The following is a 52,753-nucleotide window of genomic DNA, read 5'->3' as shown; positions in this document are numbered from 1 at the left end:
CGTGCAACTGTTCAGGTTGATCATGCGAAGCGGGACGGGGCCAAATGCCGGTCTACGGTCTCACAACGACCAGGGGTCCAACGGCCTCCGTCCCGCAAGCATCATGACACAACCCGGACATACAGGGACCCAGTAACCACGGGAGCGGGCGGTTCAAGCCGCGGCGCTGCCAAGCCGGAAGCTCCTGCCTTCGCACACCCACCCGCCCCGGCGGATACTGGACGCCTGCCTGCGCAGGCGTGACAGCCGAGGAGGTGGCGGTGCATCCCGCCTCATGCCTGCCGAGGGTGCCAATGGCTCCCGGCTCTCCGGCTTCGCCTGCGGCCGGGAGGACGTCCTGAGAAAGAGGTCCACCCGCTCGCATCCTCTCGGCCGTCACCCCGGGCAAGCGCAGCGCGACCCGGGGCCTATTGGCTGCCAGAGCGGCGGCGACGGCGCGCCCGCGCCATCCGCCGTCGTCGCCCCTCTCCCGCGTCAGCCGGCAACTGACGTCCCGGCCACCTTCGTCGCGGCGGCGCACACGAGATCGCTCGTGCCGGCGGCAAGGAAGCCCGGATTGGCGAAGTCGGCGTCGTGCGGCTGGTTGCGCTTGCCATAGAGGAAGGGCGCGCCGTCGAGGCGGCAGACGCTGCCGCCGGCGGCCAGCAGCACGGCGTGACCCGCCGCCGTATCCCACTCCATCGTCCGGCCGAAGCGCGGGTAAAGATCCGCTTCGCCCCGCGCCACCAGGCAGAACTTCAGCGAGGAGCCGACGCTGACCGTATCGCTCACCCCCATCGCGGTGAGCAGCGCGTCGGTCTCCGCGTCCCGGTGCGAGCGGCTGGCAACCGCCACCGGCGGCACCCTCGGCGCGGCCCGCACGCGCAGCGGCGCCACCTCGCCGCCGCTGCTTCCCACTGCGACCGTCTCCTCCACCGCGCCCTCACCGAGCCGCCCGAGATAGAGCGAACCGCGATGCGGCGCGTAGACGGCGCCCATCACCGGCACGCCCTTTTCCACCAGCGCGATGTTCACGGTGAAATCGCCGCGGCCGGAGATGAACTCGCGGGTGCCGTCGAGCGGATCGACGAGGAAGAAGCGCTCGCCGACCTTCTCGGGCAGCCGGCCGGCGGCGACCTCTTCTTCCGCCACCACCGGCACGCCCGGAAACGCCTTGGCCAGCCCGGCAAGGATGATCGCCTCGGCCCGGCGGTCGGCCTCGGTCACCGGACTGTCGTCGGCCTTGCTCTCCACCGCGACGCCGCCATGGAAATAGTCGAGCAGCACCGCCCCCGCCTCCAGGCAGAGCGCCCTCAGCGCCTGCATGTCGTCCGTCATCCGCATGGTGTCTCTCCAGTGGTGATCCGTTCGTGGCGGCGGCCCCGCCGCTCAGCCGAGAGCGAGCGGCGTCTTGCCGATGCCCCGGTAGTGCAGGCCGGCGGCGGCCACATCCGAGCCCTGCCAGATGTTGCGCATGTCGATCACCGCGCGCCCGCGCATGCGCCGGGCGATCTCGGCGAGATCGAGGCCGCGATAGGTGTTCCACTCGGTGATGACCGCGAGGACATCGACCCCGTCCGCCACCTCGTAAGGATCCGTGCGCCATTCGAGGCCCGGCAGCAGCGGTTCCGCCTGGCTGCGCGCCTCCGGATCGTGGGCGACGACGATGACGCCGGCCGCCTGCAGCGCCGGCACGATCACCAGCGAGGGGGCGTCGCGCACGTCGTCGGTGTTCGGCTTGAAGGCGATGCCGAGGATGCCGACCCGCTTGCCGGCGGCATCGGGCCCGAGCGCCTCCAGCACCCGCTCCGCCATCTGCCGCTTGCGCTCCTCGTTGACGGCGATGGTCGCCTCGACCAGCCGCTGCGGCGCGCCGTGCTTCAGGCCGGTGGCGGCCAGCGCCGTCGTGTCCTTGGGAAAGCACGAGCCGCCGAAGCCGGGGCCGGCATGCAGGAACTTGGAGCCGATGCGGTTGTCGAGGCCGATGCCGCTCGCCACCTTCTGCACGTCGCCGCCGACCTTCTCGCACAGGTTGGCGATCTCGTTGATGAAGGTGATCTTCAGCGCCAGGAAGGCGTTGGCGGCATATTTGGTCAGTTCGGCGTTTTCCAGCGAGGTGACGAGGATCGGCGTCTCGCGCAGGTAGAGCGGCCGGTAGAGGCGGCGCAGCGCGCTTTCCGCGCGCTCGTCCTCGGCGCCCACCACCACCCGGTCGGGCCGCATGAAATCCTCGATCGCCGAGCCTTCGCGCAGGAATTCCGGGTTGGAGGCGATGGAGAAGTCGACGCCGGGCCGCTCCTCGCGGATGATCTCGGCGACCTTGCGGCAGGTGCCGACGACGACGGTGGACTTGATGACGACGACCGTGCCGGGGCGCATCGCCTTGGCGATCTGGCGCGCGGCGGCATAGACATAGGTGAGGTCCGCCTCGCCGTCGCCGCGCCGCGAGGGCGTGCCGACGGCGATGAAGACCACGTCGGCACCGGCCACCGCCGTGTCGAAATCGGTGGTGAAGGACAGCCGGCCGGCCGCCAGATTGCGCTCGATCAGCCCGTCGAGGCCCGGCTCGTAGATCGGCACCTCACCCGCGTTGAGCCGTTCGATCTTGCCCGCGTCGATGTCGACACAGGCGATCTTGAAGCCGAATTCCGAAAAGCAGACGCCAGAGACCAGGCCGACATAGCCGGTGCCAATCATTGCGATGCGCATGCGTGCTCCTGGAGTTTCCTGGAAAAACGGGCCTGCGGGGGCCGGGAGGCGGCGGCGCGGGCCGGACCGGTGCTGTTCACGTCACGATCTTGCAGGCAGGATCCCTTGAGGGTCCCGATGAGGGTCCCGGCGAGGATCCTGGAACCGGGTGCTCGCCGGCCGCGTTGCGGACCGCTTCGGCCAACCGCTCGCGAGCGCGCCTGTCCGGCTGCGTTCCTGTTCGCTTGCCAGCCGTTTGTCAACCCGCTAACACCATCGGGCGACCGGGTGCCGCGGCATCCGAAACGGCGCGTGGCGGACGGCCGCGGGAGGGGAGCATGGCGGTTCTTGTAACCGGCGGAGCAGGTTACATCGGAAGCCAGATGGCATGGCGGCTGCTGGACGCGGGCGAGCGGGTCGTCGTGCTCGACACGCTCGAGGGCGGGCACGCCTGGTCGGTGCCGCCGGCCGCTGCCTTCCTGCAAGGAGATGTCGCCGATCCGCAAGCCCTTGGCCGCGCGCTCGCCCTTGCCGGCGAACCGGTCGACGCGGTGCTGCATTTCGCCGGCTCCGTCTCCGTGCCCGAATCCGTCGAGCGCCCCGAAAAATACTACCGCAACAACACCTGCGCGACGCTGGCGCTTGTCGAGGGCTGCCGCGCGGCGGGCATCGCCAACCTCATCTTCTCCTCCACCGCCGCCGTCTATGGCGAGGTCGGCGGCGATCCGGTCGGCGAGGACGCGCCGACGCTGCCCACCTCCCCCTATGGCATGTCGAAGCTGATGAGCGAGCGGATGCTTGCCGACATCGCCGGCGCCCATGGCCTGCGCTGCGGCGTGCTGCGCTATTTCAACGTCGCCGGCGCCGATCCGCTCGGGCGCACCGGCCATTCGACGCGGGGCGCGGCGCATCTGCTCAAGGTCGCCTGCGAGGCCGCGCTCGGCCTGCGCGACGGGCTGACCATCCACGGCACCGACTATCCGACCCGCGACGGCACCGCCGAGCGCGACTTCATCCATGTCGCCGACCTTGTGGAGGCGCATTACCTCGCCCTGCGCAAGCTGCGCGAGGGCAGTTCCGGCTTCACGCTGAATTGCGGCTACGGCCGGGGCTATACGGTGCTGGAGACGATTTCCGCCGTGAAGCGGCTGGCGGGCTGCGACTTTCCCGTCCACACCGGACCGCGGCGGCCGGGCGATATCGCCAGCGTGGTGGCGGACAACGGCAGGATTGTTGCAAGGCTCGGCTGGCGGCCGGCCTATGACGATATCGAGGTCATCGCCGGGCACGCTCTTGCCTGGGAGAGGAAACTGTTGCAACGCAACGAGGGTTGACTGTCATCATTTTGAAAGACTGACCATTTCTGATGCGGCGCTCAATGATTCCGCTGGGGAACAAATATCTGGAGAAATTTATGCTGCAATGCAATATTGCCATATTATCGACGCTTTGAAGACCGTCTCGTGCTGTTATATTGAGGCCGTTCGAACGGGTCCCGGCTGGTGGCAGGCGGGGACCAAAGCTGATTGAGAGACCTTGTCGGGGACGGTGGCAGGACCCATCCCGGACAAGGATGGGAGCCGGCCTCCGGCAGGGCGGTTGCAGGGGTATGCAACCCGACGACAACATGCGGTGGCGGTCGCAGGACCGCCGTTGCCCGAAAAGCACCGCTACGGAAGAGTTCTGAATGTCCTTGCGCGCGAATAGCACCGTCATTACCGGTTATGCGGCCCGCCTTCCCGGGGCCGGCACAGTGGATGCCTTCTGGACACTGCTAGACGACGGGCTGTGCTCGGTCACCGAGATCGGCGGCGACCGGTTCGACACGCGCGGCTTCCATCATCCCCGGCCGGGCGTGTCCGGGCGCAGCTTCACCTTCGCCGCCGGCCAGATCGACGACGTGTGGGGCTTCGACGCCAGCTTCTTCGGCATCTCGCCGCGCGAGGCGGTACAGATCGACCCGCAGCAGCGGCTGCTGCTGCAGGTGGTGTGGGAGGCGATCGAGAACGCGGGCCTGCGCGCCTGTGACCTTGCCGGCAGCCAGACCGGCGTCTATGTCGGCGCCTCCGGCCTCGACTATCACCAGCGGCTGCTGTTCGACCTGCCCTCCGTCGACGTGCAGACGATGACCGGCAACACGCTGTCGATCATCTCCAACCGCGTCTCCTATGCCTTCGACCTGCGCGGGCCGAGCTTCACGCTCGACACCGCCTGTTCCTCCTCGCTGGTGGCGCTGCACCAGGCGGTCAGCGCCATCGAGAGCGGGCAGATCGACACGGCCATCGTCGCCGGCGTCAACCTGCTGCTCAGCCCCTTCTCCTTCATCGGCTTCGCCCGCGCCTCGATGCTGTCGCCGCAGGGCCTGTGTCGGGCCTTCGACGCCTCCGGCGACGGCTATGTCCGTTCCGAGGGCGCGGTCGCCCTGGTGCTGCAGCGCGACACCACCGCGCGCGAGCCGCGGGCCCGCATCCTCGCCACCGGCATCAATGCGGACGGGCGCACCGCCGGCCTGTCGCTGCCCTCCTCGCCGGCGCAGAAGACGCTGCTGGAGAGCATCTATAGCGAGGAGCTCGGCATCTCGCCGGACGATCTCGCCTTCGTCGAGGCGCATGGCACCGGCACCCAGGTCGGCGACCCGGCCGAGGCCACCGCGCTCGGCACCGCCATCGGCCGCAAGCGCGGCGCGCCGCTGCCGATCGGCTCGGTCAAGACCAATGTCGGCCATCTGGAGCCGGTCTCCGGCCTCGTCGGCATCCTCAAGTCGGTGCTGGCGCTGCATCACGACCGGCTGCCGAAGTCGCTGCATTTCGACGAGCCGAACCCGAATATCGACTTTGCCGGTCTCAACCTTGCTGTCGCCGCCGAGCCGGTCGCGCTGCCGCGCGGTGAGCGCCCGCGCCTTGCCGGCATCAACTCCTTCGGCTTCGGCGGCACCAATGCCCACACCGTCATCGGCGACATGGAGCCGGCGCAGCCCTGCGACAGCCGCGTCGCCGACACCGCGCCGCTGGTGATCTCGGCGCGCTCGCAAGCCGCCCTGCGCGAGCTGGCCGGCCGCTACGCCGCGCTGGTCGCGGACCCCGGCACGCAGACCGGCGCGGTGATCGACGCCGCCGCCCGCCGCCGCGACCTGCACGACCACCGCCTCGTCGTGCTCGGCGACAGCGCCGCCAAGCTCGCCGCGCTCAAGGCCTTTGCCGAGGGCAAGGAGGCGCCCGCCGCCATCGAGGGCAAGACCGCCCCGCGCACCCGCGGCGTCGCCTTCGCCTTTTCCGGCAATGGCTCGCAATGGGCCGGCATGGGCCAGCAGGCCTATTCCGGCGACAAGGCGTTCCGCGAGGCGCTGGAGACGGTCGACCGGCATTTCATGGCGGTGTCCGGCTGGTCGCTGGTCACCATGCTGTTCTCCAAGGACCTGGAGACGGAGATCGAGCGGACGGAGATCGCCCAGCCGCTGCTCTTCGCCGTGCAGGTGGCCCTGGTCAGCGCGCTGAAGGCGCGGGGCCTTGCCCCGTCCGCCGTGCTCGGCCACAGCGTCGGCGAGGTGGCGGCGGCCTGGTGCTCGGGCATGCTGGATCTCGCCACCGCGACGCGGATCATTCATGCCCGCTCGACGCAGCAGGAGGTGGTCCGCCATCTCGGCAGCATGGCGGCCTTGCTGCTTCCGCCCGAGGAGGCTGAGGCGGCGATCACGGAGGCCGGCCTGCCGGGCATCGAGCTCTCGGCCCTCAACTCGCCGCGCAGCGTCACCATCTCCGGCCCGTCCGAGAGCATCGACGCCTTCGCCCGCCTCGCCCGCAAGAAGCGGTGGGCGCTGCGCAAGCTGAACATCGCCTACCCGTTCCACAGCGCGCTGGTCGATCCCATCGAGACGCCGCTGCGCGAGGCGCTCGGCACGCTGAAATGCGGCAAGCCGGCGATCCCCTTTCTCTCCTCGGTCACGCCGGAGGAAGACGAGATCACCCCCGACGCCACCTATTGGTGGGAAAACGTCCGCCGGCCGGTGCGCTTCACCGACGCGGTCGCCCGCCTTGCGGAGCAGCCGGTCGACCTCGTCGTCGAAATCGGCCCCAAGCCGGTGCTCACCACCTATATCCGCGACGTGCTGCGCAGCGTCGGCAACCAGACGCCGGTGCTCGCCAGCCTGGAGGCGCCGCGCAGCGAAGGCGCTGCAATCCCCGATATCGACACGATCGCCGCGCGCATCGTCGCCCATGGCGCGGCAGCCGATCTCGACCGCTATGTCGGGCCGGAAGGGCGCAACCTGCCGGTGCTGCCGAGCTATCCTTGGCAGCTCACGTCCTTCCTGCCGCCGGAGACCGACGAGCGCATCACCGCCCATGGCGAGCGCGGCTGGCCGCTGGCCGGCAAGCGGCTGCGGCCGGAGACGGCGGAGTGGTTCAACGTCGTCGACCTCGACCTGCTGCCCTTCCTCGCCGACCACAAGGTCGAGCAGACCGCCGTCTTCCCGGCGGCCGGCTATATCGAGATGGCCCTGCGCGCCGCACTGCAATGGACCGGCGAGGCGCGCATCGAGGTGCGCGACCTCGAAATCCTGCGCCCGCTGGTGCTCGACGAGGGCAAGACCTTTGAAACCATGGTGCGCCTGTCGCCCGACGACCGGGTGATCGAGATCCATGCCCGCCAGCGCCTTTCCGGCGCCGACTGGTCGCTCTATGCCAAGGCCGGGTTCCGCACGCTGGCGGTGTCCGGCGCCGCGCCGCAGGCGGCGGCCGATGCGGCTGGCACCGAAGTCTCCCATCAGGCGGCGGCCGATGCGGCCGGCACCGAAATCTCCCATGACGAGATCTACCGGCTGACGCTTGCGCATGGCCTCGACTACGGCCCGGCCTTCCGCCTCGCCGACGGCGCCGTGCTGTCCGGCGAGCGCGAGGCGCGGCTCGGCCTGCTGGCCCCCGCCGCCCTGCCCGAGCCGGAGACCTTCGCCCTGCATCCGGCCGTTGCCGATGCCGGCTTCCACGGCCTCTTCGCCCTGCTCGGCCAGCGCACTGAACCCGTCGGCGGCGGCTTCCTGCCGATCCGCTTCGGCGCGGTCGAGCTGCATGCCCCCGCCTCCGTTCCCGTTGCCGTGCGCATCCGGGTGGACAAGGGCAGCGCCCGCTCGCTGGTCGCCAGCTTCGACTATCTCGACGCCGAGGGTGGCTTGGTTGCGCGACTCACGGGCGCCCGCTTCAAGGCGGTGCAGTTCCACATGGCCGATGCCGACCACCGGCTGCACTACCGCGTCGTTCCCCGCCTGCTGACACCGGCCGACGCCGGAGCGTCGGTCGTCCGGCCGCTCGCCGCGCTTGCCGAAGAGCTCGGGCTGGTGGCGAGCGAGGATTACGATCCCTCCGACGCTGCCCTGCTCGCCGACGCGCTGGCCCGCACCGTCGCCCACCGGGCGCTGCATGCGGTGCTTGGCGACGAGCCCTTCCTGCTTGCCGACCGGATCCGCGCGGGCGCCCTGCACGAGAGCGCCGCCGCCTTCGCCGCCCATTTCCTGCATCTGCTGGCGCAGCACGATCTGGCGCATCAGGAGGATGGCGCCTGGCGCATCGCCGATCCCGCCGACGGGCTCGATCCCGCCTCGCTGGTGCAGACGCTGGTGTTCGAGGCCGGCGCCCACGGCTCGCAGGCGACCCTGCTCGCGCGCCTTGCCGACGATCTTCCCGCTCTCCTGCGCGGCGGGCTGCCGGCCAGCGCTGGCGATGTCTTCGCCTCGGCACTTCTCGCCGGCTGGCGCCATGCCGATCCGGCGGCGCAGGCGCTGCGCCGCGCCTGTCTCGACCTTGCCGCGCGCGCCGTCGCCGACTGGCCGCGCGAGGTGCCGCTGTCCGTGCTGGTGCTGGGCGAGCGGTCGATCGCCGCCGCCCGCCATCTCGACACGCTGCTGTCGCCCTACAACGCCACGCTCACCGTCGGCGATCCGTCGCCGGCGACCGTCGAGCGGCTGCGCCGCAACTGGCAGGGCAGCGCCCAGACGCGCTTCCTGTCGCCGGAGGACGGCGAACTGATCGAGGGCGGCCCCTACGATCTCGCCGTGTGCTGCGACACGCTGAGCGATGCGGACGACGCGCTGCTCAAGGATCTCGCCGCGATGCTGTCGCCGGGCGGCCAGCTTCTGGCGCTGGAGCGCGCCCCCGCCACCGATGCCGAGCTGATCCTCGGCACCGGCGCCGACTGGTGGACGGCCGTTCCCGGCGCGCCGCTTCCCGCCGTCCCGCTGCTCGACCGCGCGGCCTGGCAGGCCCGCCTTGCCGCCTTCGGATTCGGCGAGACCCAAGCCCTGCCGCTTGCCGGCGGCGAGGTCGACGCCAGCATTGTCGTCGCGGCCGCCCCGGCCCGCGCCAGCGCCGCCAATGGCAATGGCGCGGCGGAGAGCGAGGCCGAGCCGCGCCGTCTGGCGATCGTCTGCGACGCGGAAGGACCGTCGCGCGCCGTCGCCAGCGCCTTGCGCGAATGCCTGAAGCCGCATGGCATCGAGGCGGTGCTGGTCGCCGCCGGCACGCCCGCCAAGGGCGACGACCTGCTGCGTGCCGATCTCGACGATCCGGCGGCCTGGGGCGAGGGCATGCCGCTTGCCGCTGCCGCGCGCGACGGCATCGTCCATCTCGCCGGCGCTTATGGTGGGGCCGGCTCCGGATCTGGCGAGGATGCCAGCGCCGTGCTCTCGGCCCGCACCTGGCAGCTCACGCAGATGCTCAAGGGGCGCGGCAGCGCGGCCGGCCCGGTGATGCTCGTCGCGCCGGAGGGCGCGCGCGCCCTCGCCCGCGGCACCGCGCCCGACCCGGTGCAGAACGGCGTGTGGACCTTCGGCCGCGTCGCCATGAACGAATTTCCCTCCGCCGGCCTCAGGCTCGTCGACATCCGCCGCGATCTCGACGCCAGCGCCGCCGCCCTGCGCCTTGCCGCCGAGATCGTCGGCGGCGGCCAGTGCGACGAGCGCGAGCTGGTGATCGACGGCGACACCCGCCTCGGCCTGCGGCTCGAGCGCGGCCCGGACCTGCCGCGCCCCGGCGACACGCAGACCGATGCCGGCACCCTGCGCCTCGACATCGCCCAGCAGGGCTCGCTCGACCGCCTCGCCTGGTCGCAGGTTCCCGCCCGCGCCCTTGTCGGCGACGAGGTCGAGATCGCCGTGGAGGCGAGCGGCCTCAATTTCCGCGATGTGATGTGGGCGCTCGGCCTGCTGCCGGAAGAGGCGCTGGAGGACGGTTTCGCCGGCCCGACGCTCGGCATGGAATGCGCCGGCACGATCGTTGCCACCGGACCGCAGGCCCGCCGCCTGCGCCCCGGCGACAAGGTCATCGCCTTCGCCCCGGCCTGTTTCGCCAGCCGCGTCACCGTCTCGGAAAAGGGCTGCGCCCGCACGCCGCAAGGGCTCGATCCGGAAGCGGCGGCGACCATCCCCGTCGCCTTCCTCACCAGCTATTACGCGCTGCACCGCCTCGCCCGGCTGGAGCCGCACGAGACCGTGCTGATCCATGGCGGCGCCGGCGGCGTCGGCCTTGCCGCGATCCAGGTCGCCCGCCATATCGGCGCGACGATCATCGCCACCGCCGGCAGCCCGGAAAAGCGCAGCCTGCTGCGCCGGCTCGGCGTCGATCACGTGCTCGATTCCCGCTCGCTGACCTTCGCCGACGACGTGATGCGGCTGACCGGCGGCAAAGGCATCGAGGTGGTGCTCAACTCGCTGTCCGGCGAGGCGATGGAGCGCAGCATCGAGGTGCTCGCCCCCTTCGGCCGCTTCCTCGAACTCGGCAAGCGCGACTATTACGAGAACACCCATCTCGGCCTGCGGCCATTCCGCCGCAACCTCAGCTATTTCGGCATCGATGCCGACCAGCTCCTGATCCACCAGCCGGCGCTGGCCGAGCGCCTGCTCGACGAGCTGATGCAGCTCTTCGCCGGCGGCGCGCTGTCGCCCCTGCCCTATCGCGCCTTCGAGGCTGACGAGGCTGTCGCCGCCTTCCGGCTGATGCAGAAGGCCGGCCATATCGGCAAGATCGTCATCCGCCCGCCGCAGCAGCCCGCCGCCCGGCCTGCCGCGCCCGCACCCGTCCGCTTCGAGAGCGAAGCCGGCAGCCTGGTCGTCGTCGGCGGCTTCGGCGGGTTCGGCGCGGCCCTGATCTCCCGTCTCGCCGACATGGGCGCGAGGCGCATCGACGTGCTGTCGCGCCGCGGCGCCACCACGCCGGAGGCCGCTTCTCTCATCGAGGAGATGGGCCGCCGCGGCGTCACGGTCGTCGGCCATGCGTGCGACGCCGCCGACGAGAGCGCCGTCGCCGCCGCCCTTGCCGCGATCCGCAAGGACGCCGGTGCGATCCAGGCCGCGTTCCACACAGCGATGGTGCTGCACGACACGCTGCTCGCCAATCTCACCCGCGAGCAGCTTGACGCGGTGCTGGCGCCGAAGGTGCGCGGCGCGCAGCTTCTCGACGCGCTGACGCGCGGCGATGCCTTGCGCCAGTTCGTGATGTTCTCCTCGGCGACGACCCTGGTCGGCAATCCGGGACAGGCCAATTATGTCGCCGCCAACGGCTATCTGGAGGGCCTTGCCGCCCGCCGCCGGGCGGACGGCCTGCCGGGCCTTGCGGTCGCCTGGGGTGCGATTTCCGATGCCGGCTATCTGGCCCGCAACGCCGAGGTCGGCGACCTTCTCGCCCGCAAGCTCGGCCGCCATGCGCTCAGCGCACACGAGGCGCTGGACGGCTTGGCGGTGCTGATGGCCCTGCCGCAGGATGACGTTGGCTCGGCCGCGCCCGGCTATGCCCGCATCGACTGGGCGGCGGCGCGGCGCGACCTTGCCCTGCTCGCCACGCCCTTTGCCGAGCGGCTGGGGATCGCGGCCGGCAACGAGGGCTCGGGCGAAGGCGGCGCCATCGACCTTGCCGCGCTGGTCAAGGGGCTCGACCGGGCCGGCGCCATCGCCAAGATCGGCAAGCTGCTGGCGGTGGAGATCGGCCGCATCCTGCGCATCGGCGAGGACGATATCGACCCGGCGCGTCCGCTGACCGAAGTCGGCATGGATTCGCTGATGGCGCTGGAGCTGCGCATGGCGGCGGAGCGGCAGTTCGGCATCGACATCCCGCTGATGTCGCTGGCCAATGGCGCGACGCTCGCCGACATGGCCGCGCGCATCGCCGATCAGGTCCTGTCGGGCGACGGCGGCAACGGCGCCGACCTGTCCAGCGAGGCACGGACCAACGCCATGCAGCATCTCGGCGAGGACGTGTTCGACGGCGACGCGGAGGTGCTGGCCGAGGTGGCGGCCGAGGTCGAGGAACGCACGCGCAACGTCCGCTCGCTGCTATAGTGGGCCAGCGGGCGCAAGGCCCGGTTCTTGAGGAGAGGGAAACGTGGACCAGCACGGCAGCAAGTCCGACGAGCGGCGCGAGCTGATGGCGAGCCTGCGCGCCGGCCACAAGGCGGCGCGCCAGCGCCAGCCCGCGCGCCCGGCCGCCCCGGTGCCGCCGCCGCCCGGCCCCGCCGCCTTCGACTTTTCCGAGCTGCCGCAGCTTCGCCAGTTGCGCATGCACCGGGCTGCGGCCGATCTCATCGGCCTCGACAATCCGTTCTTCCGCGCCCATGCGGGCGTTGCCGGCGCCACCACGGTGATCGACGGCAGGACCTTCGACAATTTCGCCTCCTACAACTATCTCGGGCTGAACGGCCATCCGGCGGTCAACGAGGCCGCCACCCGCGCCATCGCCACCTATGGCACCAGCGCCTCGGCCAGCCGCGTCGTTGCCGGCGAACGGCCGATCCACCGGGAGCTGGAGGACCGGCTCGCCCGCCTCCACGGCGTCGAGGACGCGGTGGTGATGGTCAGCGGCCACGCCACCAACGTCACCGTCATCGGTCACCTGATGAAGGGCGACGACCTCATCCTCACCGATTCCCTGGTGCACAATTCGGTCACCGAGGGCGCGCGCCTGTCGGGTGCGGCGCGGATGAACTTCCCGCATGGCGATCTCGACGCGCTGGAGCAACTGCTGTCGCAGAACCGGCACAAGTTCGACCATGTGCTGATCGTCGTCGAGGGCATCTACAGCATGGACGGGGACTATCCCGACCTTGCCCGCCTGATCCGGCTGAAGCAGAATTTCGACTGCTGGCTGCTGGTCGACGAGGCCCATTCGGTCGGCGTCCTCGGCGCCACTGGGCGCGGCCTTGCCGAGCAGTATTCCGTCGATCCGCGCAGCGTCGAGATGTGGATGGGCACGCTGTCGAAGACCTTCTCGGCCTGCGGCGGCTATATCGCCGGCTCCAAGGCCTTGTGCGACTATCTGCGCGCCACCGCGCCGGGCTTCGTCTTCTCCGTCGGCCTGTCGCCGGCGCTGGCCGGGGCGGCCATCGCCTCCGCCGACCTGATGGAGCGCGAGCCCGAGCGGGTGCAGCGGCTTGCCGCCAACGGCCAGCGCTTCCTGGCGCGGGCCCGCGCCGCCGGCCTCGACACCGGCCCCAGCGCCGGGCTCAGCGTCATTCCGGTCATCGTCGGCGATTCCATCGGCGCGGCAACACTGTCCAACCGCTTGCTGGCACGCGGCATCAACGCGCTGCCCATCGTCTTCCCGGCGGTCGCCGAAAAATCCGCCCGCATCCGCTTCTTCATCACCAGCGAGCACAGCAGTGATCAGATCGACCGCGCGGTCGATGCCACGGCCGAGGAACTGACGAAGATGCGGGAGGAGAATGTCGGCTTCTCGTCGCTGGTCCGAAGCGTCCGCCAGACAAGTTAGACAGACAAGTTAGACAGACGAGCCGACCGCCCCGCTCGCGACCTCGCCTCACAGCCCGAGCTTGCGCCCCAGCCAGGACAGTTCCTGGCGGATCCGCGTCGCGATCCGGTGGCGGGTGCTCGCCCGCTGGCTCTCCAGCCGCAGGATCAGGAATTCCGGCCCGCAGGGTTCAAGGCTCACCGGATCGACGGTCAGCGGATAGTCGATGAAGGCGACATGGGCGAGCGTTGCCAGATCCAGCCGCCGCCCGCGCCTTGCGCAGTCCGTCAGGTCGTCCGTCAGCCCCCATCCGGCATAGAACGGCATGCCGTAGACGGTGACGGGTTTGCCGCGCAGCAGCGCCTCGAAGCCGCTCAGCGACGAAAAGGTCTCGACCCGGTCGGCGAGATCGACAAGGTCGAGAATATCGCAGCCCTCGACCACCTGATCGGCCAGCCCTTCGGTCTCATGCGGCTCCAGCCGACCGGCGCGCAGGCGTGCCGCCACATCCGGATGCGGCTTGAACAGGATATGCGCTTGCGGGCTGCGGGCGCGCACCTGCCGCAGCAGCTCCAGATTGACGTTGTCGCAAGCCGCGCAGTCGATGGTCGCCGACAGCGAGCGGCGCACGCCGGCATCGTCGGCCACCTGCCCCGGCACCAGGATCACGGTGCGATCCCTCGGCACGCTCGGCAGCGCGCCCGTGCCGCCGACATTGTACTTGGTGACCCGCGCCTTGCGGATGCGGGCGATCAGCCCGTCCGCGCGGGCGCGCTCGGCCGGCGACAGCACCCGTTCGCCCAGCAACCGCTCCATGCGGCTCGGCCGCAGTGCGTCGAAATAGATGCCCTCGTTGTCGAAGCCGACCGAGGCGCCGCGCGCAAGGCCCGCGCCGAGCCCGACCGAGCGCAGGAAGCCATCCTCGATCCGCCACAGCTCGACGCCCGCGCGCGCCGCCGCCGCCTCGATATCCGGGCTGACCCCCGCCGCCCAGCCGAGCGCCCGCCCGCCCTCGCGTACAGCACGGGCCATCGCTTCGTCCGCGCTCGCACAGAAGGCGAAATCCCCGCCGGGACCTGCCAGCGCTGCCCGGATCGTCGCGTGGTTCCAGGACTTGGCGCCGAAGCAGAACAGCGGCTTTTGCGAAACCTCCGCCCGCCGCGCCGCTGCCGCCACGCCCTGCAGCGCCAGCACCGCCGGCAGAGCCGTCCCCGCCTCATAGGGCGAGGGATGGACATGCGCCGACGACAGCAGCTCCCCCGCCCGGTCCTCCGCAAGCCCGAAACTCCGGCACAGCGCCGCGCCCCAACCGGCCGTGTCCTCGCCAGTGCCCGCTTCACCAGTGCCCGCTTCCAGCGCCGCGACCGCCGCAGCGCTCGCTGCCGCCTCGCCATCTCTCAGGACCATCGCCGGATCGACCGGCAGGAGCGCCACCACCAGCGTCTCGCTTGCCAGCGGGGCCGGCGGCGCGTCGAGCCGCAGCAGCCCGGCGAGCATTAGCGGAACGCCGGTCTCCGCCGCCTGCCGCGCGCGCCCTTGCAACTCGGCGCTGCCGGCACGGCAGACCAGCCCCTCGCCCTTTTGGGGCGGCCGGGTCGCCGTCGCCACCGGCGCGCCCAGGATCGCGGCAAGCGCGCGGGCCTGCGACCCGAGTTCCCTGTCCGCCAGCAGCCAGCGCCGGCATGTCGGCGACGCGCTCACAGCGGCACCCCCATCGCCCTCGCGCGGGCAAGGCGCGGCGGCGGCTCCACATGCCAATCGGGATCGGGCACCCTCTCGTCCAGCAGCCGCGCGCTCATCGTTTCGACCGCCTCGTCCAGCCCCGCGCGATTGTGGATCGAGCCGCGCAGTTGCGAGCTTGCCACCACCACTTTCAGAAAATCGGCGAGCAGCGCCGGATCGGGCACCCTCGGCGCCTGCCAGAACTCGGCGAGCGGCCCGCGATGGGTCAGCCCCGCCATGTCGTAGAGCGCCGGCGTCAGCGTCGCGACCGGCACACCGGCCCTGAGCGCGTCGAGCCCAGCGGTCGAATTCACCGTCACCAGCCCGGCAAGGCGCGGGAAGAGTGCTGCCAGCGACCCGCCGTCGAGGAAGGCAATCCGGCCCCCATCCGCGCCCGCATGGCGCGCGATCTCGGCCCGCCAGTCCACCGCGCCATTGTCGAGCGGATGCGCCTTCACCACCAGCCGCGCCTCTTTCGGCGCGCCGTCGCGAAAGGCGGCGATCGCATGGGCCAGCGCCGCGCGCATCGTGCCGAATTGCGACTGCGCCAGGATCTGGTAATCGCCCTCCACCTGCAGCGGCAGCAGGAACAGCGGTCCGTCGCTCCCCAGAAGCGCCGCCTCGACGCGCGCCGCCTCGTTCCTGCGCCGCCGCCCGCCGGCAAGCCGGAGCGCCCAGGCAAGGTAATCGGCAAACGGATGGCTCGGCGTGTGCCGGCGATAGAACGGGTGCAGCGGAAAGCCCGCGACATTCGGCAGGTGATAGGCAACGTCCTGCCAGGCTTCGAGCGCGAAGGAGCCGGGATAGCGCGGCGACAGGTCCGGTTCGCCCAGCCGCGCCGCCGCCCGGCGGATCGCCGCTGGGTCGTCCGGCAGCCGGCTCAGCACGCCGAGCCCGCCGCGCGCCAGCGTCATGTAGCCCGGCCGCAGCAGGCCGAGTTCGCTGACATGCACCGCGATCCCCCGCGCCTGCGCCGCCAGCACCGCCGGGCGGTGATAGGGCCGCGTGTCGCCATGCAGGACGAGATCGGTGATCGCGCCCTCCGCCATCAGCCGCGCCGCCTCGGCCGGCCAGTCGGCGAGCCGCCCGCGCCAGAACCGGCACTCCCGCCCGTGCCAATGCAGCCAGTCGCCGGCGCAGAAGTTGACGCGGGTCACCCGGTGACCGGCCTCGCTCAGCCTGGCGCCGATCCTGCGGTAGAGCGGCGACAGCGGCCCCTGGAGGAACAGGAAATGCCGCACGCGCGCCCCGCGCGCCTCAGCCGCGCCAGGCACGCCACCACCGCCCGACGCGCCCGCGCGCGCGCATCTCCTCGGCAAAAGTCATCGGAATGCCGAGCCGCCGCGCCTTTTGCGTGCGCGGCGCCGGCCGCACGCAGGCGGCGGGCTCGTTGATACTGTTCTGCGTCAGCCGCCGCGCCAGCTCGGTGGCGGCGGCCTGCTTGCCCTCGGGCGTGTAGAAATTGCCCTGGATCTGGATCGCGTGGCCCATCAGCCGCTGCACCGCGTCATAGACGCCCGCATCGGGCGCCTGCGGCGTGCGCCAGAACCGGTCGAGCGGCAGTTGGCAGGTCAGGCCCGGCAGGTCGTAGACGGCAACGCCGAGGATCTTCACCGGGCAGCCGAGCCGCACCGCGTGCAGGCCCGTCGTGGAGTTGACCATCAGCGCGCCGGAGGCATGTTCCAGCAGCGTCACCAGATGGCCGCCATCGACCAGATGCACCCGGTGCTTGACCTTGTGCTTGCGCGCGAGCTGGCGCACGATCCGCCCCCACGGCTCGATGCCCTGGTCCATCGGATGGATCTTGACCACCAGATGCGCCGCCAGATGTGCATTCGCGGAAAACGAGGCCAGCACCTCGTCCAGCGCCTCGGCGAGATGGCCGTATTGCGAGTTGTAGCGGAGCTGGTAATCGCTCTGGAGTTGCAGCGGGAAGACGAAATACGGGCAGCGCGACTCGATCAGGTCGGCGATCAGGATGTTGGCGTTGCGGTCGCGTCTGCGGACGAAAACCAGCCGCGGGACCATCGCCAGATATTCGAAGATCGGGTGATAGAACTTGTCCTGGGTGAAGCGCGGCCAGAACAGGAAGACGATGGAATTGACGAGGTGGAACACCACCTCGTGCATCGCCTCCAGCCAGAACGGATGGCGATAGCGCACCGTCAGGTCGATCGGGGCGAGCACCGTTGCCGCCTCGCGGATCGCCGCCACGTCGTCGGGAAACAGCGAGCGCGCCGACATGCCGTCGAGTTCGGCGGTGATCCAGTCGGGCCGCAGATAGCCGTTCTCATAGGCGACGGTGCGCAGGCCGAGCCGGCCGGCAAGCTCGATCGCCGCCGAATGGTAGGGAAAGCGGTCCTGGTAGAAGACGATGTCGGTGACGCCGTGCTTGCGGACATAGGCCTCCAGGAAGGCCGGCCAGTCCGTCAGGCTGCCGCGATAGCTGGTGCAGCGGGCATCGTGCCACAGCAGCCAGTCGGAGAGGCTGAGATTGATGCGCAAGCTGCGGTGGCCGCACGCCTCCAGCGCATCGGCGACGACGCGCGGGAAATCCGAGGGCGGACCCTGCAGGAACAGAACCGTGCGCGTTGGCGTCTCTTGCGGCATGTCAGGCGTCCAGTGCGACGCGGGCACGGCGGCGGGCCAGCGTCTGCGTCACCGGCGGACGTCCCCTCGCCGGGGCGAGGTCCGATGTCAATTGCTGGCCAGCGCGTCGATCGATCTGGCACTGGTCAGCAGCGGGCCGATGATCTGCAGGAACTTGCCGAACTCCGCCGTCGGATGGTTGGCGACGTAGATGATGTCCTTGTCGCGCATCTCCAGCGAACGGGCCAGGAAAAACGCCTCGGCCGCGCGCAGGTTCAGCTTGTAGACCACCGGAACGCGGCTCTTGGAGAACCTTTTCGCCACTTCTTCGCCGCGGATCTTGCGGATCAGCTCCCGGTCCTCGTAGCGGAACAGGAAGATGCCGCCGGCATCGGCGAAGAAGTCCTTGAGGCCGCCGACCTGGGCCAGGCCCTCGGCCAGCGTCACCGACTCGGTCTTGAACGGCACGAGCTGGGTGCTCTGGACGGCGCCGAAGGCGGAGAAGGTGCGCGGCTTGTGCGTCACCAGCACGTTGTCGCCCGGCGTCAGCCAGATGTTGTTTTCCGGATATTCGATCAGGTCGACGAGGCGGGCCTCGCCGGAGCGCGAGCCGCGCTTGACCGTCACCACCGTCTCATAGGTCGCCTCGCGCGAGCCGCCGGCCCGCGCCACCGCTTCCAGCAGGCGCATGCCGCGCACCGACATGGTGTACTGGCCGGGCTTCATCACATCGCCGACGACGACGACGCCGCTGCTCTCGTTGCCTTCCACCAGCACCAGCACCTGCGGCTCGATCGCCTTGCCCTTCAGCCGCTCCTGGATGGAGGAGCGCAGGCCCTCGACCGTCAGGCCGTTGGCCTGGATGCGGCCGGCATAGGGAATGAAGATATGGCCGGTCTCGTCGACCACCACCGGCACGGACACGTTCTTGCCGTCGGCGGTGGAGAACAGGCCTTCCGGCGCCGCTTCCCAGATCGTCACGACCAGGCGGTCGCCGATGCCGACGCGGGTCGAGCGGCCGGCGCCCGGCACGGAGGCGAAATGGCGCGAGAACGGTGCCGGGCGATAGTCGTGCACGGCGGCGACCGTCTGCCGGTCGAGTGTCAGAAGAACGTAGTTGGAACTGAGCGCGTCGCCCTCGATCTCCTCCGAGGTGATGGTGATCGCGGCTGGTCCCTGCCCTGGCAGGCCTGCACAGCCCGCAAGCGAAAACGCAAGGAAAACAGGGATCAGGAAACGCATCAAGGCCTCGGTAGTGACAATGCGGACGTGTCACGCCCGCTTCTGTTAGCACCCTCGCGGGCGGGTGTCCAAGGCGGATGGGCGCACGCATCCGCATGTCCGGCACCTGTTGTCGAACGGCAACATTGTTTACCCGATTGGTTAATCAAACAAAAAGTGAATCTGACAAAATTGCCCCGATTTTCAGGCATTTGTGCGAAGCGGTAAAAGCGGCTCGCAAAGTATCGCGGCCCGCCGGCGCGGCGCGCGGCGCCCCTTGCCGACACCGCCGGCCGCGTCCGTGGCGAGGGCGCGGGAGTCGTCAAAGCGGATGAAACATGCCATATGGTGGCGGACCTGGACCGCGAAGGGCCGGCCGGTTCAGATCCGGTCAACCATTCGGGTCTAACCTTGGTTTACCATAGGGGCGATGACGGACCTCTCGGGTTCAACCGGAACAGGATATCTCGTGCGTATCAACGAGATCCGGGCAGCGTCCCCGCCGGCGTCGATGGCGGGGGATGCGGGAGACGCGCGGCGGCAGGCTCGCCGGCGCGCGCTTTGTGCTGCCCTGCTGGCCGGCACCCTGTTCAGCCTGCCGCCCGCCCCGGCGCAGGCGCTCGACCTGTTCGGGTGGTGGCCCTTCGGCTCTTCGCGCGGCGAATCGGAAACCGCCGTCGTCGATCCCTTCCCCTACACGGTCGCCCTGACGCTGACCGGCGGCGACGCCGATCTCAAGGAGAAGCTGGAGTCCGCCTCGCTCCTCGTCGACGACGCCGAGCGCCCGCCCTCCGGCGAGGCCGGGCTGATCGCCCGCGCCAATTCCGATTTCGAGCGCCTCGTCGGCCGGCTCTATGTCGAGGGCTACTATGCCGGCACGGTCGATATCCGCATTGCCGGACTGACGCTGGAGGCGGCGCTGCGCATGCCCTCCCTGCCCGGCCCGCGCCCCGTCCCGGTGGCGATCCGGGTGTCGGCGGGGCCGCTCTTCACCTTCGGCAAGCTCTCCGTCGAGAGCGAAGGCCCGGCCGGACAGGTCGGCTCGCCGCAGAGCTACGGGCTGGTGCCGGGCGACACCGCCAACTCGGACAAGGTGCTGCGCGCCGAGCAGCGGATCGTCGCCGACCTGAAGGCGACCGGCCATCCCTTCGCGCGGATCGAGCGGCGCGAAATCGTCGCCGACCACGCCACCAACCGGCTCGACGTGCGCCTCGTCGCCGCGCCCGGCGAGGCGGCCCGGTTCGGCGCCGTCTCCGTCTCCGGCACCGAGGTGACGGATCCCGATTTCGTCGTCACCCAGGCGATGCTGCCGGAGGGCGAGGCCTATTCGCCGCAGGCGATCGACCGGGCGACCAAGCGGCTCTCCGATCTCGGCATCTTTTCCTCCGTGCGCATCGTGCCGGGCGAGCAGGTCGGCCCGGACGGCCGGCTGCCGATGACCATCGAAGTGTCGGAGCGCAAGCGCAACGTCATCGGCGTCGGCGCCAACTGGTCGAGTTCGGAAGGCTTCGGCGTCGAGTCCTACTGGCGCCGGCGCAACCTGTTCGGCCGCGGCGAATTGCTCAGCCTCGAGGGCTCGATCGGGCGTCTGGGCGACAACAGCCTGTCGGACCTGGAATATGCCGCCCGCATCGCCTTCGAGAAGCCCGGCGCCTTCGGGCCGCTGACCACCTTCACGACCAGCCTCAGCGCCAAGCAGGAAATTCCGGACGCCTATCGCAGCCGCCACGTCACGCTGGATGCCTTCGTCCGCCGCGAGTTCAGCGAGCATCTGTCGGCGCGGGTCGGCGCCGAAGTGCAGTTCGCCGACGAGACCGACGTGTTCGGCAAGCGCACCTACCTGCTCGGCGGCGTCATCGGCGAACTCGCCTACGACACCCGCGACGACAGGCTGAACCCGACAAAGGGCCTCAACGCCGTCATCTTCGCCGAACCGGCCTATGACGCGCGCGGCAAGACCTTCATGCTGTTCACCCGGGGACAAGTCGCCGCCTATCAGGCGCTGGACGATGCCAAACGCTTCGTGCTCGCCGGGCGCGTCGGCGCCGGCAGCATCGTCGCCCCGTCCGTGCGGTCGGTGCCGGCGGCCCGCCGCTTCTTCTCCGGCGGCGGCGGCTCGATCCGCGGCTATGCCTATCGCAATGTCGGGCCGCGGCTCGGCGGCGAGGTCACCGGCGGCCGCTCCTATGTGGAGGCCTCGGCAGAAATCCGGATGAAAGTCACCGACACGATCGGCCTTGTCGGCTTCGTCGATGCGGGCAACAGCTTCAGCTCGATCTATCCGGATTTTTCGCAAGGGTTGAAGGTCGGCGTCGGCGCCGGCATCCGCTACTTCACCCCGGTCGGGCCGCTGCGGCTGGACGTCGCCGTGCCGCTCAACCCGGAGAAGGACGACCCGAGTTTCGCCGTCTATGTCGGCCTCAGCCAGGCGTTCTGATTTTGAGAAATTGAGACGGGTTGGGCGGCAAAAACGCAAAATTTCTCGAAATTTTGCAAAATCCGTCTCGAAATTCGATTCCGTGAATCATTTCAGTGATATGGATCGGAACGATGAGCTTCCGATTCCGATTCAACGACTTGAGAGACCGAATCAGGTCGCCGCTGCGATGCGCCATGATTTCGCTTCAACAGCGCGGCATAAGTCTTTCGATGAAGACTCGTTTTCCCCGTCGCGGGGGCGCCTGAGGTGACCGCGCCGTCGCCCCGCCGCCGCCGCTCCGTCCTGCGCGCCACCGCCCGGCTGTTGCTGCGGCTGGTGCTTGCCGTCGTGGTGCTGGTGCCGCTGCTCGCCCTTGGCCTCCTCGGTGCGCTGCAGACGCAGGCCGGCCGGGACGCGGTCGTCGCTCTCGTCAACGGCCTTGCCAGCGACGCCGACGGCGGTGTCCGCCTCGCCGGTCTCAGGGTCGGCTGGGGTCTCGACGCCTCGCTCGAGCGGGTCGAGGTTTGGGATGCGCAAGGCCCCTATCTCGCGGTCGAGCAGGCCCGGCTCGCCTGGCATCCGCTGGCGCTGCTGTCCGGCAGGGTCGATGTCGAGACGCTTGACGTTGCGCGCGTTTCGCTCGACCGGCTGCCGGTCGAGAGCGAGACGGACAGCGCCGACAGCGGCGCGCTGCCGCTGCTGCCCTTCCGCCTCGGCCGGGCGCAGGTCGAGGAGATCGCCATCGGCGAGGCCGTCGTCGGCGCGCCGGTGCGCCTCACCGCGCAGGCCCAGGCGAGCCTCTCCGATGCGCCGCGCGCGGCCACTGCCGAACTCTCCGTCAGCCGCATCGACGGCACGCCGGGCGACATCGCCGCGACGGTCCGCTTCCTGCCGCAGGCGGAGGAACTGTTCTTCGACGTGAGGGTGGAGGAGCCGCGCGGCGGGCTTGCCGCCCGGCTGCTGCGGATCGAGGGGCTGCCGGCGCTGGACGTGACGCTGAAGGGCGAGGGGCCGCTCGACAACTGGCAGGCGCAGCTTGCGCTGGCGCTCGACGGGCGCACCGAGATCGCCGGCACCGCCCGTCTCGCCGAGGCCGGCGACACCCGCCGCCTGACGGCGCGGCTGGAGGGCGACGTCGCCGCCCTCGCCCCGCCGGTGGCCGCCGCCCTCGTCATGGGCCGCACGGTGCTCGATGCCGACGTGGTCCTTGCCCGCGATTTCGCGCTGCGGCAGGCGACCGGCACCCTGTCGACCGGCACGCTGTCCGCCGACTTCCGCGCTGACCTGCCCGAGGACGGGCGGATCGATGCCGGCGCCGAACTGCGCCTGTCCGCCGGCGAGGGATCGATGATCGGCGTGGAACTGCCCGGCCGGCTGATCGCCATCGGCGAGAGCGAGTTGAGGCTGACGGCGCGCGGCCCACGCGAGGCGCTGGACTGGACGCTCGCCCTCGACACCGCGCAGGCGCAGACGGCGGAGGCCCGTCTCGACGGCCTCGCCCTGCGGCTCGAGGGCGAAAAGCTCGATACCACGGCAAGGAACCTCCGTCCCGACATCGCCGCAAGGCTGACCGCCCGCCATGTCGCGCCGCTGATCGAGGGGGCGGAGATGCTCGCCGGGCCGCTGGCGCTCGACGCGCGTGCCACCGTCGACCCTTCCGCTCCGGGCGCCGAAATCTCCGATCTGAAGCTGACGCTCACCGGCATCGAGGCGCGGATGGACGGCACGGTGACGGCCGAGACCATCGACGCCAGCTACACCGTGACGCTGGCCGATCTTGCCCGCTTCGTTCCCGAGTTGACGGGCGGCGCGCAGATCGAGGGCACCGCGACCGGCGCCCTCGCCGGCCCGGACATCGCCGCGACGCTCAAGGCCGAGGCGCTGCAGCTTGCCGGCAAGCCGGTCACCGATCTGGAGATCGATATCGATGCAACGACCGCGCCGGAGGCGCTGTCGGCCCGCGTCATCGCCCATGGCACGGTCGACGGCCATCGGCTGAACGCGCTGGTCGACGCAAGGCCGAAGGAGGCGGGCGTCACGATCCCGACCTTCTCGCTCGCGGCCGGCGACAACCGGATCACCGGCGCCTTCGAGATCGGCGAGCTTGCGGACGCGCTCGGCACGCTCACCGGCGCGCTCGACATCGCCGCGCCGAATCTCTCCGAACTTTCCGCCCTGGCGCTGACCGAGCTGGACGGCGCCCTGTCGGGCACATTGGCGCTGACGGGAACGGGCGCGGCGCAGCGGGCGGACCTCACCCTTGCGGGCGAGGATCTGTCCGTCGCCGGCACCCGCATTTCCCGGCTGTCCGCGTCCGGCACGGCGCGCGGCGATCTAGCGGCGCCGACCCTGTCGGGCGAGGCAAGGCTCAGTGGCATCCTCGCCGGCGACACGTTGATCGAGACGGTGACCGCGACCGCGGCCTCGCAGGGAACGCGCACCGACCTCCGGCTGGATGCCCGCCTGGCGCAGGGAAGCAATGCCGATGGCGTCGCGCTGACCGCCGCGCTGGAGCCGTCGGACAGCGGGTTGGCCTTGCAGCTTTCCGCGCTCGACGGGCGCTATCGCGGTCTCGCCGCCCGGCTGGCGCAGCCCTCGCGCATCACCCTTGCCGACGGCATCACCAGCATCGAGGGTCTCGGGCTGCTGGTCGGCGGCGGCCGCATCGACATCAGCGGCACCGCCGGCGAGCGGCTCGCCATCGACGCGAGGATAAATGCCCTGCCGCTGACGGCGCTTGGTCCCCTTGCCCCCGGCGTTTCGCCCACCGGCAGCGCCTCGGGCACGGTCACGTTGCGCGGCCCTGCCGCCGATCCGCAGGCCGACTGGTCGCTGACGGTCGCCGACCTCTCCGCCGCGCCCTTGCGCGACAACGGCCTTGCCGCCGTCGGCCTGCGCTCCACCGGCCGGTTCCAGGCCGGCCGGATCACCCAGACCACCGACATCACCGGCGCCGACGGTCTGGCGCTCACCGCCGCCGGCACCGTCGCCGTTGCGGCGCCTGGTGCCCTCGACATCGCGGTGAGCGGCAACGTGCCGGTCAGCGCGGCGCGCCAACGGCTGATCCTGTCCGGCTTTTCCGGCCAGGGCGGGCTCGCCGTCTCCGGCCGGGTCACCGGCACCTTCGCCGACCCGCGCTACAGTCTCACCCTGCAGCCGCGCGACCTGTCGCTGATCCAGCTCGCCTCCGGCCTCACCTTGCAGAACTTCGCCGGCAGCATCGCCGTCGACACGTCAGGTGTTGCGATCAACGATCTTACCGCAGCCATCGCCGCCGGGGGCAACCTTTCGGCGAGCGGGCGCATCGGCTTGGATGCCGGCATGCCGGCGGACCTGCGCGTGCAGGTGCGTGAGGGGAGCTACACGGACGGGCGCATCGTCCAGGCGGTGCTCGGCGCCGACCTGCGCCTGACCGGCCCGCTCGCCGACCCGGCGCGCGGCGCGCGGCTGGAGGGCAACGTCTCCATCGCCCGTGCGGATATCACCATTCCCAGCACCCTGCCCGGCGCCATCGATCCGGTGTCGGTCACCCATGTCAACGCGCCCGAGGCGGTGCGGCAGCAGGAGGCGGCGCTGGCGCGCGACGGCGGCGGCACAGGCGGCGGCGGGCGGCCGATCGGCCTCGACGTCACCGTCTCGGCGCCGGGGCGGATCTTCGTGCGCGGACGCGGCCTCGACGCGGAGATGGGCGGCTCCCTGCGCGTTGTCGGCACCACCGCCGATCCTCAGGCCATCGGCTCCTTCTCGATGCGGCGCGGGCTGCTGCAGGTGCTGACCCGGCGCGTCCAGTTCAACCGCGGCGATGTCGGCTTCACCGGCTCCCTGATGCCGCGGCTCAACTTCGCCGCCACCTCGCAGACGAGCAGCGCAGCGGTCACCATCACAGTGACCGGCGAGGCGGCGCAGCCGCAGATCGCCTTCACCTCCTCGCCGCAACTGCCGCAGGACGAGGTTCTGGCGCAGTTCCTGTTCGACCGGTCGATGAGCCAGCTCTCGCCGACGCAGATCGCCCAGCTCGGCGCCTCGGTGCTGGCGCTCACCGGCGGCAGCACCGAAGGCCCGCTCGGGGCGCTGCGCCAGTCGCTCGGGGTCGATGCCATCGACCTGGAGACCGACGGCACCTCCGGCCCCTCGCTGGCGGTCGGCAAATATCTCAGCGACAACATCTATCTCGGCGTCAAACAGGGCACGGAGGCCGGCTCCAGCCGCGTCACCGTCGACATCGACGTCACCAAGTCGCTGAAGCTGCGCGGCGAGGTCGGCGCCGACGGCGAGTCCAAGGCCGGCATCTTCTTCGAGCGCGAATTCGGCAAGTAGCGGGCTGCCTGCCGCCGCTGCCTGCCGGCCCCTTCGCCCCGCCCTCTCTCTTCGGCATTGCGGGCGAGCGAAGCCGCGCTCCGGAACCGGAGAGCCACGGCGGTCGTGGTGTCTTTCGGGAGCGCGCCACCTGCGCCCTCGGCTCCCCGATCCCGGCTCGGCGCTCGCGCACCGTCCGGAAGGATGCGCGAGAGGACTGCGCGCCTCGCAACCGCTCTGGCAGCCAATGGGCACCGGGTCGCGCTTCGCTTGCCCGGTGTGACGGCCGAGGGGATGCGAGGCGGCGCCTCTCACTCAGGATGTCGTCCCGGCCGTAGGCGAAGCCGGAGAGCCGGGAACCATTGGCAACCTCGGCAGGTGTTTTTTGCTCCAACCTCCCCAAGCGTCATTCCGGGCAAGCGAAGCGCGATCCACCCCAACGGAACCGGAGAGCCACGCCGGCCGGGGCGCCCTCTACCCGGACCGACGCGCGCCTCACGCCTCGCGCCAGTTGTCCCCGGCGAGCGCGATGATTTCCGCGTGGATTGGCGCCGGGATCGCCACCCCCTCGCGGGCGGCGCGGGCGCGCGCCTCGAGCCGGCGAGAGCCCGGCAGGCGCACCCCGTCCTGCGCCTCGATCGCCGCGACCAGCGTCGCCATCCGCTCGCCATAGGCCCCGTCGGAACTCAGGCCCGGATCGATGGCAATGACCGTCTGGCCGAGGTCGGGCGCCGCCCCCTCGCCCGTGAATAAGCTGGAGGCCTCGAAGGCAAGGCTGGCGCCGACCAGCGCGGCGGCCATCACCTCGACCATCAGCGCCAGCGCCGCGCCCTTGGCCTCGCCGATGGGGATCATCGTGCCGGCCATGCCGGCATCGGCATCGGTCGTCGGGTTGCCATCGACGTCGAGCGCCCAGCCTTCCGGGATCGGCTTGCCGGCCTTTTGCGCCGACAGGATGCGTCCGCGCGCCACCCGCGACACCGCCAGATCGATCACCAGCGGCGCCCGCCCCTCGGACAGCGGCGCGGCGAAGGCGATCGGGTTGGTGCCGAACAGCGGCTTGCTGCCGCCCCAGGGGGCGATCGCCTTGGGCGCATTGCCGAAGACGAAGGCGACGAGACCCTTTTCGGCCAGCTTCTCGCAATGGGCGCCGGCCTGGCCGAAGTGGTGCGAGCGGCGGATGGCGGCAAGGCCGATGCCGGTCTCCGCGACGATGCCGGGCAGCGCGTCGATGACCAGATCGAAGGCCGGATAGGCGAAGCCGAGGCCGGCATCGACCCGCAGCAGGGCCGGCGCGGGGCGCGAGAACTCCGGCACCGCATGGCCGTCGACCTTGCCGGTCCGCGACTGCGCCGCATAGGAGGGCACGCGCGACAGGCCATGGCCGGCCTGGCCGTCGGCCTCGGCGGCAACCAGGGCGCGGGCGACGGCTTCGGCGTTTTCCGGCGAGGTGTCGGCGGCGATCAGGGCGGCGCGGGCCAGCGCGCCGGCCTCGTCCAGCGTCAGGGAGATCATGGAAGTCATGGCGAGCTTTCGTCTGTGGGGGCCGGCGGCGGCAGCGCGCCGGGTCTTCCCGCCGTTTAGACCGCTTCGTCCCGCGCGAAAAGGAGAAAGCCGCGCGTGTCGCGGCCCCGGCACGCCGGAAAACGCAACCCGCCGGCTGGGGGTATCTCCCGGCTTTGCGTTGCTGCTTGCCGGCCGGATGCCTATGATTGCTCAAGAATCCCGGTCGACGGGTGGCGCGCGGCCGGGCATTCCAGATCCCGTCCCTCGCCGGTGCACCGCCTTGCAGGACCTGCGCAAGGCCTCGCCCCAGGGCCCTCGCACGAGATACCGGCCGCCTCCCCGCGCATGCGGCCGCGACAGCACAAGGGCCGGCCCGCACGGGCCCGCCAACAACAACGGGAGCCAAGCATGATCAGCGACCACAGGCTTTTCAGGCAGTCCTGCCATATCGGCGGATTGTGGACCCATGCCGACACCGGATCGGTGATCGAGGTCGACAATCCGGCGACCGGCGAGATCATCGGCACCGTGCCGCGCTGCGGCCGGGCCGAGACGGCGCGGGCCATCGAGGCCGCCTATCTCGCCTTCCAGGACTGGAAGGCGACGACGGCGGAAGAGCGTGCCACGCTGATGCACAAGCTGTGCGACGCGATCCTTGCCAATCACGACGCGCTGGCGGAAATCCTCACCACCGAGATGGGCAAGCCGCTGGCCGAGGCGAAGGGCGAAATCGCCCTCGGCGTCAAATATGTCCGCTTCTTCGCCGAGCAGGCCAAGCGCATCGACGGGGACATCATCCCCTCGCCCTGGCGCGGCAAGCGCATCCTGGTGACCAAGGAGCCGGTCGGCGTCACCGGCGCGATCACGCCCTGGAACTTCCCCCACTCGATGATCTCGCGCAAGCTCGGCGCGGCGCTTGCCGCCGGCTGCACCATGGTGATCAAGCCGGCGAGCCAGACGCCGTTCTCCGCGCTCGCCCTTGCCGCGCTCGCCGAGGAAGTCGGCTTCCCGCGCGGCGTGGTCAACGTCCTCACCGGCTCGGCCGCCGAGATCGCGGCGGAGATGTGCGAGAACCCGCATCTGCGCAAGATCACCTTCACCGGCTCCACGGAAGTAGGCAAGAAGCTCGCCTCCCATGCCTCCGCCCATATGAAGAAGATCTCGATGGAGCTCGGCGGCAACGCGCCCTTCATCGTCTTCGACGACGCCGATCTCGATGCGGCGGTCGAAGGGGCGATGGTCTCCAAGTTCCGCAATTCCGGCCAGACCTGCGTCTGCGCCAACCGCATCTATGTGCAGGCCGGCGTCTATGACGCCTTCGCCGAAAAGCTCGGGGCCGCCATAGCCGCACTCAAGGTCGGCAACGGCCTGGAAGCGGGCGTGACGCAGGGACCGCTGATCGACGGCAAGGCGGTGGAAAAGGTCGAGGAGCACATTGCCGACGCGCTCGCCAAGGGCGGCAAGGTGCTTGCCGGCGGCACGCGCCACGGCAATGGCGGCCGCTTCTTCGAGCCGACGCTGGTCGTCGGTGCCACATCGGAGATGAAGGTGGCGCGCGAGGAGACCTTCGGCCCGCTCGCCCCCCTCTTCCGCTTCGAGACCGAGGACGAGGCGGTGGCGCGGGCCAACGACACCGAATACGGCCTTGCCTGCTACTTCTACACCCAGGATCTGGGGCGCGCCTTCCGCGTCATGGAGGCGCTGGAATACGGCCTCGTCGGCGTCAACGAGGGGCTGATCACCACCGAGGTCGCGCCCTTCGGCGGGGTCAAGGACTCCGGCGTCGGCAACGAGGGCTCGAAATACGGCGTCGAGGACTACCTCAACATCAAATATGCCTGCGTCGGCGGGCTGGGGCTGTAACGCCCCCGCCTCCCGCACCGGACACGCGAAGGGCCGCCCCATGGGTGGCCCTTTTGCTTTTCAGGTCAACGAGTTGCGCGCCCACGCACTCCTCCTTTGGCACCAAGCCCCCGTTCCCGCCTTGTGAGCGGCGCCCGCCCATGCGAGCATCAAAGCGGGAGGAAATAACCATGGTGTCGACCCTGTCGCACATCAGGGAGATCGAGCGCGTCGCCATGGGCGGGGCGAGCGGGCGGGATATGCCCGTCGTCCAGTCGTGGCTGCGCTGCGTCAACGACTACCGGCTCGACCCGGCCCAGGCGCAGGAAGCCTATATCGTCCCCGAGACGATCTTGCGCGAGCACCGCGAGCAGGCGGAGGAGCTTATCCGCATCGGCCGCAGCGGCCTGGAGACGCTGTTCAACCAGGTCGCCGAGCAGAAATACGTGCTGCTGCTGTCGGATGCGCGCGGCGTCACCGTCGAGTTCATGGGCGATCCGACCTTCGACAACCAGTTGCGCAAGGCCGGGCTCTATCTCGGCTCCGAATGGTCGGAAAACCGCGCCGGCACCTGCGCGGTGGGCGCCTGCATCGTCTCCGGCAAGCCGGTGGTGATCCACCAGGACGACCATTTCGACACCAGCCATATCGGCCTGACCTGTACCGCCGCGCCGATCTACGACACGCTCGGCGACCTCACCGCGGTGCTCGACATCTCGCAATTGCGCTCGCCCACCGCCAAGGCCAGCCAGCAACTGGCGCTGCATCTGGTCGCCGCCACCGCCCGGCGGATCGAGCTCGCCAACCTGATCTCGCGCACCCGCAACGACTGGGTGCTGCGGCTGTCGCGGCTGCCGGACTTCCTCGATGTCGACCCGGACGCCGCGCTGTCGCTCGACGGCACGGGGCGCGTCACCGGCATCACCCATGGCGGCTTCAACGCGCTGGCGCGGGCGATGAACCTGACCGCCTTCACCGCGCGCGACCTCGTCGGCGAGCGGATCGACCGGTTCTTCGAGATCGAGATCGACGACCTGCCCCGCTACATGCGCGGCGGCGCCGACCGGGAACGGGTGCTGCGGGCGCGCGACGGCTCGGCGTTCTTCGCCAGTTCCATCGCCCCGGTGGTGGTGCCGCGCGGGCCGGCGACCGCCCGCCCCCGCCTGCCGGGCGCGCTGTCCACCTTGAGTTTCGGCGACCCGCGCATGGAGGCGATGCTGGCGCGGGTGTCGCGGCTTGCCGGGCTCGACATTCCGATCCTGATCCATGGCGAGACCGGCACGGGCAAGGAGGTTCTCGCCCGCGCCATCCACGACAGCCGCGAGCGGCCCGGCCCCTTCGTCGCCGTCAACTGCGCCGCGATCCCCGAGCATCTGATCGAATCCGAGCTGTTCGGCTATGCGCCGGGCGCCTTCACAGGCGCTGCGCCGCGCGGCAAGACCGGCCTGATCGAGGCGGCGGCCGGCGGCACGCTGTTCCTCGACGAGATCGGCGACATGCCGCTCTCCCTGCAAAGCCGCCTCTTGCGCGTGCTGTCGGAGGGCGAGGTGCAGCCGGTCGGCGCGCTGAAGACCCGGCCCGTTCGGCTGAAGCTGATCTCCGCCTCGCACCGCGATCTCGGCCGGCTGGTCGCCGAAGGGCGCTTCCGCGAGGACCTCTATTACCGGCTCAACGCCGCCACCTTCACCCTGCCGCCGCTGCGCGAGCGGCTGGATTTCGACGCACTCGCCGACCGGCTCCTGGCGCGGATCGCCGCCGAGACCGGCCGCAGTCCACGCCTCTCCCCCGGCGCCCGCATGGCGCTGCGCGCCCATCCCTGGCCTGGCAACCTGCGCGAATTGCACAATGCGCTGAAGGTCGCCGCCGCTCTGTCGGAGGGGGAGGTGATCGATCCCGACGCCCTGCCCGAGCAGATCGGCCGGCCGGGCGCACGGCCGGGGTTTCGCCCTACCCTCGCCCCGATACCGCCAGCAACACCGCTTGGCGGCACGGATGCGGCAGGAGAAGGCGATCTCCTGCAGGAGCTCGCCGCCTGCGGCGGCAATGTCTCGGCGCTGGCGCGCCGGCTCGGCGTCAACCGCTCCACCGTGCATCGCTGGCTGAAACGCGGCGGAGTGCGCGCAATGTGAACCGTGCCCGCCTGTCGCAGCATCTGCGACAGGTGTTGCAGGCCTGTTGCGCAACGCTGCGACAGGCCGCGCAACAACCGATATAACCCTTTGATAAAAAAGCGCTCCCGGCGCAGTATCAACTGGCACGCGGCTTGCCATCTCCCCCTCACCGGGCGGGCTTATCCCCGTCCCCGGACACTAGAGCAACGGGAGGAGACGATATGCTCGACAAGACACCGACGGCCCGCGTGCAGGCCTTTCTCGACCGGTTCGGCGGGGCGCTGGAGGCGGGCCGGATCGACGAGGCCGTCACCATGTTCGCCGAGGAGTGCTACTGGCGCGACCTCGTCACATTCACTTGGAATATCAAGACCATAGAGGGTCGCGGCGAGGTCCGCGACATGCTGGAGGCACAGCTTGCCGCCACCAGGCCGACCGCCTGGCAGGTGGCCGAGGGCGAGGAGGCCAGCGAGGCCGACGGCGTCACCCAGGCCTGGATCAGCTTCGAGACCGATGAGGCGCGCGGCTATGGCCTGATCCGCCTCAAGGACGGGCTGATCTGGACGCTGCTGACCACCATGGTCGAGCTGAAGGGGCACGAGGAAAAGGCCGGCTTCTCCCGTCCGCTCGGCGCCAAGCACGGGGTCAATCCCGGCGCCAAGACCTGGAAGGAGGAGCGCGAGGAAGAGGCCGCGACGCTCGGCTATACGAAGCAACCCTATGTGGTGATCATCGGCGGCGGCCAGGGCGGCATCGCCCTCGGCGCAAGGCTGCGGCAGCTCGGCGTGCCGACGATCATCGTCGAGCGCAACGACCGGCCGGGCGATTCCTGGCGCAAGCGCTACAAGTCGCTCTGCCTGCACGATCCGGTCTGGTACGACCACCTGCCCTATATCGATTTCCCGAAGAACTGGCCGGTTTTCGCGCCGAAGGACAAGATCGGCGACTGGCTGGAAATGTACACCAAGGTGATGGAGCTGAACTACTGGACCCGCTCCACCGCCCGCTCGGCGAAATGGGACGAGACCAACAAGGAATGGGTCGTCACCGTCGACCGCGACGGCGAGGAAGTGGTGCTGCGGCCGAAGCAGCTCGTCTTCGCCACCGGCATGTCGGGCAAGGCCAACATCCCGCAGTTCAAGGGCGCGGAGCGCTTTGCCGGCGAGCAGCACCACTCGTCGAAACACCCCGGCCCCGACGGCTACAAGGGCAAGAAGGTCGTCGTCATCGGCTCGAACAACTCGGCCCATGACATCTGCGCCGCGCTCTACGAGGCCGGCGTCGACGTGACCATGGTGCAGCGCTCGACCACCCATATCGTGCGCTCCGATCCGCTGATGGAGCACGGCCTCGGCGCGCTTTATTCCGAGCAGGCGGTGGCGAACGGCATGACGACGGCGAAGGCGGACCTCATCTTCGCCTCGCTCCCCTACCGGATCCTGCACACGTTCCAGAAGCCGATCTACGACAAGATCCGCGAGATCGACGCCGACTTCTATGCGGCGCTGGAAAAGGCCGGCTTCCAGCTCGACTTCGGCCCGGACGGCTCGGGGCTCTTCATGAAGTATCTGCGGCGCGGCTCGGGTTACTACATCGACATCGGCGCTTCGCAACTGATCATCGACGGCAAGATCAAGCTCGCCGCCGGCCAGGTGGAGGAGATCACCGAGACTTCCGTGAAGCTCGACACCGGCGTCGAGATCCCCGCCGACGTCATCGTCTATGCCACCGGCTACGGCTCGATGAACGGCTGGGTCGCCGACCTGATCGACCAGGAGACCGCCGACAAGGTCGGCAAGGTCTGGGGTCTCGGCTCCGACACGCCCAAGGACCCCGGTCCCTGGGAGGGCGAGCAGCGCAACATGTGGAAGCCGACGCAGCAGGAAGCGCTGTGGTTCCACGGCGGCAACCTGCACCAGTCGCGCCACTACTCGCAGTTCCTGTCGCTGCAGTTGAAGGCGCGGATGGAAGGCATCCCGACGCCGATCTACGGGTTGCAACAGGTGCACCACAAGGGCTGAGCCAGCGCCAGCCGACACAGGACCGGGCGGAGCGATCCGCCCGGTTTTGCTTGGTCAAATCCGCTCAGCCGAGCGGCTGGCCGACGTCGATGCGGTTTCCGTCCGGGTCCTCGAAGACGAAGGCGCGAAGGCCGAACTCCTTGTCGCGCAGGCCCTTGACGATGCGCAGGCCCTGCCGGCGGCAGACCTCATGCAGCGCGTCGACATCGCCGACCATCAGATGGGCGACGTTGAACGGCGCGGCGCGGTGGCCGGGCTGCAGGGTCAGGTGAAGCTCTGCCTCGCCCTGCTTGAGAATGACGAAGCCGACGGGATCGCCGTTCTCGAAGGTCTTGGTGAAGCCCAGAACGCCGACATAGAAGTCGAGCGCCCGCGACATATCGCTCACGGGCAAGGTTGCGGCGATCCGGCCGAACCGGATCCCGCCGGGAAGGGGCATGGTCATGCGACTGCCTTGGCTGGCGAAACGCTGCGCCTTTCGGGGACGGTGCCCCGGCCGGTAGCGCCTCGCAGGGAGATGTCAGGACGGTGCCCGGCGCCAGAATGCCCCGGAACGGCCGGGTTGACCAGCGAGAGGGCGTCATCGCTGCACATAAATTGGCGTCCACTCCACCAGCGCGGCCCGGCTCGCCTGCTTTCCAAGAGTTCGGCTTATGCGGTTAAATATTTTTGATATTGCTAAACAACTCTGAAACCAGCCTTTTCCGAAATACCCTAGCGGATTTTCAATCACCCGTTAACCATTTTATAGACATGAATACAATAGATTTTGTAACGTGAGGTTGCAATGTTAACGATACGCACGCGACTTTTAGTAACCCTTGTCACCCTCTTCGCCTGTATTCTGGCAGTGGTAGCGACCGGCTTCTGGGGATCGGATACCGCGGAAAAATCCTTGCGTGAGATCAACGACGAGCGGGTCATACCGTTGCGTGACCTCAAGATCGTTTCCGACATGTACGCCGTCAACGTTGTCGATGCCTCGCACAAGGTTCGCAACGGCAACTGGAGCTGGGACGAAGGCCTGCAGTCGCTTGCCGAAGCCAAGACGGCAATCGAGCGTCATCTTCGAGCCTATCTTTCGGGGACGATTGACGAGGCGGAGCGCCCGCATGTCGATGAGGTGCGCCGTCTGATTGCCGGCGTCGATGCCGCGATCGTCGAGTTGGAAGGCATCCTGGGCGCCAGGAACAGCGCCGGCCTCGACACCTTCGTCAAGGACAAGCTCTACCAGATCATCGATCCCCTGACCGAGGCCATCGGCAAGCTGGTCGATGTGCAGATCGAAGGGGCGACCGAAACGGCGGCGGAGAGCAGCCTGCGGCTGGAGCTCATTCAATGGGTGTCATGGCTGGTGCTGGCCGCCGCCATGGCCATCGTCCTCGGCGCGGGCTGGATGGTGCTGTCGCACGTCACGAGGCCGTTGCGCGCCCTCACCGAAGCGGTCAGAAACCTTGCCGAGGAGCGTTATGACACGCTCGTCCCCGGGCGGGGACGGCGGGATGAGCTGGGCCAGATGGCGGAGGCCATCGACACGTTGCGGGTCGCCGCCATCCAAAGCCAGGATCTCGCCAGGGAGCGCGAGCAGGCGCAGCGCCGCGATCTTGCACGGGCCGAGGCCGTCGGCCGCCATGTCGCCGAGTTCCGCGCGACCGGAGCGAACCTTACCGCAACGCTGAAACAGGCAACCGCCGGCCTGGACGAGACGGCCGGCCAGATGGCGCAGTCGGCATCCGGGACGAAAACGCAGATCGCCGCCACCGCCGCGGCGGCCAACGAGACCTCGCACTCCGTGCAGGGCGTTGCCTCGGCGACCGAGGAACTGTCGATTTCGGCACGCGGGATCAGCGAGCAGGTGGCCAGATCCGCGCAGGCCGCGCGGGTCGCGGTCGAGCAGACGCTCGCCACGGACCAGGCCGTCAAGGCGCTGGCCGAGCGCAGCATGAAGATCAGCGCCGTCGCCGAACTGATCCGCTAGATCGCGGAACAGACCAATCTGCTCGCGCTCAACGCCACCATCGAGGCCGCGCGCGCGGGCGAGGCTGGCCGTGGCTTTGCCGTAGTGGCCCAGGAGGTCAAGGCGCTGGCCGGCCAGACGGCGAAGGCGACCGAGGAGATCGCCCTGCAGAGCGACAGCATCCGGGATGGCACCCAGGAGGCGGTCTCCGCCGTCGAGCAGATCAATGCCGCGATTGCCGATGTCGATACGATCGCGTCGAGCGTTGCCGCCGCCATCGAGGAGCAGCAGGCCGCGACCGGCGAGATCAGCCATGCCGTTGCCTCGGCAGCGAACGGGGCGGGCACCGTCGCCGACAACCTGCGGGCCGTCGATCAGTCCTCGCTGACGGTGGCCAGCGCCTCCGAGGCGGTTCTCGCCGCCAGTTCGGAGATCGGGCAGACCTCGGCGGCGCTCGACGCGGCCATCCAGGCCTTCATCGGCAAGGTCCAGGCGGCATAGGCCGCACCGCGCGCGCCCCATGGGCGCGTGCGCCTCGCAGACAGATGTCAGGACGCTGTCCGGCGCCAGAACGCCCCGGAAAGGCCGGTCGACCAGCCCCGGCGACAGGATTACCGCCTCGGCCGCGTGCGGCTCGCGACCTGCTCTGCCCCTGTCTCGCCGGCCATTTCCTGCAACCTGAGATCGAGCCGGTCTGGCCCGTCGCCGGGTTCGTAGTCGCGGTTTCTGGAAGATTTCAAGGACCATTGCCGCAGGACCATGGCGGTCCAGACAAGTTCCACCTCCGGATGACGGACCAGTTGCTCCCGCAAGTCTTCGATACGCTCCAGCCCTTCGCTCTGGACGAGCAGCGTCATGTCGGTGGTACCGGCTATGGACCAGGCGCCGACCAGTTCGGGCCAGCCACGCACCGCGTCATGAACGCTCTTGCAGAACGGGCGGCGCAGTTTCATGTGGAAGAATGCGGCATCTCCCCGCAGCTTCTCGCCGCCGCTGCCGGCAAGCTTCACGGTGAACCGCTCGATCACGCCGAGATCCAGCAGCCGCTCGATGCGGTTCTTGACAGTCGTGCGCGAAACAGCGAGGCGCGCCGCGAGTTCGGTATGCGATCGCCGGGCATCCTCGCAAAGCAAAGCGACCAGCTTGCGATCAAGTGTCGAAAGATCCGCATCGGACCTGCGTGTTTGAGCCCCTCCCGACACAACGCCCTCCTCAAACCGCAACCGGCAATTGCTCCCACTTTGCAATTCGCAAGAAAATTGTCAAATCGACTTCTGCAATCTTTCGTTTCAACCGGCTAGACATGCAGATCTGTTCCGGGCCAGCCAATGGCCCCCGAAAACCGGAAGCGACCATGACGAGCAGAACCAACCGGATGATCACCCTGTCGACGGAAATCAACCGCTGCCTGTTCGACGAGGACCTTGAGCAGGCTCTGCGGCTGATCGGCGGCGAGATGCAGCGACAGGGACTGGCAGCCTCGCCGGCAACCCTTGCCGAAATCCCCGTCCGCGACGAGGGGATCGCTGAACGCGCGCCCCGCAATCGCTGCCTTGCGGAGTGAGCGCTGCTAGCCCTCCCCCTGTGGAGAAAACACCGCCGTCGCGGCCTTGTCGCGGGCAGTCCGACGATTTTCGGCAAGGGCACAGGGGAAACGTCGAACACCGCTTGACCTTGCCTCGCATGTGATTGATAAGTCTGCCCGCTGGCCTCGTGGCGGAGTGGTGACGCAGCGGATTGCAAATCCGTGCACCCCGGTTCGATTCCGGGCGAGGCCTCCAGCACCCTCCCGTCCGTCCCCGATATAGCTGCCGCCCCCCCTGCGGCTGGCGATGGCGCGTGCTTGTCCCGCGCGTAAAGCCCGCTCTGCCGGCGCGATCTCTTCTCGCGGCTGCATTTTCGTTTTTCCTGTCGCCTTGCCCGTGGTCTATCTGTCATGCAGACGGCAACAACAGGATCACTCACCGGAGGCGGGCGCATGAAGCATGGCGGCGATCTGGGCGGCGCGATGGCCCGGTATGGCGGGCTCGCCGAGGACTGGCTGGACCTGTCGACCGGCATCAATCCGCATGCCTATCCCGTGCCCTCCCTGCCCGCCCGCTGCTGGCAGAACCTGCCCTCGCAGGGCGCGCTCGACCGGCTGCTTGCCGCCGCGCGCAAGGCCTATGAGGTGCCCGCCCACCTGAAGCTCAATGCCGCGCCGGGCACGCAGGCGCTGATCGCCCTGCTGCCGCATGTGCTCCCGCAAGGCGATGTCGTTATCGCCGGGCCGACCTATGGCAGCCACGGGGATAGCTGGCGCCGCGCCGGACGGCGGGTCTGCGAGGTCACCTCGCCGCACGCGGAACTGGCGCCTGAGGTGAAGGTGCTGGTCATCGTCAACCCGAACAATCCGGACGGCCGGCTGGTCGACCCGTCGAGCCTGCGCCACATGGCCGGGCAGATGGCGGAACGCGGCGGCATGCTGGTCGTCGACGAGGCCTTTGCCGACTGCGTGCCGGGCGCCAGCGTGCTGCCGCATCTGGCCGGGCGCCCGGCGCTGGTGCTGCGCTCCTTCGGCAAGTTCTACGGCCTTGCCGGGCTGCGCCTCGGCTTTGCTGCCGGGCCGCAGAACATTGTCGCCGCGCTGCGCGAGCGGCTGGAAAGCTGGGCCGTCTCCGGCCCTGCGATCGAGACCGGCGCGCAGGCGCTCGCCAATGATGCCTGGCGCCGGGCGATGATGGCACAGCTTGCGGACGAAGCCGCCGACCTGACGCTGTCATTGCAGATGAACGGGCTTTCCGTCTTCGGCGGCACGCCGCTCTTCGTGCTGGCGGGCACGCGCGACGCCGCCGGCCTGCACGAGGCGCTCGCCCGCCAGCGGATCTGGACGCGCATCTTCGACTACGCCCCGACCTGGCTGCGCATCGGCCTGCCCGGTGGGCGCGAGGGATTGGCCCGGCTGGAGGCGGCGCTGCAAAACGCCATGGCCGACAGCGGCGTGGCACCGGGACGCTGAAACGATGCTGCTCTTCGCCGACACCGCCTTCCTGCTGCTGCTGGCATTGGCGCTCGATGCGCTGATCGGCGATCCGCGCCGGCTATGGGCAGCGGTGCCGCATCCGGTGGTGCTGATCGGCAAGGTGATCGAGATCGCCGACCAGGATTTCAACGATCCCGCCGCCTCGCCGCGCGCGCGCAAGATCTATGGCGCGGTGTTCCTCGCAAGCCTTGTCGCCTGTTCGCTGCTGGTCGGCGTGCTGATCGAGGTGATCCTGCGCGCATTGCCCTTCGGAGAGATCGGCGTTGCCGTGATCGCGGCGATCTTCATCGCCCAGAAGAGCCTCTACGAACATGTGGCGGCGGTGCGCGACGGCCTGCTGGAGGACGGGCTTGCCGGCGGACGGCGGGCGGTGGCGATGATCGTCGGCCGCGATCCGCAGCAGCTCGACGAGGCCGGCGTTGCCCGCGCGGCCATCGAATCCTGCGCGGAAAACGCCGCCGACGGGGTGACCGCGCCGGCCTTCTGGTTCCTGCTGTTCGGCCTGCCGGGCCTCATCGCCTACAAGGCGGTGAACACGGCGGATTCCATGGTCGGCCACCGGACCGAGCGGCACGAGGCCTTCGGCTGGGCCTCGGCCCGGTTCGACGATCTGGTGAACTGGCCGGCCGCCCGCCTGTGCGGGCTGGCCATGGCGGTGACCGCGCCGCTGAACGGCCGTAGCCTCCAGGAAAGCCTTGCCGTGATGCGGCGGGACGCGCCGAAGCACCGCTCGCCCAATGCCGGCTGGCCGGAGGCGGCGATGGCCGCCGTGCTCGGGCTGGCGCTGGCCGGCCCGCGCGCCTATCCCGGCTATACGGTCGACGATCCGTTCATGAACGAAGGCGGCCGGCGCGAGGCCACCGCCGGCGACATTTCCCGCGCGCTGAAAGTGTTCCGCCAGGCGATGGTGCTGCAGGCGGTCGCGGTCGCGGCCATCGCGCTCGTCCCGCTGTTCCTGTGAGGTCCGCCATGCTTCCCTTCGCCCCCTCCGCCGAGCGCAACAAGGACGCGATCCTCGCGGGGCTCCGTCCCCACCTCGCCCGCTGCCGGCGCGTGTTGGAGATCGGCAGCGGCACCGGCCAGCACGCGGTGCACATGTCTGCGGCCCTGCCGCAGCTTGTCTGGCAGTGCAGCGAGTTGCCCGGCACCGTTTCGGGGCTTGCGGCGCGACTGGAGAGCGAGGGAACGGCACGGACACCGCCGCCGCTCGCCCTCGACGTCGCCGCCCCGCCCTGGCCGCTGCCGGCGGCGGACGCGCCCGATGCCTTCGACGCGGTCTTCACGGCCAACACGCTGCACATCATGTCCTTCGCCCATGTCGGGCAGTTCTTCGCCCGTATCGGCGAGGTGCTGGCGCCGGGCGGCCTGTGCTGTGTCTACGGGCCGATGAAATATGGCGGCGCCTTCACCACAAAGAGCAATGCCGAATTCGACGCGCAATTGCGGGCGCGCGACTCGCTGAGCGGCATTCGCGATTTCGAGGCGCTCGACGAGTTGGCGCAAGCGCAGGGGCTGACCCTGCTGGAAGATCTCGCGATGCCGGCGAACAACCAGTTGCTGATCTGGCGGCGCGCCGGCGGGTAAGGTCACCGCGCGCGGGCGATCTCCAGCAGCGCCTCGATGTCAAGCGAGGCCTCCAGATGCGCGGCCAGCGCGTCGAGCGTGCGGTCGATCTCGCCCTCATAGGCGCGGGTCGAGCCGCTGCCCAGTTCCGCCAGCAGGCCGGCCCGGAACGTGTCGGAGGCAAACAGCCCGTGCACATAGGTGCCGGCGATGCGCCCGTTTGCCGAGACCGCGCCGTCCGGCTCGCCGCCCTCGCTCAGCAGCGCGAAAGGTCGCGCGGTGTCCGGCCCTTGCGTGCGGCCGATATGGATCTCGTAGCCGGCAAGCGCTGTCCCGCTCGCCGCATGGCGGCCCGTCACCTCGACAAGGCGCTTGTCCACTGTTAGCACCGTGTCGACGTCGAGCAGGCCAAGCCCGTCGACGGTGCCGGGCGTGCCCTCGATGCCGTCGGGATCGCTGATCGTCCGCCCCAGCATCTGGTAGCCGCCGCACACGCCCATGACGCGGCCGCCGCGCCGCACATGGGCGGCAAGATCGATGTCCCAGCCCTGCGCGCGGAAGAAGGCGAGATCCCCGACCGTCGACTTGGACCCGGGCAGCAGCACGAGATCCGCATCGCCCGGCAGCGGCCGGCCCGGCCCGACCAGCTCCAGCGTCACGCCCGGCTCCAGCCGCAGCGGATCGAGATCGTCGAAATTGGCGATGCGGCTGATCACCGGCACGGCGATCTTCACCGAGCCGTCGCCGTCGCTTTCCTCCAGCGCCAGCGCATCTTCCGCCGGCAGGCGGTGGGCATCAGCGAACCACGGCACCACGCCGAGCGCGCGCCATCCGGTGCGCGCGGCGATCTCCCGCACGCCGTCGTCGAACAGCGACACATCCCCCCGGAAGCGGTTGACGAGAAAGGCCTTGATGCGGGCCCGCTCGGCCTCGGGCAGGATCGCATGGGTGCCGACGAGGCTGGCGATCACCCCGCCGCGGTCGATGTCGCCGCACAGCGCGACGGGGATATCGGCCGCCTCAGCAAACCCCATATTGGCGATGTCGCCGGCGCGCAGATTGATCTCCGCCGGGCTGCCCGCCCCTTCCACCAGCACCAGGTCCGCGCCCTCGCTGAGCCGTTCGAAACTCTCCAGCACCTTCGGCAGGAGCTCGGCCTTGCGGCTGCCGTACTCGCGCGCGCGCATCGTGCCGGCGCGCCGCCCCTGCACGATGACCTGCGCCCCGACATCCGTCTCGGGCTTCAGGAGCACCGGGTTCATGTGCACCGACAGCGGCACGCGCGCGGCCATCGCCTGCAAGCCTTGCGCCCGGCCGATCTCGCCGCCGTCACTGGTCACGGCCGCGTTGTTCGACATGTTCTGCGGCTTGAACGGCCGCACCTTCAGCCCCCGGTCGGCGAACAGCCGGCACAGCCCGGCCACGACGAGGCTCTTGCCGACATTCGAGCCGGTGCCCTGGATCATCAGGGCGGGGATGCGGCGGCCTGCCGCCATCAGAACTCGATCCCCTCCTGCGGCTTCACGCCGGAGCGGAACGGGTGCTTGACCTGCTCCATCTCGGTGACGAGGTCGGCGATCTCGATCAGCTCGTCCTTGGCGTTGCGGCCGGTGACGACGACATGCACGTCCTCCGGCTTCTCGTCGCGCAGGAAGGCGACGACTTCGTCGATCGGCAGGTAGTCGTAGCGCAGCACGATGTTCAGCTCGTCGCACAGGACGAGGCGATGCTCGCGCGAGCGGATCAGGTCCTTGGCCGCCTCCCAGGCGGCGCGGGCGGCGTCGATGTCGCGTTGGCGGTCCTGGGTCTCCCAGGTAAAGCCCTCGCCCATGCGCTTGATGGTGACGAGGTCGGAGAAGCGCTCCAGCGCCATGCGCTCGCCGGTCTCGATGCGGCCCTTGACGAACTGCACCACGGCGACCTTGTGGCCATGGCCGAGCGAGCGGAACACCATGCCGAAGCCGGCCGTCGACTTGCCCTTGCCCTTGCCGGTATGGACGATCAGGAGTCCCTTCTCGATGGTCTTGGTCGCCATGATCTTGTCGCGCGCGGCCTTCTTCTTGCGCATCTTCTCGGCGTGGCGGGCGTTGAGCTCCTCTTCGCTCATTTCGGCCTTCTTGTCGCTCACGAGGTCGTCTCCCTTTCCTGCCCCTGCGGGGCCTCGATATTCAGCGCGGCGCGCACCGAATTGCGCCGCGGCCGCCACAGGTCGCGCTCGACCGCCTCGCGAAAGCGCGCCTCGATTTCCTCCAGCGCCTTCGGATTGGCCTCGGCCAAAAAGGCGCGGACCTCTCCGTCGTCCAGATAAGCATCATAGAGCTGGTCGAAGTGATGGTCGCCCACCGCATTGGTGGTGGCGGCAAAGGCGAAGAGATAGTCCACCGTCGCGGCGATCTCGAACGCGCCCTTGTAGCCGTGGCGCATGACGCCGGCGATCCACTTCGGATTGGCGGCGCGCGCCCGCACCACCCGGCCGATCTCCTCCGACAGGGTGCGGATCACCGGGCGCTCGGGGCGCGAATGGTCGTTGTGATAGATCTTCGGCGCCGTGCCTTTCAGCGTTTCCACCGTCGCGGCGAGCCCGCCCTCGAACTGGTAGTAGTCGTCGCTGTCGAGCAGGTCGTGCTCGCGGTTGTCCTGGTTGTGCAGCACCGCGTCGACCTGCGACAGGCGCGCGGTCAGGCTGGCGCGCGCGCCCTCGCCCTTCGCCCCGCCGCCATAGGCGTAGGAGCCCCAGGCGAGGAACGCGTCGGCAAAGTCCGCGCGCACCTCCCAGAGGCGCTCGTCGATCAAGGCCTGCAGGCCGGCGCCATAGGCACCGGGCTTCGAGCCGAAGACGCGGTAGAGCGCCTGCCGGCGGGCCTTTTCCGGGGCAAGGCCGTCCGCCTCCAGCCGGGCGGCTTCCTTGCGGGCGCGTGCGGCGAGCGGGTTGGCGTCCTGCGGCTCCTCCAGCGCGGCGATGGCGGCGACCGCCGACTGGAACAGGTCGACCTGATGCGGGAAGGCATCGCGGAAGAAGCCGGAAATGCGCAGCGTGACGTCGACGCGCGGCCGGCCGAGCTCGGCGAGCGAGAGAATATCGAAGCCGGTGACGCGGCCCGAGCCCGCCTCCCATTTCGGCCGGGCGCCGATCAGCGCCAGCGCCTGGGCGATGTCGTCGCCGCCAGTGCGCATGTTGGCCGTGCCCCAGCAGGTCAGAACCACGGCGGTCGGATATTCGCCCTCGTCCTGGAAATGCCGCTCGACCAGCCGCTCGGCGCTGGCCGCGCCGATGCGCCAGGAGGTCTCGGTCGGCACGGCGCGCACGTCGACGGAGTAGAAGTTGCGGCCCGTCGGCAGCACATCGGGGCGCCCGCGCGTCGGCGCGCCGGACGGGCCCGGCGGCACGAAGCGCCCGGCAAGACCGGCAAGAACGCCGGCAGTTTCCGCCTCCCCCGAAGCCGTGACGGCCGGGCGGATGCGGGTCGTAATTTCCTCCAGCACGGCTGCGGTGGCGGCAAAGCCCTCCGGCGCGCGGCCCTCCTCCACCAGTTTTGCCGCCAGCAGTTCCAGCCGCTCCACCGTGTCGCCGCAACTGCGCCAGGGATCGCCGGACACCTCGGCAAGCAGCGCCGGGCGCGGGCCGTCGAAGGGCAGTTCGTAGGCGCAGGCGAGCGGGTCGAAGCCTCCAAGTCCGAGGTCGCGGGCGAGCGCCCGGGTGATGCCCTCATGCGCCGGCCCTTCGCCGCGCGGCACCCGAACCAGCGCCACCAGAAGCGCGGTCAGCAGATCGCCGCCAGGTGCGGCACCCAGCACATGCAGCCCGTCGCGGATCTGCAACTCCTTCAGGTCGCACAGATGCGCGTCGAGCCGGGCAAGCCGCGTCTCCTCGTCCATCTCGCTGGTCAGGCCGATGTCGCGGTCGAGACCGTGCCGCTCCGCCGCCTCGAGAATGTCGCGGGTCAGCGCCTTCAGCCGGCGCGGGTCGACGCCCTGCGCCAGGTAATATTCGTCGAGCAGCACCTCCAGCTCAGCGGCGACGCCGTGGCTTTCGGCCCGCGCCAGCGGCGGCGTCAGGTGGTCGACGATGACCGCCGAAGTGCGGCGCTTGGCCTGTGCCCCCTCGCCCGGATCGTTGACGATGAAGGGATAGATGTTGGGCAGCGACCCGAGCACTGCTTCGGGGAAACAGTCTTCGGACAGCGCCAGCGCCTTGCCCGGTAGCCATTCGAGATTGCCGTGCTTGCCCAGATGCACCACGGCGTGGACACCGAATGTCTCGCGCAACCAGATGTAGAAGGCGAAATAGTGGTGCGGCGGCACCAGGTCCGGGTCGTGATAGGTCGCCTTGGGATCGATATTGTAGCCGCGCGCCGGCTGAATGCCGACGACCGCATTGCCAAAGCGCGTCACGGCGAGGCGGAACGCCCCTTCCTCCACATGCGGATCGTCTTGCGGCCCCCCCCAGCGCGCAGTGACCGCCTCGCGCACCGCCTGCGGCAGCCGGGCGAAGGCAGCGGCATAGTCGGCGAGCGAAAGCTCAGCGCCGCCATGGCGCACGCGGCGGGCGGCGATGTCGTTGGTCGGGCCGTCGCTGATCCGCGCCATCAGTTCGGCAGAGCCCTGCGGCGCGCCGTCGATGCGGTAGCCCTCGGCGGCAAGCCGCTGCAACAGGCGGGCGCAGGAGGCCGGCGTGTCGAGGCCGACGCCATTGGCAAGGCGCCCGTCCTTGTTGGGATAGTTGGCAAGGATCAGCGCCACCTTGCGCTCCGCCGCCGGGGTCGCGGCGAGGCGGGCGATCCGCGCGGCCTGGGCGGCGACGAAGGCCACCCGGTCGGGTTTCGGCACGAAACGCATGGTCGCCGACTGGGTCAGCGGATCGTGCGGCGCCTGCTCCTTGAAGGAGACGGCGCGGGTGAGAATGCGCCCGTCCACCTCCGGCATCACCACATGCATGGCGAGATCGCGGATCGAAAGGCCCTGGTCGGCGTCGCGCCAGCCCTCTTCCGAGGACGAGGAGAACACCACTTGCAGCACCGGCACGCCAGGTGCATCGAGCGGCGTTCCGCTGTGCGCCTCGCCGGCCTTCGACACGGCGAAGGCGGTGGCGTTGAGCACCACGGCGGGCGGCGCCTCGGCGAAGAGCGCGCCGAGGACGGAGGCGGATTCGGCCTCCTTCAGCGAGGAGACGAAGACCGGCAGCGGGTTGATGCCCTCGCCCGCCAGCGCCGCGCACAGGGCCTCGACCGGCGCGGTCGCCGCGCTCTGCATCAGGGCCTTGTAGAAGACGATGGCGGCAACGGGCGCGGCCGGATCGGCCCAGCTCGCCCGCAGGTCGGCGAGCGTCGGGTGCGCACAGCCGGGCAGCAGCAGGCCCGCGCGCGGCAGCGGGCGCGGCGGATCGGGCTCCTGCGCCCCATCCAGCAAATGCGCGGCATAGCGCAGGAAGTTGCGAAGATTTTCCGCCCCGCCTTCGGCGAGATAGCGCCACAGGCGCCTCACCTCGTCGACCGGCAGGGTGGAGCGGGCGGCAAGGTCCGCGTCCCAGCGGTCGTCGCCCGGCATCACCGCCAGATGCAGGCCGTGGCCGCGCGCCGCCTCGGTCAGCCGCTCGACGCCATAGGGCCAGTATTCCGCCCCGCCGAGCAGGCGCAGCACGACGAGCCGGGAGCCCGCCACCGTCTGCTCGGCATAGAGATCGACCGAATAGGGGTGCGACAGGGCCATCAGGTTGGCAAGCCGCAGGCTCGGCTGCCCCGCCCCGCCGCCTGCTGCCACGGCGGCGAGCGAGGCGAGTTCCGTGTCGGCCGCCGACAGCACGACGACATCGGCCGGCGACTGGCCGAGATCGACCGCCTCGTCGCCCTGGTCGATGCGTCCGCTGCGCCCCGCGAGAATATGCATGCCGTCTCCTGCGCCCTGCCTGCCGTATGGATCAGGCGGCGAGCGCGCTGGCGAGCAGACCCTCGACGCGGGCAAGGTCGAAGCCGGCAAGGCCGATCACCACGACCCGGCCAGGGGCGCGTGCGTCGCGCGCGAACCATGCCTCGACGCGCGGGCCGACCGCCTGCACCATCGCCGGCGCGGCCTTGCCCTCGATCCCGACCGCGCCCTTGATGCGCAGCACGCCGGGCACCGCCATGGCGGCGGCGACGCGCGCCTCCAGATCCTTCAGCGAGGCGAGCGGGGCGAGCTCGATCACATGGCTGACGAAGTCGTCGTGGTCGTGATGATGGTGATGGTGGTGGTCATGGTCATGATCATGATCGTCGTGATCGTGGTCGTGGTCGTCGTGGTGATGATGCTCGTGATGGCTCTCGCGCCCGTGCATGTCGTCTTCCGAAGCGCTCATCCGGCCGAGCAGCACGTCGGCGGCGAGCCTGCCCTTTTCCGCCGCGACGATCTCCACCGCCGCGCGCACCCGCCCGGCGACCTCGGCCCGCACCCGCTCCAGCGTCGCCGCATCGACGAGGTCGGCCTTGTTCAGCACCACCAGATCGGCGCAGACGAGCTGGTCCTCGAACAGCTCCTCCACCGGGCTGTCATGGTCCAGCGCCTCGTCGGCGGCGCGCTGCGCGGCCAGCGCCGCCTCGTCGCCGGTCACCCGCCCTTCCGCGACGGCTGCGGCATCCACCACCGTCACCACCGCGTCGACCGTCACGCGGGTCTTGACGCTCGGCCAGGAGAAGGCGCGCACCAGCGGCTGCGGCAGGGCAAGGCCCGAGGTCTCGATGACGATGTGGTCCGGCGCCTCGTCGCGGGCGATCAGCATTTCCATGGTGGGGAGGAAATCGTCGGCGACGGTGCAGCAGATGCAGCCATTGGTCAGCTCCACCACCTCTTCGGCGGCGCAGTCCGGATCGGCGCAGCCGTCGACCAGCGAGCCGTCGAAGCCCATGTCGCCGAACTCGTTGACGATGAGGGCGATGCGCTTGCCCTTCGCCTCGCGCAGCAGGTTGGCGAGCAGCGTCGTCTTGCCGGCGCCGAGGAAGCCGGTGACGATGGTGGCCGGGATCTTGCTGGCGGTGCGGGGCGTGGATGCGGTCATAGGCGGATCTCCGGCTGGAGGTGGGATGGCTTGAGAACGAGCGGCAGGCCGGCGGCGACGAGCACCGCTACATCGGCGAGTTCCGCGATGCGGCGATTGAGGCGACCCTGCTCGTCGCGAAAGCGGCGGGCGAGCGCGTTTTCGGGAACGATGCCCGAGCCGACCTCGTTGGTGACGAGAACGATGGGGCCGGGCGCGGCGCGCAGCGCCTCGGCGAGCCGGGCCGTCTCCGCTTCCGGATCAGCCTCGGCAAAGATCAGATTGCTGAGCCACAGCGTCAGGCAATCGACGAGGATGGCGCGCTGCGCCGTGCTCTCGGCGGCGAGGACGCCGGCAAGATCGCGCGGCTCCTCGATGGTGCGCCAGCCCTCGCCCCGCTGGTTGCGGTGGCGGTCGATGCGCTGGCGCATCTCCTCGTCATGGGGCGTGCAGGTGGCGACATAGACGCACTCGCGCGTCGAGGCGCGCACCAGCCCCTCGGCATAAAGGCTCTTGCCCGAGCGCGCGCCGCCCGTCACCAGCACGGTGCGGGCCGCGACAGGGGCCGGGGCGGTTGGCGAATCGGATGCGCCGCTCACGCGCAAGCCGTCCGGCGGCGGGATATGCCGGGAGGGCTGAAGCGGCGGGCGCCCTTCAACGGGAACATTCTGGCCTCCTGCCGTCCACCCGACGGCGCGTGACGTTTCGGGCCGGGCCCCTTGGCGGGGGCTCGGGTGATCCGGCTCGTCTCCTGGCTCGCGGGTCGCGGCCTTGCCCTGCCCTTCCCGGACCAAACGGCCCAGTGGTTCATGCAGGAAGGCTCGCCGCTCACAGTTGCGGGGGCAGCTACGGATTCGGGAGCCCGACTTGGGTCCTCCCCCACCGTATTCCGACTTTCCCCTTTCATCGGACTTCGTCCGTCAGAAAGGACCGGAAGATCACGACTCATAGCCTGCCGAAGGGCCCCGCGTCCAGCGGCGAGACGGAAAGGCGCGCCGCCCCTTCCCTCGCGGCGGTCTTGGCTGCCCGCGCACCAAAGCCTTGCAGGCCGCGGACCGCCCGCCCCTTGCCCGCTCCCCAACTGTGGAAAAGTTTTGCGACAAAGGGCTTGGCAAGCGGCGGCGCAGTTTGCTATACGCCTGCCACCGACGCGGTGCGGATGCTCCGCGTGTTTCGTGATCCCCGGTAGCTCAGTGGTAGAGCAAGCGGCTGTTAACCGCTTGGTCGCTGGTTCGAATCCGGCCCGGGGAGCCACTTCCTCCATTCTTCCTGAAAATTCTCCAGTCTTCCCGAAAACATGCGTCGCCTGGCGATATCGGATTGCCGTGGCCGAATGGGCTCTAGGCGCGCTCCTTCAGGAAGTCGACAAAGGCGCGCACGCGCGGAATGGTCTGGCGGCCGGGAAGCATCAGGGCGGAGATCGGCTTGGGATCCGCGTCGTGCTGTCCTTTGAACAGTTCGACAAGCTGTCCCTCGGCAAGCGCCTTCCTGCCGAGAAAATCCCCCAAGCGGATGATGCCGACGCCCTCGATCGCCATCTGCAACAGCGTATCGGCGCTGTCCGCGGTGACGCTCCCGCGGACGGGGGTGCGCACCACCGCTCCCTGCTCGATCATCGGCCAATAGGCCTGGTCCGGGAACCCGGTCAGCAACAGGCAGTCGTGGCTCCCCAGGTCCTGGGCGGTCGTCGGTGTGCCGCGCCGTTCCAGATAGGCGGGGCTTGCGGCGATGACGCGGCGGACCGTGCCCAGGCGAGCCGCGATCAACTCGCTGTCGTCCAGCAGGCCGACGCGGATCGTCACGTCGATCTGCTCCTCGAACGGGTCAATGCGGTGGTCGGAAACCGAAACCCCGACCGTCACTGCCGGATGCCGGCGCAGGAACGCCGGCAGCAGCGGCGCCAACCGGTGCCGCGCGAAGGCGGTACCGCAATTGACGCGCAGATGGCCGCGAACCTCGCCGTGCCGGTGCGACAGGTCGACCTCGGCCGCCTCTGCGAGCTTCAGCATGCGGCGAGCATAGCCGATGAAGACGGCGCCCTCCGGCGTGAAGGCAAGCCGACGGGTTGAGCGGTGCACGAGCTTGATGCCGGTGCGCTTCTCCAGGCGCGACACCATGCGGGACACGCCCGACGGCGTCATCCCCGTCTCCTCGGCGACAGCCGCCAGGGTGCCGAGATCGGCCAGCCGCAGGAGCAGGATGACTTCGGGTGCGAGCATGGATCCCTGCTGCATTCGTGACGTAGCGGCACGACAGAGTTGCGGCCGGAGCGGCTGCCTCTGCGGCGCATTCATACTATAGGTTGCACCCATAAAAACCAGTCAACCGCATGCTCCGGCACGCAACCGGCCACCTGGCCGGGCTGCTGGTCACGACTGCACGTGCAAGGCTCCGGACCAGAACGCAACGAAGTATGAGGAGGCGACATGGATACTGCATTGTCCACTGAAGTCGAACGCTTCGAGGCCAGCCCGGCGTCCGGCGGCTTGCCCTATGTGATGCATACCGACAAGTACGGCCTGAACAGCGAGCATTTCAAGGCACTCGCCAGGGGCGAGGTCCGCGTCATCCGGGTTGCGGCCTTTGCGAACGGTCCGTCCTGCGAACTGATCTCTCGGGGGCAGGCCTCCCTCGGTTTCGAGCCCTACATCAACGTCTCGGAGGTCCGCAAGATCGGCATGGCCTTCTACGAGACCGAGCTCAAGCCCGAACTGATCGAGCGCTATTTCGTGGTCGCGCGGGAGCATCTGAACGATTTCCGCAAGGCCTGCGAGCCGTACGGCTCGCCCCTCGACACGCTGCGCGGCATTCTCGACGAGATCTGGCCGGCGGGTGCAAACCTGCAGACGCTGTTCGGCCGCAAGATGTTCGTCGGCCTGTCGCGGATGGTGGAGCCGAACACGACGTTCCTCGCCCACCATGACATCTTCTCCGAGGATGCTCCGGGCATCGAGGAAGCGGAATCGCTGCTCGCCCAGTTCGCCGCCAACATCTACTTCCAGGTGCCCGAAGTGGGCGGCGAACTGCTGATGTGGCATCGCAACATGACGACGGAGGAATTCGACCGCAGGCGCCGGGGCAAATACGGCATCGCCGTAGAGGACCTGCCGACGCCCGACGTCATCGTCAAGCCCGGACGGGGCGACCTGCTGATCTTCGATTCCCGCAAGATCCACGCGGTCGCTTCGCCGCACGATACGGCGCGCATGGCCGTGTCCTTCTTCATCGGCTATCGCGGCGACGACCAGCCGCTCACCTACTGGAGCTGACGCCATGACCCTTGCCCGTCCCGATGTCTCGTCCGCCGCCCCGATCGATCCCGTGCGCGTCGCCCCCACCCTCTCGCTGGACGACGTTCTGGCCCTGATCCGCAACGAGATCCAGGTCCTGCGCGTGCCGGAGTTCATTTCCGCCGAGGCGTGCCGGACCATCTCGCAAGGACTGAAGTCCACCGGCTATAGCGACTATCTCAACGCTCCCAAGGTCGGCCGGATCGGCATGTCCTATTTCGAAACAGGCCGCAAGCCGGAGATCATCGAGCACTATTTCGCCACCGCGCTCGACAATCTCAACCTGCTGCGCAGGGCCTGCGATCCCTATCCCTGCCCGATGGACACATTCCGCTGCGTCATGGACGAGACCTGGGGCGCCGGCTGCACGCTGCAGACGCTCTACGGCCGCAAGATGTTCGTCGGCCTGTCGCGCTGCATGAAGCCGGGCATTCCCCTCAAGGCTCACCACGACATGTTCGGCCGCCATGCCCCCGACACGCCGGAGGCCGCGTCCCTGATCAGCCAGTTCGGCATCAACATCTATGTCGATGTCCCCGAGACGGGTGGCGAACTGGCGATGTGGCAGGACGAACTGTCGGACGCGGAGTTCCTCGATCAGCGCGGCGACGACTATGCGATTCCGCTGGAGAACCTTCCGCCCTGCAACTATTCGGCAAAGCCGGAGAATGGCGACCTGATCCTGTTCAATGCGCGTAAGCTGCATGCGGTGCTGCCCGGCGAGGGCATCGACCGCCTGACGATCTCGGGCTTTCTCGGCTACCGGGGAGACAGGGAGCCGCTGACGGTATGGAGCTGACCCGCCCTGCGGCGAGCAAGGGTCACCTGGGCACTGCCGTCCTGGTGATCTTTGCCGCCGGATACCTGCTGTCCTCGCTGTTGCGCGGCGTCACCGCCGCGCTCGCCCCCATGTTCACCGAGCAGTTCGCCCTGTCCGCCGGCGAACTCGGCTTGCTTGCCGGATCCTATTTCGCCTCTTTCGCGATCCTGCAACTGCCGATGGGGGCCCTGCTCGACCGGTTCGGCGTGCGCGCCGTGTTGGTGGTCTCGCTCGCCATCGCCGCGTTGTCCTGCGTCCTGTTCGCTGTCGCGGACAGTTTCGAAGGCCTGTTCGGAGCGCGGCTGCTCACCGGCGTCGGCGTCAGCGCCTGCCTGATCGCCCCCCTCACGGCCGCCCGCCTGTGGACGACGCCGGCGCTGCAGCAGCGGCTCAACTCGTGGATGCTGATGGCCGGAGCGCTCGGGCTGATCCTCGGCACGCTGCCGTCCGAAAGCCTCGCCACGCGCTTCGGCTGGCCGATGCTATTCCTCGTGCTGGGGGTGCTGTTCGCGGCCGTCGCGCTGCTGGTCGCGCTGCAGGCACCGGGGCATCGCCCGGCCGCCGGGGTGTCGCCGCACGGCATCCTGCGTGGCTATGCGTCGATCGTGCGGACCGCGCATATCTGGCGGATCGGGGCCCTCGGCTTTTTCAACTACGCGATCCTCGTCGCCGTGCAGACCCTGTGGATCGGGCCATGGCTGACGCAAGTCATGGGCGAAAGCCCGCGCGGCGCGGCACTGGAGCTGCTCTACATCAACGTGATCATGCTCTTCGTGTTCCTGGTCATGGGCTATCTGTCGCCGCGATTTCTCGCCAGCGCCGAGGACGGGGAGCAGGTGTTGCGGCGCTGGACGCCGGCCAGCATCGTCCTGCTCGTCGTCATTGCCGCCCTCGGCGCCCGCGCCGACTGGTATCTGTTCGCGCTGTTCTGCGTCGCCGCCTGGCCGCTCTCGGTGACGCATCCGCTCGTCGGCCAGAGGTCGCAGCCCGCCGAGGCCGGGCGCGCCATCGCCTTCTTCAACCTGCTGCTGTTCGTCGGCGTGTTCCTGTGGCAATGGGGCTTCGGCGCCCTGGTGTCCGCCCTCGCCCCGGAAGTCGGCGTCGAGGCTGCCTATCGGCTCGCGGTCGGCGCGCTGGCCGCCCTGTCCCTTGCCGGCTATCTGGTGTTTGTCACCGGCGCGCGGGTCGTCACCATCCGTGCGCAGGACGCACGCCCGGCCGCCTCCCCGGTCAAGGACCGGTCCTGATCGGGCGGCGGAGGTCTTGCGTTCGCCTCACCCCTCCCGGTTCAGCCGCCAGATCGAGAAGTTCAGTGCGACGGCGAAGGTGACCCAGGCGAGATAGGGCACCAGCAGCAGCGCCGCGAGCATGTGCACCGGCCAGAACAGCAGGATCGTCGCGACGATCGACAGCCACACCAGCACGATGTCGATCATGCCGAGATCCGGGCGGTGCAGGCCGAAGAACAGCGGCGTCCAGGCGCCGTTGAGCACAAGCTGGACGCCGTAGACGGCGAGCGGCAGCGCCGCGCCGGCAAAGCCCGCCTCGCGCCAGACCAGCCAGCCGGACACCGCGATCATCACGTAGAGCACCGTCCAGACCGGCGGGAACAGCCGGTTGGGCGGGCGCCAGGCCGGCTTTTTCAGCCGCTCGTACCATTCACCGGGGCGGAACAGCGCGCCGGTCAGGGCGGCAAGGAAACAGGCTGCCAGAAACCCCAGCAGAGCCGGCAGGGTGGACATGTCCATGAGCTTTGCCTCGACATTTCACGAAGTACGGCGCTGGGGAGCGGGCCCCCATGCCAGGTCAGCGCCCTGCAGGTTCCCCGTCCGATCAAGTTTCGCTTTTCACTTAGAGGCCGTTTGGAAAATCGCGGACAGGGGTTTTTCGTTGAGGCGCTTTGTGATTCAAGCTCTGAATGTGGACAGAGCAGAGTCGTGGCCGGATGGCCAAGATCGCCAAGAAGACCAAGCGCTA

At 69.5% G+C, this 52,753-nt stretch carries 31 protein-coding genes, 2 tRNA genes, 2 pseudogenes and 1 riboswitch; of the genes and pseudogenes, 19 read left to right on the top strand and 16 right to left on the bottom strand.

The window, feature by feature from the left end:
- Window positions 1-474 precede the first annotated feature (474 nt).
- Window positions 475-1,317 carry a 3'(2'),5'-bisphosphate nucleotidase CysQ gene (cysQ, locus tag TSB10GB4_RS21850; protein ID WP_186397469.1) on the bottom strand — a complete coding sequence of 281 codons (843 nt, stop codon included), beginning with the start codon at window positions 1,315-1,317 and terminating at the stop codon, window positions 475-477.
- A gap of 51 nt (window positions 1,318-1,368) precedes the next feature.
- Entirely contained in the window at window positions 1,369-2,688 is a 1,320-nt protein-coding gene (locus TSB10GB4_RS21845) for a UDP-glucose/GDP-mannose dehydrogenase family protein (RefSeq protein WP_186397462.1), read from the bottom strand.
- 317 nt (window positions 2,689-3,005) lie between these two features.
- Here TSB10GB4_RS21845 and galE point away from each other — a divergent pair, with 317 nt between their 5' ends.
- From galE to TSB10GB4_RS21830, 3 genes are all read left to right on the top strand, one after another.
- Window positions 3,006-4,001, top strand: coding sequence for a UDP-glucose 4-epimerase GalE (galE, locus tag TSB10GB4_RS21840; protein ID WP_186397461.1), 996 nt, complete (start codon window positions 3,006-3,008; stop codon window positions 3,999-4,001).
- Between the two features lie 353 nt (window positions 4,002-4,354).
- Window positions 4,355-11,986, top strand: a complete 7,632-nt coding sequence (locus tag TSB10GB4_RS21835; RefSeq protein ID WP_186397460.1) for a type I polyketide synthase — start codon at window positions 4,355-4,357, stop codon at window positions 11,984-11,986.
- A gap of 85 nt (window positions 11,987-12,071) precedes the next feature.
- Complete coding sequence (locus tag TSB10GB4_RS21830) at window positions 12,072-13,412, top strand: aminotransferase class I/II-fold pyridoxal phosphate-dependent enzyme (RefSeq protein WP_186397468.1); 1,341 nt, start codon at window positions 12,072-12,074, stop codon at window positions 13,410-13,412.
- 48 nt (window positions 13,413-13,460) lie between these two features.
- Here TSB10GB4_RS21830 and TSB10GB4_RS21825 read toward each other — a convergent pair whose 3' ends face one another.
- The 4 genes from TSB10GB4_RS21825 to TSB10GB4_RS21810 all read right to left on the bottom strand — a co-directional run bounded on the left by TSB10GB4_RS21825 (window position 13,461) and on the right by TSB10GB4_RS21810 (window position 18,944).
- Entirely contained in the window at window positions 13,461-15,092 is a 1,632-nt protein-coding gene (locus tag TSB10GB4_RS21825) for a hypothetical protein (protein WP_186397459.1), read from the bottom strand.
- Window positions 15,089-16,387 (bottom strand): capsule biosynthesis protein, encoded by a 1,299-nt coding sequence (locus TSB10GB4_RS21820; protein ID WP_186397458.1) that lies wholly within the window; start codon window positions 16,385-16,387, stop codon window positions 15,089-15,091. The genes TSB10GB4_RS21825 and TSB10GB4_RS21820 overlap by 4 nt, the downstream gene beginning before the upstream one ends.
- Window positions 16,371-17,723 carry a capsule biosynthesis protein gene (locus TSB10GB4_RS21815; RefSeq protein WP_186397457.1) on the bottom strand — a complete coding sequence of 451 codons (1,353 nt, stop codon included), beginning with the start codon at window positions 17,721-17,723 and terminating at the stop codon, window positions 16,371-16,373. Before TSB10GB4_RS21815 ends, TSB10GB4_RS21820 begins: the two co-directional genes overlap by 17 nt.
- An 87-nt stretch (window positions 17,724-17,810) precedes the next feature.
- The gene (locus TSB10GB4_RS21810) at window positions 17,811-18,944 is read right to left on the bottom strand and encodes a polysaccharide biosynthesis/export family protein (protein ID WP_186389815.1); all 1,134 of its coding nucleotides are present in this window, start codon (window positions 18,942-18,944) and stop codon (window positions 17,811-17,813) included.
- A gap of 448 nt (window positions 18,945-19,392) precedes the next feature.
- On the opposite strand from TSB10GB4_RS21810, the gene TSB10GB4_RS21805 reads away from it, so the two are divergent.
- Window positions 19,393-21,360 carry an autotransporter assembly complex family protein gene (locus TSB10GB4_RS21805; protein ID WP_208984922.1) on the top strand — a complete coding sequence of 656 codons (1,968 nt, stop codon included), beginning with the start codon at window positions 19,393-19,395 and terminating at the stop codon, window positions 21,358-21,360.
- Between the two features lie 249 nt (window positions 21,361-21,609).
- The gene (locus TSB10GB4_RS21800; RefSeq protein ID WP_186397456.1) at window positions 21,610-25,659 is read left to right on the top strand and encodes a translocation/assembly module TamB domain-containing protein; all 4,050 of its coding nucleotides are present in this window, start codon (window positions 21,610-21,612) and stop codon (window positions 25,657-25,659) included.
- A gap of 474 nt (window positions 25,660-26,133) precedes the next feature.
- Here the strand turns inward: TSB10GB4_RS21800 and TSB10GB4_RS21795 are convergent, their stop codons facing one another.
- A complete protein-coding gene (locus tag TSB10GB4_RS21795) occupies window positions 26,134-27,153 on the bottom strand; it encodes an Ldh family oxidoreductase (RefSeq protein WP_186397466.1) in 1,020 nt (339 codons plus the stop codon).
- A 399-nt stretch (window positions 27,154-27,552) separates the two neighbouring features.
- Between TSB10GB4_RS21795 and TSB10GB4_RS21790 the strand changes: the two genes are divergently transcribed.
- From TSB10GB4_RS21790 to TSB10GB4_RS21780, 3 genes are all read left to right on the top strand, one after another.
- A complete protein-coding gene (locus TSB10GB4_RS21790) occupies window positions 27,553-29,007 on the top strand; it encodes an NAD-dependent succinate-semialdehyde dehydrogenase (protein ID WP_186397455.1) in 1,455 nt (484 codons plus the stop codon).
- A 170-nt stretch (window positions 29,008-29,177) separates the two neighbouring features.
- Window positions 29,178-31,115, top strand: coding sequence for a sigma-54-dependent Fis family transcriptional regulator (locus TSB10GB4_RS21785; protein ID WP_186397454.1), 1,938 nt, complete (start codon window positions 29,178-29,180; stop codon window positions 31,113-31,115).
- A gap of 203 nt (window positions 31,116-31,318) precedes the next feature.
- Window positions 31,319-33,118 (top strand): NAD(P)/FAD-dependent oxidoreductase, encoded by a 1,800-nt coding sequence (locus TSB10GB4_RS21780; RefSeq protein WP_186397453.1) that lies wholly within the window; start codon window positions 31,319-31,321, stop codon window positions 33,116-33,118.
- Window positions 33,119-33,182: 64 nt separating this feature from the next.
- Here the strand turns inward: TSB10GB4_RS21780 and TSB10GB4_RS21775 are convergent, their stop codons facing one another.
- The gene (locus TSB10GB4_RS21775; protein ID WP_186389820.1) at window positions 33,183-33,563 is read right to left on the bottom strand and encodes a glyoxalase superfamily protein; all 381 of its coding nucleotides are present in this window, start codon (window positions 33,561-33,563) and stop codon (window positions 33,183-33,185) included.
- A 342-nt stretch (window positions 33,564-33,905) separates the two neighbouring features.
- On the opposite strand from TSB10GB4_RS21775, the pseudogene TSB10GB4_RS24080 reads away from it, so the two are divergent.
- Both TSB10GB4_RS24080 and TSB10GB4_RS21765 read left to right on the top strand, forming a co-directional pair.
- Window positions 33,906-34,649, top strand: a pseudogene (locus tag TSB10GB4_RS24080) (HAMP domain-containing protein); the annotation flags it as partial.
- Between the two features lie 438 nt (window positions 34,650-35,087).
- Window positions 35,088-35,576, top strand: a pseudogene (locus tag TSB10GB4_RS21765) (methyl-accepting chemotaxis protein); the annotation flags it as partial.
- 110 nt (window positions 35,577-35,686) lie between these two features.
- On the opposite strand, the gene TSB10GB4_RS21760 reads toward TSB10GB4_RS21765, so the two are convergent.
- The gene (locus TSB10GB4_RS21760; protein ID WP_186397451.1) at window positions 35,687-36,298 is read right to left on the bottom strand and encodes an Lrp/AsnC family transcriptional regulator; all 612 of its coding nucleotides are present in this window, start codon (window positions 36,296-36,298) and stop codon (window positions 35,687-35,689) included.
- A gap of 131 nt (window positions 36,299-36,429) precedes the next feature.
- Between TSB10GB4_RS21760 and TSB10GB4_RS21755 the strand changes: the two genes are divergently transcribed.
- The 5 genes from TSB10GB4_RS21755 (at window position 36,430) to TSB10GB4_RS21735 (ending at window position 39,681) form a co-directional block, all read left to right on the top strand.
- Window positions 36,430-36,639 (top strand): hypothetical protein, encoded by a 210-nt coding sequence (locus tag TSB10GB4_RS21755; RefSeq protein WP_186397450.1) that lies wholly within the window; start codon window positions 36,430-36,432, stop codon window positions 36,637-36,639.
- Window positions 36,640-36,782: 143 nt separating this feature from the next.
- Window positions 36,783-36,856 (top strand) — tRNA-Cys (locus TSB10GB4_RS21750).
- 197 nt (window positions 36,857-37,053) lie between these two features.
- Window positions 37,054-38,073 carry a threonine-phosphate decarboxylase CobD gene (gene cobD / locus TSB10GB4_RS21745; protein WP_186397449.1) on the top strand — a complete coding sequence of 340 codons (1,020 nt, stop codon included), beginning with the start codon at window positions 37,054-37,056 and terminating at the stop codon, window positions 38,071-38,073.
- 4 nt (window positions 38,074-38,077) lie between these two features.
- Complete coding sequence (gene cbiB, locus TSB10GB4_RS21740) at window positions 38,078-39,058, top strand: adenosylcobinamide-phosphate synthase CbiB (protein ID WP_186397448.1); 981 nt, start codon at window positions 38,078-38,080, stop codon at window positions 39,056-39,058.
- An 8-nt stretch (window positions 39,059-39,066) separates the two neighbouring features.
- The gene (locus tag TSB10GB4_RS21735; protein WP_186397447.1) at window positions 39,067-39,681 is read left to right on the top strand and encodes a DUF938 domain-containing protein; all 615 of its coding nucleotides are present in this window, start codon (window positions 39,067-39,069) and stop codon (window positions 39,679-39,681) included.
- 2 nt (window positions 39,682-39,683) lie between these two features.
- Here TSB10GB4_RS21735 and TSB10GB4_RS21730 read toward each other — a convergent pair whose 3' ends face one another.
- The 5 genes from TSB10GB4_RS21730 to cobU are packed head-to-tail and all read right to left on the bottom strand — an operon-like array spanning window position 39,684 to window position 47,265.
- Window positions 39,684-41,156, bottom strand: coding sequence for a cobyric acid synthase (locus TSB10GB4_RS21730; RefSeq protein WP_244571002.1), 1,473 nt, complete (start codon window positions 41,154-41,156; stop codon window positions 39,684-39,686).
- Entirely contained in the window at window positions 41,156-41,767 is a 612-nt protein-coding gene (cobO, locus tag TSB10GB4_RS21725) for a cob(I)yrinic acid a,c-diamide adenosyltransferase (protein ID WP_186397464.1), read from the bottom strand. The genes TSB10GB4_RS21730 and cobO overlap by 1 nt, the downstream gene beginning before the upstream one ends.
- A 17-nt stretch (window positions 41,768-41,784) precedes the next feature.
- On the bottom strand, window positions 41,785-45,543 hold the full coding sequence (cobN, locus tag TSB10GB4_RS21720; protein ID WP_186397446.1) for a cobaltochelatase subunit CobN: 3,759 nt from the start codon (window positions 45,541-45,543) through the stop codon (window positions 41,785-41,787).
- A gap of 31 nt (window positions 45,544-45,574) precedes the next feature.
- On the bottom strand, window positions 45,575-46,687 hold the full coding sequence (gene cobW, locus TSB10GB4_RS21715; RefSeq protein ID WP_186397445.1) for a cobalamin biosynthesis protein CobW: 1,113 nt from the start codon (window positions 46,685-46,687) through the stop codon (window positions 45,575-45,577).
- Window positions 46,684-47,265, bottom strand: a complete 582-nt coding sequence (cobU, locus tag TSB10GB4_RS21710) for a bifunctional adenosylcobinamide kinase/adenosylcobinamide-phosphate guanylyltransferase (protein WP_186397444.1) — start codon at window positions 47,263-47,265, stop codon at window positions 46,684-46,686. Before cobU ends, cobW begins: the two co-directional genes overlap by 4 nt.
- 124 nt (window positions 47,266-47,389) lie before the next feature.
- Window positions 47,390-47,616, bottom strand: a riboswitch (cobalamin riboswitch).
- Between the two features lie 229 nt (window positions 47,617-47,845).
- Between cobU and TSB10GB4_RS21705 the strand changes: the two genes are divergently transcribed.
- Window positions 47,846-47,920 (top strand) — tRNA-Asn (locus tag TSB10GB4_RS21705).
- Window positions 47,921-48,006: 86 nt separating this feature from the next.
- On the opposite strand, the gene TSB10GB4_RS21700 is transcribed toward TSB10GB4_RS21705, so the two are convergent.
- Window positions 48,007-48,885 carry a LysR family transcriptional regulator gene (locus TSB10GB4_RS21700; RefSeq protein WP_186397443.1) on the bottom strand — a complete coding sequence of 293 codons (879 nt, stop codon included), beginning with the start codon at window positions 48,883-48,885 and terminating at the stop codon, window positions 48,007-48,009.
- Window positions 48,886-49,092: 207 nt separating this feature from the next.
- On the opposite strand from TSB10GB4_RS21700, the gene TSB10GB4_RS21695 reads away from it, so the two are divergent.
- Genes TSB10GB4_RS21695 through TSB10GB4_RS21685 form a run of 3 tightly spaced genes read left to right on the top strand, consistent with a single transcriptional unit; the run spans window position 49,093 to window position 52,023 of the window.
- Entirely contained in the window at window positions 49,093-49,935 is an 843-nt protein-coding gene (locus tag TSB10GB4_RS21695; RefSeq protein ID WP_186397442.1) for a 2OG-Fe(II) oxygenase, read from the top strand.
- 4 nt (window positions 49,936-49,939) lie between these two features.
- The gene (locus TSB10GB4_RS21690; protein WP_186389830.1) at window positions 49,940-50,755 is read left to right on the top strand and encodes a 2OG-Fe(II) oxygenase; all 816 of its coding nucleotides are present in this window, start codon (window positions 49,940-49,942) and stop codon (window positions 50,753-50,755) included.
- Window positions 50,746-52,023, top strand: coding sequence for an MFS transporter (locus tag TSB10GB4_RS21685; RefSeq protein ID WP_186397441.1), 1,278 nt, complete (start codon window positions 50,746-50,748; stop codon window positions 52,021-52,023). Before TSB10GB4_RS21690 ends, TSB10GB4_RS21685 begins: the two co-directional genes overlap by 10 nt.
- A 27-nt stretch (window positions 52,024-52,050) precedes the next feature.
- On the opposite strand, the gene TSB10GB4_RS21680 is transcribed toward TSB10GB4_RS21685, so the two are convergent.
- The gene (locus tag TSB10GB4_RS21680; protein WP_186397440.1) at window positions 52,051-52,524 is read right to left on the bottom strand and encodes a TspO/MBR family protein; all 474 of its coding nucleotides are present in this window, start codon (window positions 52,522-52,524) and stop codon (window positions 52,051-52,053) included.
- Window positions 52,525-52,753: the final 229 nt, after the last annotated feature.

This window comes from Stappia sp. TSB10GB4 (assembly GCF_900185745.1).
Taxonomy (GTDB): Bacteria; Pseudomonadota; Alphaproteobacteria; order Rhizobiales; family Stappiaceae; genus Stappia.
Note: the sequence above shows the minus strand (reverse complement) of the source record. Positions and strands in the feature narration are given on the sequence as shown.

Bases quoted from the DNA above. Each gene is read 5' to 3' on its own strand.
- cysQ (WP_186397469.1), bottom strand. From the start codon at position 1,317: ATGACGGACGACATGCAGGCGCTGAGGGCGCTCTGCCTGGAGGCGGGG.
- TSB10GB4_RS21845 (WP_186397462.1), bottom strand. From the start codon at position 2,688: ATGCGCATCGCAATGATTGGCACCGGCTATGTCGGCCTGGTCTCTGGC.
- galE (WP_186397461.1), top strand. From the start codon at position 3,006: ATGGCGGTTCTTGTAACCGGCGGAGCAGGTTACATCGGAAGCCAGATG.
- TSB10GB4_RS21835 (WP_186397460.1), top strand. From the start codon at position 4,355: ATGTCCTTGCGCGCGAATAGCACCGTCATTACCGGTTATGCGGCCCGC.
- TSB10GB4_RS21830 (WP_186397468.1), top strand. From the start codon at position 12,072: ATGGCGAGCCTGCGCGCCGGCCACAAGGCGGCGCGCCAGCGCCAGCCC.
- TSB10GB4_RS21815 (WP_186397457.1), bottom strand. From the start codon at position 17,723: ATGCCGCAAGAGACGCCAACGCGCACGGTTCTGTTCCTGCAGGGTCCG.
- TSB10GB4_RS21810 (WP_186389815.1), bottom strand. From the start codon at position 18,944: ATGCGTTTCCTGATCCCTGTTTTCCTTGCGTTTTCGCTTGCGGGCTGT.
- TSB10GB4_RS21795 (WP_186397466.1), bottom strand. From the start codon at position 27,153: ATGATCTCCCTGACGCTGGACGAGGCCGGCGCGCTGGCCCGCGCCGCC.
- TSB10GB4_RS21790 (WP_186397455.1), top strand. From the start codon at position 27,553: ATGATCAGCGACCACAGGCTTTTCAGGCAGTCCTGCCATATCGGCGGA.
- TSB10GB4_RS21785 (WP_186397454.1), top strand. From the start codon at position 29,178: ATGGTGTCGACCCTGTCGCACATCAGGGAGATCGAGCGCGTCGCCATG.
- TSB10GB4_RS21780 (WP_186397453.1), top strand. From the start codon at position 31,319: ATGCTCGACAAGACACCGACGGCCCGCGTGCAGGCCTTTCTCGACCGG.
- TSB10GB4_RS21775 (WP_186389820.1), bottom strand. From the start codon at position 33,563: ATGACCATGCCCCTTCCCGGCGGGATCCGGTTCGGCCGGATCGCCGCA.
- TSB10GB4_RS21755 (WP_186397450.1), top strand. From the start codon at position 36,430: ATGACGAGCAGAACCAACCGGATGATCACCCTGTCGACGGAAATCAAC.
- cobD (WP_186397449.1), top strand. From the start codon at position 37,054: ATGAAGCATGGCGGCGATCTGGGCGGCGCGATGGCCCGGTATGGCGGG.
- cbiB (WP_186397448.1), top strand. From the start codon at position 38,078: ATGCTGCTCTTCGCCGACACCGCCTTCCTGCTGCTGCTGGCATTGGCG.
- TSB10GB4_RS21735 (WP_186397447.1), top strand. From the start codon at position 39,067: ATGCTTCCCTTCGCCCCCTCCGCCGAGCGCAACAAGGACGCGATCCTC.
- TSB10GB4_RS21730 (WP_244571002.1), bottom strand. From the start codon at position 41,156: ATGGCGGCAGGCCGCCGCATCCCCGCCCTGATGATCCAGGGCACCGGC.
- cobO (WP_186397464.1), bottom strand. From the start codon at position 41,767: ATGAGCGAAGAGGAGCTCAACGCCCGCCACGCCGAGAAGATGCGCAAG.
- cobN (WP_186397446.1), bottom strand. From the start codon at position 45,543: ATGCATATTCTCGCGGGGCGCAGCGGACGCATCGACCAGGGCGACGAG.
- cobW (WP_186397445.1), bottom strand. From the start codon at position 46,687: ATGACCGCATCCACGCCCCGCACCGCCAGCAAGATCCCGGCCACCATC.
- TSB10GB4_RS21700 (WP_186397443.1), bottom strand. From the start codon at position 48,885: ATGCTCGCACCCGAAGTCATCCTGCTCCTGCGGCTGGCCGATCTCGGC.
- TSB10GB4_RS21695 (WP_186397442.1), top strand. From the start codon at position 49,093: ATGGATACTGCATTGTCCACTGAAGTCGAACGCTTCGAGGCCAGCCCG.
- TSB10GB4_RS21690 (WP_186389830.1), top strand. From the start codon at position 49,940: ATGACCCTTGCCCGTCCCGATGTCTCGTCCGCCGCCCCGATCGATCCC.
- TSB10GB4_RS21685 (WP_186397441.1), top strand. From the start codon at position 50,746: ATGGAGCTGACCCGCCCTGCGGCGAGCAAGGGTCACCTGGGCACTGCC.
- TSB10GB4_RS21680 (WP_186397440.1), bottom strand. From the start codon at position 52,524: ATGGACATGTCCACCCTGCCGGCTCTGCTGGGGTTTCTGGCAGCCTGT.